Source organism: Afipia sp. 1NLS2 (assembly GCF_000178995.1).
In the GTDB taxonomy this organism is placed as follows: Bacteria; Pseudomonadota; Alphaproteobacteria; order Rhizobiales; family Xanthobacteraceae; genus Afipia.
Genome location: NZ_ADVZ01000001.1, coordinates 924,367 through 980,840 on the forward strand (window position 1 = coordinate 924,367; position 56,474 = coordinate 980,840).

General features: G+C 62.4%; 51 protein-coding genes, 1 tRNA gene and 1 other RNA gene (2 of these 53 only partly in view). 24 read left to right on the top strand and 29 right to left on the bottom strand.

Annotation, left to right across the window (positions count from 1 at the left end; translation table 11 throughout):
• The 11 genes from AFIDRAFT_RS04455 to AFIDRAFT_RS04505 all read right to left on the bottom strand — a co-directional run.
• Positions 1-1,256: the 5' portion of a multicopper oxidase domain-containing protein gene (locus AFIDRAFT_RS04455; RefSeq protein ID WP_009337958.1), read on the bottom strand. Its footprint begins 598 nt before the window's first position; only the first 1,256 of its 1,854 coding nucleotides appear in the window; it begins with the start codon at positions 1,254-1,256; the stop codon falls past the left edge of the window.
• Positions 1,257-1,406: 150 nt separating this feature from the next.
• Positions 1,407-2,633, bottom strand: coding sequence for an OpgC family protein (locus AFIDRAFT_RS04460; RefSeq protein ID WP_009337960.1), 1,227 nt, complete (start codon positions 2,631-2,633; stop codon positions 1,407-1,409).
• 241 nt (positions 2,634-2,874) lie between these two features.
• Positions 2,875-3,852 (bottom strand): FkbM family methyltransferase, encoded by a 978-nt coding sequence (locus AFIDRAFT_RS04465; protein ID WP_009337962.1) that lies wholly within the window; start codon positions 3,850-3,852, stop codon positions 2,875-2,877.
• Between the two features lie 69 nt (positions 3,853-3,921).
• Complete coding sequence (locus AFIDRAFT_RS04470; protein ID WP_009337964.1) at positions 3,922-4,227, bottom strand: copper-binding protein; 306 nt, start codon at positions 4,225-4,227, stop codon at positions 3,922-3,924.
• Between the two features lie 12 nt (positions 4,228-4,239).
• Positions 4,240-5,337: a lipid II:glycine glycyltransferase FemX gene (locus AFIDRAFT_RS04475; protein WP_040297799.1), complete on the bottom strand. Its 1,098-nt coding sequence runs from the start codon at positions 5,335-5,337 to the stop codon at positions 4,240-4,242.
• Positions 5,338-5,345: 8 nt separating this feature from the next.
• Positions 5,346-5,828 carry a cupredoxin domain-containing protein gene (locus AFIDRAFT_RS04480; RefSeq protein ID WP_009337967.1) on the bottom strand — a complete coding sequence of 161 codons (483 nt, stop codon included), beginning with the start codon at positions 5,826-5,828 and terminating at the stop codon, positions 5,346-5,348.
• Between the two features lie 46 nt (positions 5,829-5,874).
• The gene (locus AFIDRAFT_RS04485; RefSeq protein ID WP_040298074.1) at positions 5,875-7,245 is read right to left on the bottom strand and encodes a multicopper oxidase family protein; all 1,371 of its coding nucleotides are present in this window, start codon (positions 7,243-7,245) and stop codon (positions 5,875-5,877) included.
• Positions 7,246-7,256: 11 nt separating this feature from the next.
• Entirely contained in the window at positions 7,257-8,714 is a 1,458-nt protein-coding gene (locus AFIDRAFT_RS04490; RefSeq protein ID WP_009337971.1) for a TolC family protein, read from the bottom strand.
• A gap of 9 nt (positions 8,715-8,723) precedes the next feature.
• The gene (locus tag AFIDRAFT_RS04495; RefSeq protein ID WP_009337973.1) at positions 8,724-9,023 is read right to left on the bottom strand and encodes a hypothetical protein; all 300 of its coding nucleotides are present in this window, start codon (positions 9,021-9,023) and stop codon (positions 8,724-8,726) included.
• Positions 9,024-9,102: 79 nt separating this feature from the next.
• Positions 9,103-9,579, bottom strand: a complete 477-nt coding sequence (locus AFIDRAFT_RS04500; protein WP_009337975.1) for a hypothetical protein — start codon at positions 9,577-9,579, stop codon at positions 9,103-9,105.
• An 86-nt stretch (positions 9,580-9,665) separates the two neighbouring features.
• Positions 9,666-9,941 carry a metal-sensitive transcriptional regulator gene (locus tag AFIDRAFT_RS04505; RefSeq protein ID WP_009337977.1) on the bottom strand — a complete coding sequence of 92 codons (276 nt, stop codon included), beginning with the start codon at positions 9,939-9,941 and terminating at the stop codon, positions 9,666-9,668.
• 53 nt (positions 9,942-9,994) lie between these two features.
• Between AFIDRAFT_RS04505 and AFIDRAFT_RS04510 the strand changes: the two genes are divergently transcribed.
• Positions 9,995-12,406 carry a heavy metal translocating P-type ATPase gene (locus AFIDRAFT_RS04510; protein WP_009337979.1) on the top strand — a complete coding sequence of 804 codons (2,412 nt, stop codon included), beginning with the start codon at positions 9,995-9,997 and terminating at the stop codon, positions 12,404-12,406.
• A gap of 447 nt (positions 12,407-12,853) precedes the next feature.
• On the opposite strand, the gene AFIDRAFT_RS04515 is transcribed toward AFIDRAFT_RS04510, so the two are convergent.
• The 6 genes from AFIDRAFT_RS04515 to AFIDRAFT_RS04540 form a co-directional block, all read right to left on the bottom strand.
• Complete coding sequence (locus AFIDRAFT_RS04515) at positions 12,854-16,051, bottom strand: efflux RND transporter permease subunit (protein WP_009337981.1); 3,198 nt, start codon at positions 16,049-16,051, stop codon at positions 12,854-12,856.
• Between the two features lie 2 nt (positions 16,052-16,053).
• The gene (locus tag AFIDRAFT_RS04520; protein WP_009337983.1) at positions 16,054-17,208 is read right to left on the bottom strand and encodes an RND family efflux transporter; all 1,155 of its coding nucleotides are present in this window, start codon (positions 17,206-17,208) and stop codon (positions 16,054-16,056) included.
• The gene (locus tag AFIDRAFT_RS04525; protein WP_009337985.1) at positions 17,195-18,433 is read right to left on the bottom strand and encodes an MFS transporter; all 1,239 of its coding nucleotides are present in this window, start codon (positions 18,431-18,433) and stop codon (positions 17,195-17,197) included. The genes AFIDRAFT_RS04520 and AFIDRAFT_RS04525 overlap by 14 nt, the downstream gene beginning before the upstream one ends.
• Entirely contained in the window at positions 18,426-19,064 is a 639-nt protein-coding gene (locus AFIDRAFT_RS04530; protein ID WP_009337987.1) for a Chromate resistance protein ChrB, read from the bottom strand. Before AFIDRAFT_RS04530 ends, AFIDRAFT_RS04525 begins: the two co-directional genes overlap by 8 nt.
• A 477-nt stretch (positions 19,065-19,541) precedes the next feature.
• Positions 19,542-19,618, bottom strand: a tRNA-Arg gene (locus tag AFIDRAFT_RS04535).
• A 176-nt stretch (positions 19,619-19,794) separates the two neighbouring features.
• Positions 19,795-21,228: an ATP-binding protein gene (locus tag AFIDRAFT_RS04540; protein ID WP_009337990.1), complete on the bottom strand. Its 1,434-nt coding sequence runs from the start codon at positions 21,226-21,228 to the stop codon at positions 19,795-19,797.
• A gap of 405 nt (positions 21,229-21,633) precedes the next feature.
• Here AFIDRAFT_RS04540 and rpmH point away from each other — a divergent pair, with 405 nt between their 5' ends.
• From rpmH to AFIDRAFT_RS04585, 10 genes are all read left to right on the top strand, one after another.
• Complete coding sequence (rpmH, locus tag AFIDRAFT_RS19305; protein WP_082157116.1) at positions 21,634-21,768, top strand: 50S ribosomal protein L34; 135 nt, start codon at positions 21,634-21,636, stop codon at positions 21,766-21,768.
• Between the two features lie 29 nt (positions 21,769-21,797).
• Positions 21,798-22,175, top strand: coding sequence for a ribonuclease P protein component (gene rnpA / locus AFIDRAFT_RS04545; RefSeq protein WP_009337992.1), 378 nt, complete (start codon positions 21,798-21,800; stop codon positions 22,173-22,175).
• A gap of 22 nt (positions 22,176-22,197) precedes the next feature.
• A complete protein-coding gene (gene yidC, locus AFIDRAFT_RS04550; RefSeq protein WP_009337994.1) occupies positions 22,198-24,033 on the top strand; it encodes a membrane protein insertase YidC in 1,836 nt (611 codons plus the stop codon).
• 78 nt (positions 24,034-24,111) lie between these two features.
• Positions 24,112-24,777, top strand: coding sequence for a ribosome biogenesis GTP-binding protein YihA/YsxC (yihA, locus tag AFIDRAFT_RS04555; RefSeq protein ID WP_009337996.1), 666 nt, complete (start codon positions 24,112-24,114; stop codon positions 24,775-24,777).
• Positions 24,774-25,160, top strand: coding sequence for a DUF423 domain-containing protein (locus AFIDRAFT_RS04560; protein ID WP_009337998.1), 387 nt, complete (start codon positions 24,774-24,776; stop codon positions 25,158-25,160). The genes yihA and AFIDRAFT_RS04560 overlap by 4 nt, the downstream gene beginning before the upstream one ends.
• Before the next feature lie 85 nt (positions 25,161-25,245).
• On the top strand, positions 25,246-26,133 hold the full coding sequence (argB, locus tag AFIDRAFT_RS04565) for an acetylglutamate kinase (protein ID WP_009338000.1): 888 nt from the start codon (positions 25,246-25,248) through the stop codon (positions 26,131-26,133).
• Between the two features lie 35 nt (positions 26,134-26,168).
• On the top strand, positions 26,169-26,861 hold the full coding sequence (locus AFIDRAFT_RS04570; RefSeq protein WP_009338001.1) for a pyrimidine 5'-nucleotidase: 693 nt from the start codon (positions 26,169-26,171) through the stop codon (positions 26,859-26,861).
• Between the two features lie 100 nt (positions 26,862-26,961).
• Entirely contained in the window at positions 26,962-27,807 is an 846-nt protein-coding gene (gene dapD / locus AFIDRAFT_RS04575; protein WP_009338003.1) for a 2,3,4,5-tetrahydropyridine-2,6-dicarboxylate N-succinyltransferase, read from the top strand.
• Between the two features lie 2 nt (positions 27,808-27,809).
• A complete protein-coding gene (dapE, locus tag AFIDRAFT_RS04580) occupies positions 27,810-28,964 on the top strand; it encodes a succinyl-diaminopimelate desuccinylase (RefSeq protein WP_009338005.1) in 1,155 nt (384 codons plus the stop codon).
• A gap of 10 nt (positions 28,965-28,974) precedes the next feature.
• The gene (locus AFIDRAFT_RS04585; RefSeq protein ID WP_009338006.1) at positions 28,975-29,538 is read left to right on the top strand and encodes a phosphorylase family protein; all 564 of its coding nucleotides are present in this window, start codon (positions 28,975-28,977) and stop codon (positions 29,536-29,538) included.
• Between the two features lie 39 nt (positions 29,539-29,577).
• Here the strand turns inward: AFIDRAFT_RS04585 and truA are convergent, their stop codons facing one another.
• The 3 genes from truA to def are packed head-to-tail and all read right to left on the bottom strand — an operon-like array spanning position 29,578 to position 31,774.
• Positions 29,578-30,315: a tRNA pseudouridine(38-40) synthase TruA gene (gene truA / locus AFIDRAFT_RS04590; protein WP_009338007.1), complete on the bottom strand. Its 738-nt coding sequence runs from the start codon at positions 30,313-30,315 to the stop codon at positions 29,578-29,580.
• A complete protein-coding gene (fmt, locus tag AFIDRAFT_RS04595; RefSeq protein ID WP_009338008.1) occupies positions 30,315-31,247 on the bottom strand; it encodes a methionyl-tRNA formyltransferase in 933 nt (310 codons plus the stop codon). Before fmt ends, truA begins: the two co-directional genes overlap by 1 nt.
• An 11-nt stretch (positions 31,248-31,258) precedes the next feature.
• Entirely contained in the window at positions 31,259-31,774 is a 516-nt protein-coding gene (def, locus tag AFIDRAFT_RS04600) for a peptide deformylase (RefSeq protein ID WP_040297801.1), read from the bottom strand.
• Positions 31,775-31,933: 159 nt separating this feature from the next.
• On the opposite strand from def, the gene AFIDRAFT_RS04605 reads away from it, so the two are divergent.
• Together AFIDRAFT_RS04605 and AFIDRAFT_RS04610 are read left to right on the top strand one after the other, a co-directional pair.
• Entirely contained in the window at positions 31,934-33,139 is a 1,206-nt protein-coding gene (locus AFIDRAFT_RS04605; RefSeq protein ID WP_009338010.1) for a DNA recombination protein RmuC, read from the top strand.
• A gap of 48 nt (positions 33,140-33,187) precedes the next feature.
• Complete coding sequence (locus AFIDRAFT_RS04610; RefSeq protein ID WP_009338011.1) at positions 33,188-34,540, top strand: AmpG family muropeptide MFS transporter; 1,353 nt, start codon at positions 33,188-33,190, stop codon at positions 34,538-34,540.
• A gap of 3 nt (positions 34,541-34,543) precedes the next feature.
• On the opposite strand, the gene recR is transcribed toward AFIDRAFT_RS04610, so the two are convergent.
• The 4 genes from recR to ffs form a co-directional block, all read right to left on the bottom strand.
• Positions 34,544-35,149 (bottom strand): recombination mediator RecR, encoded by a 606-nt coding sequence (gene recR, locus AFIDRAFT_RS04615; RefSeq protein WP_009338012.1) that lies wholly within the window; start codon positions 35,147-35,149, stop codon positions 34,544-34,546.
• A 1-nt stretch (position 35,150) separates the two neighbouring features.
• Positions 35,151-35,468 carry a YbaB/EbfC family nucleoid-associated protein gene (locus tag AFIDRAFT_RS04620; RefSeq protein ID WP_009338013.1) on the bottom strand — a complete coding sequence of 106 codons (318 nt, stop codon included), beginning with the start codon at positions 35,466-35,468 and terminating at the stop codon, positions 35,151-35,153.
• A gap of 20 nt (positions 35,469-35,488) precedes the next feature.
• Positions 35,489-37,339, bottom strand: a complete 1,851-nt coding sequence (locus AFIDRAFT_RS04625) for a DNA polymerase III subunit gamma/tau (RefSeq protein WP_009338014.1) — start codon at positions 37,337-37,339, stop codon at positions 35,489-35,491.
• Positions 37,340-37,432: 93 nt separating this feature from the next.
• Positions 37,433-37,529, bottom strand: an RNA gene (ffs, locus tag AFIDRAFT_RS19310) — signal recognition particle sRNA small type.
• A 188-nt stretch (positions 37,530-37,717) separates the two neighbouring features.
• Between ffs and AFIDRAFT_RS04630 the strand changes: the two genes are divergently transcribed.
• The 5 genes from AFIDRAFT_RS04630 to AFIDRAFT_RS04650 all read left to right on the top strand — a co-directional run bounded on the left by AFIDRAFT_RS04630 (position 37,718) and on the right by AFIDRAFT_RS04650 (position 41,876).
• Positions 37,718-38,134 carry an HIT domain-containing protein gene (locus tag AFIDRAFT_RS04630; RefSeq protein ID WP_009338016.1) on the top strand — a complete coding sequence of 139 codons (417 nt, stop codon included), beginning with the start codon at positions 37,718-37,720 and terminating at the stop codon, positions 38,132-38,134.
• Between the two features lie 100 nt (positions 38,135-38,234).
• Positions 38,235-39,173, top strand: a complete 939-nt coding sequence (locus AFIDRAFT_RS04635) for a PfkB family carbohydrate kinase (protein WP_009338020.1) — start codon at positions 38,235-38,237, stop codon at positions 39,171-39,173.
• 85 nt (positions 39,174-39,258) lie between these two features.
• The gene (locus AFIDRAFT_RS04640; protein ID WP_009338023.1) at positions 39,259-39,774 is read left to right on the top strand and encodes an Lrp/AsnC family transcriptional regulator; all 516 of its coding nucleotides are present in this window, start codon (positions 39,259-39,261) and stop codon (positions 39,772-39,774) included.
• A gap of 168 nt (positions 39,775-39,942) precedes the next feature.
• Positions 39,943-40,980, top strand: a complete 1,038-nt coding sequence (locus AFIDRAFT_RS04645; RefSeq protein ID WP_009338025.1) for a YeiH family protein — start codon at positions 39,943-39,945, stop codon at positions 40,978-40,980.
• Positions 40,981-40,988: 8 nt separating this feature from the next.
• Complete coding sequence (locus tag AFIDRAFT_RS04650) at positions 40,989-41,876, top strand: LysR family transcriptional regulator (RefSeq protein WP_009338026.1); 888 nt, start codon at positions 40,989-40,991, stop codon at positions 41,874-41,876.
• A gap of 7 nt (positions 41,877-41,883) precedes the next feature.
• Here the strand turns inward: AFIDRAFT_RS04650 and AFIDRAFT_RS04655 are convergent, their stop codons facing one another.
• Entirely contained in the window at positions 41,884-43,383 is a 1,500-nt protein-coding gene (locus tag AFIDRAFT_RS04655; RefSeq protein ID WP_009338028.1) for a phosphomannomutase/phosphoglucomutase, read from the bottom strand.
• A 140-nt stretch (positions 43,384-43,523) separates the two neighbouring features.
• On the opposite strand from AFIDRAFT_RS04655, the gene AFIDRAFT_RS04660 reads away from it, so the two are divergent.
• The gene (locus AFIDRAFT_RS04660; RefSeq protein ID WP_009338029.1) at positions 43,524-44,126 is read left to right on the top strand and encodes a DUF938 domain-containing protein; all 603 of its coding nucleotides are present in this window, start codon (positions 43,524-43,526) and stop codon (positions 44,124-44,126) included.
• Positions 44,127-44,136: 10 nt separating this feature from the next.
• On the opposite strand, the gene AFIDRAFT_RS04665 is transcribed toward AFIDRAFT_RS04660, so the two are convergent.
• The 3 genes from AFIDRAFT_RS04665 to AFIDRAFT_RS04675 form a co-directional block, all read right to left on the bottom strand.
• Positions 44,137-44,667: a TIGR02281 family clan AA aspartic protease gene (locus tag AFIDRAFT_RS04665; protein ID WP_009338031.1), complete on the bottom strand. Its 531-nt coding sequence runs from the start codon at positions 44,665-44,667 to the stop codon at positions 44,137-44,139.
• Between the two features lie 177 nt (positions 44,668-44,844).
• Complete coding sequence (gene hrpB / locus AFIDRAFT_RS04670; protein WP_009338033.1) at positions 44,845-47,319, bottom strand: ATP-dependent helicase HrpB; 2,475 nt, start codon at positions 47,317-47,319, stop codon at positions 44,845-44,847.
• Between the two features lie 33 nt (positions 47,320-47,352).
• Complete coding sequence (locus AFIDRAFT_RS04675) at positions 47,353-48,663, bottom strand: UDP-glucose dehydrogenase family protein (RefSeq protein WP_009338035.1); 1,311 nt, start codon at positions 48,661-48,663, stop codon at positions 47,353-47,355.
• A 181-nt stretch (positions 48,664-48,844) separates the two neighbouring features.
• Between AFIDRAFT_RS04675 and AFIDRAFT_RS04680 the strand changes: the two genes are divergently transcribed.
• Positions 48,845-49,906 carry an acyltransferase family protein gene (locus AFIDRAFT_RS04680; RefSeq protein ID WP_009338037.1) on the top strand — a complete coding sequence of 354 codons (1,062 nt, stop codon included), beginning with the start codon at positions 48,845-48,847 and terminating at the stop codon, positions 49,904-49,906.
• A gap of 6 nt (positions 49,907-49,912) precedes the next feature.
• Here AFIDRAFT_RS04680 and AFIDRAFT_RS04685 read toward each other — a convergent pair whose 3' ends face one another.
• A complete protein-coding gene (locus AFIDRAFT_RS04685) occupies positions 49,913-50,506 on the bottom strand; it encodes a hypothetical protein (protein ID WP_009338038.1) in 594 nt (197 codons plus the stop codon).
• 127 nt (positions 50,507-50,633) lie between these two features.
• Here AFIDRAFT_RS04685 and polA point away from each other — a divergent pair, with 127 nt between their 5' ends.
• The 4 genes from polA to AFIDRAFT_RS04705 form a co-directional block, all read left to right on the top strand.
• The gene (polA, locus tag AFIDRAFT_RS04690; protein WP_009338040.1) at positions 50,634-53,660 is read left to right on the top strand and encodes a DNA polymerase I; all 3,027 of its coding nucleotides are present in this window, start codon (positions 50,634-50,636) and stop codon (positions 53,658-53,660) included.
• A 117-nt stretch (positions 53,661-53,777) separates the two neighbouring features.
• Complete coding sequence (gene pyrE, locus AFIDRAFT_RS04695) at positions 53,778-54,338, top strand: orotate phosphoribosyltransferase (RefSeq protein WP_009338042.1); 561 nt, start codon at positions 53,778-53,780, stop codon at positions 54,336-54,338.
• A gap of 31 nt (positions 54,339-54,369) precedes the next feature.
• Positions 54,370-55,782: a sodium:proton antiporter gene (locus AFIDRAFT_RS04700; RefSeq protein WP_009338044.1), complete on the top strand. Its 1,413-nt coding sequence runs from the start codon at positions 54,370-54,372 to the stop codon at positions 55,780-55,782.
• Positions 55,783-55,902: 120 nt separating this feature from the next.
• Positions 55,903-56,474: the 5' portion of a DUF2865 domain-containing protein gene (locus AFIDRAFT_RS04705; RefSeq protein WP_009338046.1), read on the top strand. The gene runs 229 nt beyond the window's last position; only the first 572 of its 801 coding nucleotides appear in the window; the start codon lies at positions 55,903-55,905; the stop codon falls past the right edge of the window.

Consider the following 56,474-nt stretch of genomic DNA (forward strand, 5'->3'; position numbering starts at 1 on the left):
GGATCCTGGGTGATCTTCGCCGGGCCATCCATTTTGTTCGGCACTATCAGGCCGTGCCAATGCACGGTCGTGGATTCCGGGAGATTGTTGTGAAAGTTGATGCGGACGTGATCGCCCTCGGTCATCTGTAACCGGGGCCCCGGCACCTGATGATTGTAGGCGTAAGCATCGACGGCTTCGTCGGGAAGAATGTTCCAGCGAATGACGGACGCTTCCAAGTCAAACACTTTGACGCCGTTCTCGATCCGCGGTTGCAGCACCTGGTCGCCCTTTGCGTCGGGCGGGGCAATATAGGTAACCTGTCGCGGCTTCACAGCGGCCATGTCCCTCATGGCCTCACCGGGAAGATCGAACGTGTTGATCATACCCGGCGGCATGATGGAGGCATCGACGTCGCGGGCGCTGAGACTGAGGTTCACGGAAAAGCCGGGAATGACCATTCCGGATATCAGGAGAAACCCCGTCACGCCGGCGAGCGCCACCAACTGCGGGGTGGTTGCGTCGCCTCCCATCTGATGGTCGCTGCCGTGGGCCATCTTCTCCATGGCCGGCTTGTTTGTGTGGTCATCGTGGGCTTTTGCGTCATCATTGGACCGAACGGTCATCAGGCCGTGTTTGACCTTCTTCTTCACCATCCAGACGTTGAACGGGTACGCCGTCGTAAACCCAACCATGACACCGAGCGACATCACGCCCCAGAAAACCAATTCCAGCGGATCCATGGCGCGCATATCGCGGCCCATCATCAACAAGCTCATCGTTGGCGCCATTCCCGCCATCATGGCATTCATGCTGATTAATTCGGGCATGAAGCTCTTGCGCACGTTTTCCCAGTAGGTGCCGCCCATCATCTTTTTCATGAAGAGCGACTGGAAGATGAAAAGCCCGAACGAAAACCCGGCGATATATTCGACGATCAGGTCGATCCACATCGGCAGTCCGAGCGATGCCGTCACGACCGCCGCTAGAATAATCCCGGTGGCGTCGCCAGCGACACAGTGGATAGTGCTTCCGATCCCTTGTTTCCAAAGCGGCGCTGTGAACCGTTCGTGCTCACCGGGGCGCGGCTCCTTATCTGCCAGTACGTAGAGCAGCAGACCGAATGGCCCCATATAGAGCGTGACTAGAATGAAGCCCCACTTCATCACCACCGGTTCAGGGTTGCCATTGAATTGATCGAACGCAACGTACGCCGTGGAGGCGGCCGCGAGGACGAACCAGGCGATCAAGAAGTAGTCATATGGAAGGGCAATCATGGAGACCTCGCTCAAACCCAATCGCTGAACATGCGGACCATCGACCACAGGCGTGTTTCCGGTTGTCTTTTTGACGCCCGAGCTGCCTCATCGTTCTTTCCGAAGAAGGCCGCCCACGTCGCAAACCGTGATGACCGGTGGGTGCATCATTCATTCTCCCTTTTTCGGCTGATTGCCGCGCGTGACCGGCGCCTTGGGGGAACGCACGTCAAGAGTTCGGGACCACGTCCGATAGAGCGCGACGGCCGTCATCAGCAGAAGTCCGCCAACACTCACCCCGATTTGGGTAAGCAGACGGTCCGAATACATCTCCAGAATGAAATGCCCGACGAACGACAGGAAAATTCCTATGCAGAACACCTCCAGCGACCTCTGACCGCATACGATGATCGGACGCGCCAGCCTCGAACGAAGGCCGTTCCAGTCTCGCGGAACGACACGAACCACGATCACCGCAAGCGCCAGAAAATGAAGGATCCTGTAGGGAGCAAGATTTGTTTTCTCACTAAGGACATCGAACACGGGCGACAGCGACGTCGATAGACCGAGGCGAGCGCCGACCGTAACGACGAATGCGAAAACCACGAATGCCACGCTCGCAATCAGGACAATTCGGGACCGAGCCAACGCCTGCGCCCGGGCGGCACCGCCCAACGCCGCCCATGCTCCCATCGTGAACGGAAGCTGCCATGTGAACGGATTGAAGTACCAGCCGCCCGCTGGATAGGCAGGAAAATTCCAGCCGAAATGGCGCGCCAGCAAATAGACCACAGTTGCAGCAGCCAGCGCCGTGTTCGGAGCCCACATCATCAGCATCAGCAACGGGGCAAAACCCGCCATCAGCACGATATATAAAGGCAGGACGTCCAGATTGAGCGGCTTGAACTGGAGAAGGAGGCCGTGTGTGAGCGTCGCCACCGGCCGCTCTATCAGCCCGGCCACGTTGAACTCATCCAGCAGGTGCGAATGTCCGTAGTCTTGCGCCACATACCCGATGGCCGCGGCGTAGAACACGAACAACAAAACATGCGCTACATAAAGTTGCCACACGCGACGTATCAGCAAGGCCGTCCCCGCGAGATATCCTTGCGCGGCCATCCTGCGTGCGTAGACGAATGCCGCAGTGTAACCGGAAATGAACACGAAAACGTCCGCGGCATCGCTAAAGCCGTAGTTTCTCGTGGTCACCCAGGCAACCGCGTTGTTCGGAATGTGGTCCAGGAAGATCGCCCAATTCGCCAGTCCGCGGAACAAATCTAGTCGCAGGTCGCGCCCCAACGATGATGATCTGCGTTCCCCAGCGATCGGCTTTTCCGCCAGAACGGATACGCTTTGCGAGCGCCGCGCCGGACCTCGATCCTGTCTAGGCAGACTCATCGTCATCTTTCCAGTCTTCCAATGTTCCCTGCTGACTCGGCTGCTCGCCCTGGGGCGAGCCCTCCGGAACGGGCTGTCCACTCAGTCATCGCAAGTTCCATCTGAAAAAGAGACTTCCGCCGGCATGAGGAAGTTCGGGAAGCCACGGTATCTTCGCCCGGCGGACGCTCCGCTCCGTGGCCCTCGACGATGCCTCCGCCGAGCGAACCTGCATTCGGTTCGCGCCGCATGTTGCCCTCGGTCATCGGCGAATCCATTGCGCAGACCGCAATCGGTCTTCCCAAACCGGGCTTCGCGTGGCGAAAACGTTGTAGCCGACCCAACGATACTGCTTCACACGATCGAGCACCGCCGGACCTTCGACGCGAACGAAACGACAAGCGGCGGGGTCGAAGATGTAGAGCCTCAACCCGGCTTCATTCATCAAATGATGCGAAACACCGTGCGCCCGATCCGAGCCGTGATCCTCGCAGATCACAAGCGAATCTCCGGACAACAAGGTCTTAGCTCCTTCGATTGCTTCGATCTCAACGCCTTCGACATCCAGCTTGATGACCGTCGGGGCCTCTGCATCGAGGACGCTGCCGAGTAGGCCGTCGAGCGAGACGCGTCTCACCGCTCCGTGATCGTCATCCGCAACCGCATAGGTGGAAAATGCCTCGTGTCGTCGTCCCGCGATACGCACGAATCCGCCTGTGCTGCCGCCGATGGCCGCGTTCACGCAGCAATACCGGTTGCCATTCAGTCCGGCGTTCAATGCGAGCCGCGCGGCGTTATCGGGTGAGGCTTCGATCGCCAGGACGGTCTGGCGACCGAATGGCTCGCTCGATGCGAGAGCCGACCAGTAGCCGAAATTGGCCCCGCAATCGACGAAGGTGTACCTGATGTCGGCGACGCTCTTCAGAAACGCCTCGATCTCTTCTTCGTAGTCGTACCGACCGTTGAGAATTCGGCTCCAGTACCGGTCGCAAAACGGAATGGCAAATCGGGCATCTGCATTTAATCCAACGACGATGTCGCGTTGCGCGACGGCGCAGGAAACCACGTCGCAGCCCCATCCGTAACCGCGGTGACCGAAGGGCCGCGTAACGACGAAGCCGACCTGCAGTGCGTAGACCGCCATTTGGTCGACCAGGCTTGCCCCACTCAGGCTGCCGCTCTGACGGTCGTAGAAAAACTCTGCATCGGCCCCATTGTTACGACGCAACGATCCCTCCATCCTAAAACTCCTGCTCCGCCACATCCGACGCCGCCAAACCTGAGGCCGACGGCGTCGGAAATCCGGGTGCTATTTCTGCTTCTCGATCTTGGTGACGGTGATGCCAGCCGTTGCCCGTTCGGCCTTGAATTGCACCTTGTCGCCGACCTTGACCTGTTTGAGCATCGCTGGGTCCTGGACGCGGAACACCATCGTCATGCCGTCCTCGTCCATGTCGAGGTTCTTGATCGGTCCGTGCTTCAAGGTGATCTTGCCAGCGGACTCGTCGATCTTCTTGACTTCACCCTTGGCCATGTCGGCCTGCGCCATTACAGCGGCGGACGACAAAGCGAAAGAGATCGCAAGAATTCCCGCCATGAAGTTGCGGTTTTTCATTTTCATTCCTCTTCAGTTACTGCGCCTTCCCTCGGAAGGCCTTCTTTCACGCTGCCAGCGCTGGATCCTGTTGCGCGCGTCGCGGAGGGCAAACAGTCCTCCCACGACTACGCGCGCGGTCACGTCGGGGCAGTAGTGAAATTCCCGGACGGCAAGCAGAACGCCTCGTTTGCCCGCGAGTCCCTTTTTGAATTGCCGGATTCCCGGATCACCGGGACCACCGAGTTCGTACCAGCGCACCTTTGTGTTTTCCCGCAGCCAGCGCATGACGTGCCATTGCAGGACATATCCGGCGTTCAGTGCGGTCGCCTCGTCGCTGGTCGCACCGAAGACGTAGTAGGCGAGATCGCCCACGACGCTGAAAGCGATCCCGCCAATCGGCTTTCCGTCGTGATACGCCAAGGCAATGCGCATCTTCATTCGTTCCGGAAGCCGCATCAGGTCCGGAATGGATGCGGGCAGATCGACGCCCGGATAGTTCAGGTTCTTGCGCCGAACCATCTCGGCATAGATCTCCTGGAAGGTCTTGATGTCGGCCGGAGCTTCACCGATACGAACCTCGAGGCCGTGCGCAAGACCCTTGCGGAGATTATAGCGCCATCGCTGATCCAGGCTTTTCTGTTGCTCCGCCTCGTCGAGCGATGCATCGACGAAGTAGCGGTCAAGCATCGATGACGTGGAGCCCGCGAGCCCCATTTCTGCCAGGATTTTCGCTTCGATCGGATAGAAGTCCGGATGGGGACGCGGACGGAGGACGAGGTAAAGCTTTCGCCGCCGACAATATTCGTCCACCAACGCTGCCACCGCTGTCCGGTATCGCTCCGGGTCGGGAGCAACGTCAAAGGAGCGCCAGAACGGCGCGAAGCGCACGAGCGCCATGCCGCGGCCGAGATAAGGCACGAGATACAATCCGATCCGGGCACCTGCGACGGGGGTGCCCTCGCGTCGCAGCAGAATATGGCTCGATCGTTCGCCCCGTTGTCCGGAGCCGTAGATTGCCGTCTGTTCGTAGTGGACGTCGGCAAACGCACCCATCGCTGCGTGCCAACCGTCGTCCGGCACGCAGTCGATTTGGCGTTCGTCCAAGGTTTCTCCTTGCGCGACAAACATCTTGGGAGTCACTTGACGACGACCGTGCCGATCATCCCCGCTTCCCGATGTCCCGGGATCAGGCATGAATATTCGAACTCTCCCGCTTTGGTGAATCTCCAGACGATTTCGCCCGTCTTCTTCGGAGCGAGGCGCTTGCCGTTCGGATCATCATGCTCCATGTCGGGATTTTTCTTCATCGACTCGGCATGCTTGAGATTTTCGGCCGTGGTCGCGAGAATGAACTCGTGGTCGAGTTCGCCGTTGTTGCGCAGCATGAACTTGATCTGCTCGCCTTTTTTGACCTCGATCTTGTTCGGCGTGAACGTCATCTTGCCATCGGCTTCGCCCATCGTCACTTGAACGATCCGTGCTGGTTTATTCGCCTCGCCCGGCTCACCAGCCGAAAACGTGTCGTCCTGATGTCCGGCAGGCCCTGCCCCGGCCCATGCCGGCGCCGCCAAGATCAGTGTTGCAAATAATGCGACGCCAGTTCGATGCAGTTCTTTCATGTCGCGTCTCCTTCGTTCGGTGAAACATTCGGTCTGAACGTCGCACTCACATCCCCTTCATCTTCATGCCTTTCATGCCTTTCATCTTTGCAGCGCCCGCATCGTCTTTGCCGTTCTGCGGTCGGACCGGCTCCGCGGCCGGAGCATCGACTTCATATGCGACGGTGCCAGGCGGGTTCTTGTAGGGCCCGGGATCGCTGTAATCGTCGCGGGCCATGCCTTCGCGGATCTTCATCACCGTGAACATCCCGCCCATCTCGATCGGCCCGAATTGTCCCGAGCCCGTCATCATCGGCAGCGTGTTGTCCGGCGCAGGCATTTCCATCTCGCCCATCGCCATGCCCGTCGATCCCATCACCATGGCGTCTGGCGCCAGCTTGCCGACCGCTTTCGCCAGATCCTTCTTCGAGACGCCGATCATGTTGCGCATGTCGTGGCCCATGGCGTTCATGGTGTGGTGCGACTTGTGGCAATGCAGTGCCCAGTCCCCCGGGTTGTCGGCCAACACATCGAACGCCCGAACCGCACCGACCGGAACGTCCGTCGTGGTCTCCGGCCTCTGAGCGCTTTCCGGAATCCAGCCGCCGTCGGTGCAGGTCACTGCAAAGTGGTGTCCATGCAGGTGAATCGGATGGTTGGTCATGGTGAGATTGCCGATCCGGACCCGTACCCTGTCGCCGAGCCGCACCGGCAGCGGATCGATGCCCGGAAACACGCGGCTGTTGAACGTCCACATGTTGAAGTTGGTCATCTCGTTGACCTTCGGCAGATAGGTCCCGGGGTCGATGTCGTAGGTGCTCATGATGAAGACGAAGTCGCGATCGACCGGACGGAACGACGGGTCGCGCGGGTGCACAATGACCATGCCCATCATGCCCATTGCCATCTGCACCATTTCGTCGGAGTGCGGGTGGTACATGAACGTCCCACTGTTCTTCATCTCGAACTCGTAGACGAAGGTCTTGCCGGGCTTGATATGCGGCTGATTGAGACCACCGACGCCGTCCATGCCGTTCGGCACGATCATGCCGTGCCAATGCACGGTCGTATGCTCGGGCAGCTTGTTGGTGACGAAGATGCGGACCTTGTCGCCTTCGACGGCCTCGATCGTCGGGCCCGGCGCCTGGCCATTGTAACCCCACAGATACGCCTTCATACCGTCGGCGAACTCTCGCACCACGGGCTCCGCGACGAGATGGAATTCCTTCCAGTCGCCATTCATCCGCCAGGGCAGTGACCAGCCGTTGAGGGTCACGACCGGGCGGTAATCCGGACCGCTGGTGGGATGCAGCGGCGGCTGCATCGTCACCTTGTCCATGATCGGCGCTTCCGGAATGTTCGCCGCCTGCACGCGACCGCTGACGGCGCTCGCGCCGACCAGCGCGGCCGTTCCCAAAAATCCTCTTCGCGATAGCATGTTGGTCTCCATCAATTGCCTCCGCCGCCGGCCTGGGCGGTCGTCGTCGGACTGGACTTCGTTGGTGTTTCTCCCGAGCCGCCGCCGTTGACGGCGGTCTGCAGGTCGGATTGGGCGAGCCAGAAGCTGCGCTTGGCTTCGATCGCCGCGCGCAATGAGGCGGTGCGCTGCCGCGCTTCCGTCAACAGTGTGAACACGTCCACCTGCATGCTCGAAAAGCGCAGTTGCATCTCTTCGGTGATAATCTTCCGGAGCGGCAGAACCTCGCGCTCGTACTGCCGGGCGATCTCATAGCTCGATCGATACGTCCGGTACGCGTCACGCGCTTCCGAGCGCACGTTGATCGCCTTCTCGGTCAGACGATTGAAGGCCTGGTTGTAGGTCTCGCTCGCTTGCCGCACCCGGACCTCGCCGCCGTCGAAGATCGGGATCTGGAACTGGATGTCGAAGCCGCGTTCGCGGAACCGGGAGCCATCGGGGTTCCTGGTGGTCTTCGAAATTCCCGCAACATCGAGCAGCGTGACGAAACGGCTCGCTTCCGTCAGATTGAGCGCTTTTGCCAAAGCAACCAGTTCGATACGGGCGATCTGTAGATCGATACGGTGTTCAACGGCGTCGACTTCGATGCGTGGCAAGGTCTGCGGACGCGGCGGCAAAGCCGGCAGATGGCTCGGCAGCTTGAAATTGAGATCGCCGTCCCACAGCCCCAACAGCCGTGCCAGAGCTTCGCGCGAACTGGTCGCTTCCTGACGCACCGTCGCAAGGTCCGCTGTGGTTTCCGCATAGAAGACCTGCTCACGCGCCTGATCGAGTTTGTTCATCGATCCGGTCTGGCCAAGGTTCTTCGACAATTGCGCGATGGATTCGGCGGTGGCCTTGGCGCGGCTGAGAAATCCGACCAATTCATTGGCGGCAACTGCGCGGTAGTAAGCACGTCTGACGTCGGCGGCAAGACGGAGTGTTTCCAGCGCGGCGCGAAGCTGTGCCTGCCGGAAACGCTGCTTCGCGATCTCGGAGCGGAACGGCAGCGTCGCCAGTGCCAGAATGTCGCCGACAACCTGGCGCTGGATCTCGACCACACCGCCGCCTGCGATTCTCGAAATCGAGAAGGTCGGATTGGGCAGAAGGCTTTCCTGGACACGATCGGCTTCCGCCAACGCCAATTCATTGTAAGTGGCCTGCAAGCCGCGGTTGTTAAGCAGCGCGACCTGGACGGCGGTGTCGACGGTGAGCGCCCGGCGCAGCAGCCGCGTGACGTCATCGTTCGCACGCTGTGCCTCGTCCACGGAGCGGATCGCGACCACGTCCTTCTTAATCGTATGATCGGCGACATCGGCGACGACGCCCATTCCCCGATCCGGCGAGAACGTCGCACAACCGGAAAGAAGAAGGGAAGCGGTGAGCACCAGCGCCGACCGATTGCTTCTGAGGAAGCTCTGATGCGGCAGCACGCCACGGATAATTTTCATGACGTGCTCCTAATGCTCGTGGCTGGAGTTCGGTGACGGGGTGACGCGCTGGTTCTGCTCCTTCCAGTTGGAAGGCGTCGTCGGGCGAAGGCTGGTGTAAGGGGCGAGGGTCGACCGGTAGCCGACGCCCGCAACCTTCGCTCCGGGATCGGCGGGATCTGCGCCGACGAGCGGCACCAACGGTACCGCGCAGCCGCCGAGCGTCATGGCCGCCAAAGCCACCCCTGCGAATGCCCCAAGTTTTCTTCCAAATATTCCGCGCGCCACCGAACCAACGGCGGCGACGATCGCCCCAATCTGCGCTGACATAAAAATCCCCTGAACTGACGATGGACCACAGGCGTGCGCACCCCTCACAGGCACGGCACCGCGTCATGCTGTTGTCAGGTCAGGAATTTGGGGGGCGATAAAGCCGCGGAGGCGCGTTGTCCGCCAGTTTCCGATGGACGTCGGATATCCGGACGGCGCTCGGCACCGACGGCTTTGCCACCGCGACGAGGGTTGCAGGAAGCGCGGTGACGCACATCAGGCCGCAGCACTTTCCATCCGCCGCATGCGGCGCCTTTGCCGGACCGGAATCGCTCTTCAACGCGACCGGCTTCACATCATGATCTGCGGATGAATCCGCGTGGGTCTGGACGCCGGAATGATGATGGGCATGTCCGTCGTTGTGGACGTGCATCATGCCTTCCTGGTGCACGTGGAGCATGGCTGGCACGTGATCCTCGTCAGTCAGGCAATAGGGCGCGGCCTGACTGCCGGGCAATGCGAAGGACAGCGTCGGCGCCAACACGCAAAACAGATAGGCCAAGGCGATGAGCCACCCTGCCTTAACCCGTTGCGTCCTGGTAAGTCCGACCAACATCAATGCGTCAATGCTTTCGATTTGCTGTACTCGGATTCGGAATCATAACTGCGAAATCGCGCGCCGCCAAGATGGAACCGAGAGGTTCATCGTTCCGCCCGTCCGACCACCGCCATCAATTCCGCGATCTTGCGGCGCTGATCCGCCTTGTCGCCGCTCGCAATCGCATGCTCGACGCAGTGGGCGACATGGTCCTTCAACACCTCTTCCTCGACGCGGCGCAGGGCGGCACGAACGGCGGAGATCTGCGTTACGATATCGATGCAGTAGCGGTCCTCCTCCACCATCTTGGCGAGGCCGCGCACCTGCCCCTCAATTCGGCTGAGGCGTTTCTGGCATGACGTCTTGATGTCTTTTCGCATTCGATTTATATACCCCTACCGGGTACCTGTTACAAGTCAATGAGGAGGCCTAAATGACCAGGTCGCGAAACGCAAGTTCCACGGGCCAGCCGGCCCCCTCCTCGATGGCAACTCACCAGCATGGCGGCCAGGCCCACGGCAATCACGAGCATCATCAACCTCCCGCGGAAAAGGGGAAAGTCCTCGACCCGGTTTGCGGGATGACCGTCGACCCGGCGACGAGCAAGCACCGGTTCGATTACCAAGGCCGCACCTACCATTTCTGTTCGGCAGGCTGTCGCACGAAGTTCGCGGCCGCTCCTGAAACCTACCTCGATAAGTCCAAGGCCGCGCCGAAGGAGCCTGTTCCGGAAGGCACCGTTTACACATGCCCGATGCATCCGGAAATCAGGCAGATCGGGCCCGGCAACTGCCCGATCTGCGGAATGGCTCTGGAGCCCGAAGTGGCAACGCTGGACGCCGCACCGAATCCCGAACTGGCGGACATGACCCGACGGTTCTGGATCGGCCTCGTGCTGGCGCTGCCCGCAGTCGTCCTCGAGATGGGCGGGCATTTGGTCGGCGGCCACGGCTGGGTCGACCAAACCCTGTCGAACTGGATTCAACTCGTCTCGGCGACACCGGTCGTGATCTGGGCGGGTTGGCCATTCTTCGTGCGCGGCTGGCAGTCGCTGGTGACCCGCAACCTCAACATGTTCACCCTGATCGCGATGGGGACTGGCGTCGCTTACGTCTACAGCGTCGTCGCCACCGTCGCCCCGCAGGTCTTTCCGCCCGCGTTTCGCGGACACGATGGTGCCGTTGCCGTCTATTTCGAAGCGGCGGCGGTGATCACCGTCCTGGTACTGCTGGGTCAAGTGCTCGAATTGCGTGCCCGCGAAGCAACGTCGGGCGCGATCAAGGCCTTGCTCGATCTCGCACCGAAGACCGCGCGTCTCGTCACCGAGGACGGCACGGATCATGAAGTCCCGCTCGACAGCCTGAACGTGGGTGACAGGTTGCGCGTCCGTCCCGGCGAAAAGGTGCCGGTCGACGGCATTATTCTTGAGGGGCGCTCATCGCTCGATGAATCCCTGGTGACGGGAGAATCGATGCCCGTCACCAAAGAGACCGACGCCAAGGTCATCGCAGGCACCCTGAATCAATCCGGTAGCTTCGTGATGCGGGCCGAGAAGGTTGGGCGCGATACCATGTTGTCGCAGATCGTGCAGATGGTGGCGCAGGCGCAGCGCTCGCGCGCGCCGATTCAGCGGCTCGCGGATCAGGTTGCCGGGTGGTTCGTTCCAACCGTCATCGTCGCGGCGCTTGTCGCCTTCGCCGCCTGGTGGATTTTCGGGCCCGAACCGCGTCTGGCGTTCGGTCTGGTGGCGGCTGTCAGCGTGCTGATCATTGCCTGTCCTTGTGCCCTCGGGTTGGCGACGCCGATGTCGATCATGGTCGGCGTGGGACGCGGCGCCCATGCGGGCGTGTTGATCAAAAATGCTGAAGCGCTGGAGCGTCTGGAAAAGGTCGATACGCTGGTGGTCGATAAAACGGGAACGCTCACCGAAGGCAAGCCAAAGGTCGTCTCTATCGTTTCCGTCGCGGGATTTCGGGAGGACGATCTGCTCCGCCTCGCCGCGAGCGTCGAGCGCGCCAGCGAGCATCCGCTGGCTGATGCCGTTGTACGGGCGGCGAAAGAGCGCAATCTGACATTGATCAATGTAGAGGAATTCGACTCGCCAACAGGCAAAGGTGTGACCGGCAGGGTGGACGGCAAATCTGTCTTGCTTGGCAATACGGCCTATTTGAAATCGTTAGGTGTCGAGACACAAACATTGGAGCCACAAGCCGAAATCCTGCGCGGTGAAGGTGCAACCGTGATCAATATCGCACTCGATGGACAATTGGCGGGCCTCTTTGCAATCGCCGATCCAGTGAAGCAATCCACGCCCGATGCCTTGAAGGCGCTGGCAGCGGACGGCATCAAGGTCATTATGTTGACCGGCGACAACAGGACGACGGCGAATGCGGTCGCGAAACGGCTCGGCATCTCGGAGGTCGAGGCGGAAGTGCTGCCCGACCAGAAGAGCGCCGTCGTGAGCAAGCTGCAGAAGTCCGGTCGCGTCGTCGCAATGGCCGGCGACGGCGTCAACGACGCCCCTGCCCTTGCCGCGGCCGAAGTCGGGATCGCGATGGGCACCGGCACCGATGTCGCGATGGAAAGCGCGGGCGCAACACTTCTCAAGGGCGACTTGATGGGAATCGTTCGCGCCCGCCGTCTCTCCGAAGCGACGATGAGCAACATCCGGCAGAACCTGTTCTTCGCGTTCATCTACAACGCCGCCGGAATACCGATTGCCGCCGGCGTGCTCTATCCGACGTTCGGACTGTTGCTGTCGCCGATCATCGCCGCGGCGGCGATGGCGCTATCTTCAGTCAGCGTCGTGGGCAATGCGCTCCGGTTGAAGTCCATAAACTTGTGAGGTGTGGCTGTTCGAACTTGGCGGACCTGCGATTGAGTACCCGCTGAGTTTGAAAGATGATCGAGCCTCAAGATGTTCATATCCGAGCCCTGATCATATCTGTCCTCTGGGAGACGTTGCGAGGGCAGTTGACCGAGTTCGGGTTGATGACACCCCAGGGCGTTTGGCGCATTCCCAAACTCCAGGCGTTGGCAACGACACTGCCCGGTTTTGTTCGGAAATAGCGCGCCATTTTTCGATTCAGTGCCAACACTTTACCGCGCACCAATTTGAGGCAAGCGATCTTGCTCTTCGCCGTATCGCCACTGTGTCGGATTTTCCCATCTTCGGCGTACCGCGATTGGCCCTGCGACGAGCAGTCATTACTTCAAGGCCGCTTGATATTGATAATCCGAAGGTCGTAGGTTCAAACCTTGCCGCTGCATACAGCACTCGGTCGCTATTGCGTCATCCTACTCCCGGTTCACCGCGCGGAAGGACATTCTGTATAACATTGGCAGGCTCGGGATGATAAGCGGTGAGTTCGTCGATCGCCGGCTCGAACCGCCCGAAGCGCAATGCCAGCGTCGGCAGAACAAGCAGGTTCAAAACCATTGAGGTCAGGAGCCCGCCGAGAATGACGATGGCCATTGGCCCCTCGATCTCCCGCCCCGGTGCGCCACTGCCAATCGCCAATGGCAGAAGCCCAAGCCCGGTCACCAGTGTGGTCATCAGAATGGGCGTCAGCCGATCACCGGCGCCCTTGATTGCGGTCGCCAGCCCCCAACTCATACCTTCAGCCTCAACCAGATGCTCGTAATGGGAGATAATCAGGATCGAGTTGCGCACCGTTATTCCGAATACGGTCACGAATCCGATCATTGAGCCGAGCGTCAGCAGGCCGCCGGTGCCGAAAACCGCTAGGACGCCGCCGACGAGGGCGAACGGCAGATTAATCAGAACGAGAACAAGGTTGCGCCAGCCGCGCGTAACAATGGACAATAGTAGCACAATGGCGATGCCGGCGATGACGGAATTCAGGATCAGATCGCTCTGCGCCTGAGCCTGCGCCTGAGCGCTACCGGAAAACTGGATGTAGGTGCCGGCCGGCAGCTTGACTTGAGATGCAATGCTGGCACGTGCTGCCCGCACGACAGCGGCGGTCGATCCGCCGGCAACATTGAAGGTTACGCTCGCCATCCGCTGTCCGCCTTGGTGCATAATCTGATAGCGGCCGCTCGCTTCGTATATATCAGCGACCTCTTTGAGAAGGACGAGCATGCCGTCAGGAGCCCGCAGCGGGAGGTCGCCTATGTCGCTGACGCTTTTGCGATCCTTGGCGTCGAGGATCAGCATTACGTTGAAGACCTGATTGCCTTGGTACGTTTGTCCGACGGTATCGCCGGCATAGGCTGTCCGCACCGCGTCCAGCACCTCGGTTGGATCAAAGCCCCAACGGACCAGCGCGGCCTTGCGCAGGCTGATCGTCAATTGCGGCATGCCCGGAGGTGACTGTACCGTGACTTCCGTGACTCCCCTCATTCCGTTGAGCGCACGCGCGACCTCCTGCGCTTTCCGGTCGATGCCATCGAGATCGTTACCAAAGATGTTTACCGCTACCGCGGCTGTGTAGCCTGAGAGGGTCTCCTCGATCCGTTCGCTCAAGAAGGTCTTGACCGAAAAATTCACCCCAACGAAGCCTGCCAGTGCTTGCCGGATTTTTGCCTGCACGCCCTCCTGCTCGTCTCCCGAGAGGCTAGGTTTGAGGTCCACCTCGAATTCGCTGTAGTGCGTGCCGTATACATCGCCGGCAAGCTCCGCACGGCCCACCCGCTGCGCCACCGACCGTACCGCCGGGATATTTCGGAGCGCCGCCGACACACGCGCGCCGATCGCCAAGGATCGCTCAATCGACGTGCCGGGCACCGCCGACATGTGGATGATGAAATGGCCTTCCTTCAATTCGGGAATGAAGCTCGCGCCGAACAGCGGCAAGGTGGCGCAGCCAATGATGGTGAAGGCTGCCGCCAAGGCGATGACCACGCGCGGCCGGTTCGATATGCGCAGCAGCAGCGCTTCATAACGTGCGCGAGACCAGCGAACGACCGGAGGCTCGTCCGCCTTAGCACGCCGCGCCAGCAGGGCCATGCTCAACGCCGGCACGATGGTCAAGGCGACGGCGAGAGAGGCCAGCACCGCCAGGCTATAGCTGATCCCGAGCGGCGCAAACAGCGCGCCGGAAATGCCGGGCAGCAGAAGGATCGGCACGAATACGAGGAGCACTGCGAACGTGGCGTAGACGACGGGACTCCGGACTTCGAAAGTGGCGTCGAGGACGACACGGGCGGCAGAGCGTGGATCGGGAAGTTGCCGGTTTTCGCGCAAACGCCGAACGATATTCTCGACCCCAATCACGGCGTCGTCGACCACCACGCCGACGGCAATCGCGAGGCCGCCCAGCGTCATTGTGTTCAGCGTGCCGCCAAGCCTTTCGAGAACGATGATACCCGCGAGCAGAGAAAGCGGTATGGCTACGACCGCAATCACCGCCGTGCGCAAATCGAAGAGGAAGAGGGTGAGGACAATGACGACGAGGACTCCGCCGATATACATGGAGCTGCGGATGTTGCTCACTGCCGTGTTGATGAAATTCGCCGGACGGAAGAGATTTTCGTGGAGGTCGATTGCTTGCGCCTTGAGTCCCGGCGCTAGGTCGGCGATGGCCGCTTCGACCCCGCGCGTCACTTCCACCGTATTCGACCCGTACTGCGCTTCGACGTTCATCACGACGCCGGGCTTGCCGTCGATGGCGGCGGCGCCGATCGGCGGCTCGGGCGCCTCCACCACCTTGGCGACATCGCCCAGCGTTACCCGGGCCGCTCCTTGGGAGAGCAAAACGGTGCGCGAGAGCTGGTCGGGAGTTAGCGATTGCCCTTCGCTCTGAAAGACGATTCGCTGATTGGCCGTATCGATAAACCCCGCCCCGCGCACGCCCGTCGCCTTCTGGGCTGCCGCGAGCACGTCATTCAGCCCGAGCTGGTAGCGCGCGAGTTGGTCGGGACGAACTTGGATTTGGAGAGAGCGCGTGTCGCTGCCAAACACGGAGACATTGGCCACACCCGGCACTGCGAGCAGCCGCGGGCGGATGGTCCATTCCGCCACGGTCTTGAGATCCATCAGCGAACGCGTGTTGGAGGTAAGACCTGCCACCAGCACGATCCCCGTTGACGACGTCAGCGGCGTCATGGCCGGCGCCTTGACCCCTTTCGGAAGCTGTTGGGCGGCGACGGCGAGGCGTTCCGCCACGACCTGTCGGTCCAGATAGATGTTGCTGCCCGGATCGAAGAAGACCTTGACGATGGAGATGCCTTGGATCGATGTCGAGATCAGTTTCTGAATTCCCGGTACGCCGTTGATTTGGGTCTCGATCGGCGTGGTGACCAGCATCTCGACCTGTTCCGGCGTCAGGCCCTGTGCTTCCGTCTGGATACTGACCTGGGGCGGGGCGAACTCAGGAAAAACATCGTATTTAGCGCCAAGCAGACTGAAGATGCCGTAGCCGAACAACATGCAGCCGAGCGCGATGACCACGCCGCGGAAGCGGATGGAGAATGCGATGATGGCCGCTTGCAGGCCGGAGGGGCGAGAGTCAGTGTACGAGGCCACTTTTAATCTCCCCCGACCTGAATCTGAGCGCTGAATTCCTGTGACAGCAGCGCCTGCGCTCCCGTCACCACCAGTGACTCATTTGTGGGGAAGCCTTGTGCGGCGCTATCCGCATCGGATGCAGGCGCGTCCGGCTCTAGGCGTAGCATGGTTGGGAGTACAGGTACGACATAGCCGCCGTTCGGCGACGGCAACCCCGTCGGGATCTCGCGCCGAGTGAACGTATCGGCTTTGGTCTGCAGATAGACCCAGGCGCTTCCCTGGAACCACACCACTGCCGTGCCGGGAATAGCCACCCCCGGTGTCGGCTGCCCGACGGGGAGCAGCGCGATTACGTTCATGCCTGGCAGTGCTTCGCTCGCCGCATCGGCGGTGTAGAAGAAGCTCACTCCTTGAATTTTCGGATCGGTACGCGTTGCCAAAGAGACAAACTCGATCCTGACGCGTTGTCCGGTGGTGGTTTCGATGAATGCCGTCTGCGGCGGCTGCGCGAGCGATACGCCCACGGGAAGCGTGACCTGAACCAACACTTTCCTTCGTTGAATCAGATCGCGGGCTAGTGCGGTGCCGTCCGCGAGCGAGCGGCCGAGCAACGGACCCCACGCTTGATATGCACTTGCCGATGCATTTTGTGTCTGCACCTGCGCCGCCTGAGCGCTTGCCTCATCGGACCGGTAAGTTGCTTCGGCGGTCTGGAACTGGGCCGTCGAGATAGCTTCGCCCTTGCCATGCAGCACTCGCGCTCGCTCAAATGCCGCCTGCGACGCATTGAGTTTTGCCTGAGCGACGGCGAGCTGGCCTTTGGCAGTGGCGATCTTGTTGCTGAGATTCGTGAAAGACTGTAGGTCGAGAACACTGCCGTAGCCCTGCACCTGCCGCTGGTAAGGCACAGTGTTCGGTCGCCTCACCGCGATATCGGCCTGCTTTTGCAAATCCGAGCTCAGCGTGATTGTCGGCAGCCCAGTGTCCGTGTGTGTAACATGGACGGCGGCTTTAACCGGCTGCTCGCGCTGGGCTTCCGCCGTCGCTTCGCTGCGGCCTTCAATGAAGCCCCAGATGAGGAGCACACCAAGAGCTCCGATCAACACCAGCACAATCAATCCCCGAAGGAACCGGCGCACATGTCTAGCCAGGCCCTTATCATCAGTCATGACCATGTTCGCTCCCGACGTGTTTGTTGCCCTCCGCAAATCGCGCCAGCAAGGCGAGGCGGCCGATGAGCGCCATGGCGGTGAGGGCTGCGCCGGCGAGGAAAGTCGCGACCGGCCCATAGATGTCCCAGAGAGCTCCTGCGACGACACTAGCGATGAGCATGGCGATGCCGCTTGCGAGGTTGAACACACCAAACGCTGTTCCGCGCAACTCGGCCGGCGCCGTGTCGGCGACAAGTGTCGCGAGCAGTCCCTGGGTCAAGCCCATATGGAGACCCCAAAACACCACGCCCACCAAAAGGACTGGCACCGATGTCGTGAAGGCAAGGATCAAATCGGCGAAAACAAGCGTACTAACCCCGACGATCAGCACGCCCTGGCGTCCAAACCGGTCGGATAGCACACCGGCTGGATAAGCGGAGAGCGCGTAAACGATATTCATGACCACCATAACGGCGGGCACGATCGCGATTGCGAGGCCCACGTTCTGTGCCCTTAAAACCAAAAACGCTTCGCTGAACCGAGCCAGGGTCAGCACTACGGCAACTCCTACTACGGCCCAGAACGGCCTCGATAGTCGCCAAGCGTCACTGAAACGTGGCTTAGGTTTTTCCAGGGTGGCGGCAGCCCGCTCCGGCTCTGCGACGCCAAACACCATCAGGGCGAGAGCGAAAAACGCGGGGACGACCGCAATCCAAAACACCATCGCGTAATTGTCGCGGGTGAGTAGCATGAGCCCGAGCGCGGCGAGTGGGCCGAGAAATGCGCCAATGGTGTCGAGCGATTGTCTTAGTCCGAAGCTTGCCCCGCGTAGCCGGGCTGGCGCGAGATCAGCTACAAGCGCATCGCGCGGCGCTCCGCGTACTCCCTTGCCTACCCGGTCAAGAAAACGGGCGGCTACAACCCACTCAATCGTAGTCGCGAGCGGAAAGATCGGCTTTGTCACGGCGGAGAGACCGTAGCCGATAGCCGCCAGCAGTTTGCGGCGACCCAGCCAGTCGGAAAGAGCGCCGCTGAAGACCTTAGTGATCATTGCCGTTGCTTCGGCGAGGCCCTCGATCAGCCCGACGGTGAGCGTTGAAGCGCGAAGAACGGTGACAAGATACACGGGCAGCAGCGCATGGATCATCTCGGAGGAGATATCCATGAACATCGATACGAACCCGAGCGTCCAGATTCCGCGTGGCAGGGCTCGAAGGCCTATAGAGGGAGGCAGAACATGATTAGCCATGCTGCCGTCTTCCCGGATGCTTCGGGGCGTGCTCCCGGCCGTTGGCGTCCAGCGGATCTGCATCACATTCTATTGGAGCATTTACGCCTTCGTGAGCGTAGACTTCCTCAGCGAAGGCGGTCAACGCTGTGCCGCAGGTCTCAAATTGCTCCGTTGCCTTCTGTATTCGGGCGTCCGGAAAGAAGTCGCGCGTTTTGATTTTCGCGAACCAGGCTGAAAGCTTGTTGAGGTCATCTTCAATCTCTTCGAGTTCGGCGAAGGTGAACTTCCGAAGCCGGGTCTCCTCTTTAATCTCATCAAGAAAGCCGCGCGAGCGTTCTGCGAATTCATCATATTCCCGAGCTCGATCGGCTTGGAAACGGGTGATAAGCGTTTCCTGTTCAGTTGGGCTCATCGCCTGGACTAGAAATACGGTCGCACTCCCGTTCTGCTTTCGAACGCTATCGGCCAGTTGCGCGAAGAGTTCAGCATGGCCTTCCGCTTGCGCTAGCACCCATGCTCCATTTAGGGCGCTAGCAGCACCCGCTGCGCGCAAGCGCCGCCAAAGTGCCACGCGCGCGCTGGAGGGCGCAGCAGGAAGCTGCGCCAGGAACAGCAGCCAATTCGGTTCGTGAGTAATACCAACCTCCATGCAACACCTGTTGCAATACAGATGACCCAGGCCAAATGCAACAGGTGTTACTCCAGAGCGAGGCTGACTGTTTGCCCGTGCGCATCAGAGGCGCTCGCGCGCCTAGGGTTGCGGAATTCAGCTATGATGCATCTGTCCGGAGAGGCACGGTTCGATCCGCAGACGTTACCCCGACTGGCTTGTAAGGTTGAAACGCCTGGCTGACCCGCTCCCCGCGAGGGACCGGAACGTGCTCACGCTTACGCCGCTTTCCAGATTCGCGCTTCCTTCACCTCACGTTCTTGGAGGGTCTTTTGTTTAGTCAGCGAGGTACGCCAGCCATCTGCCGTCAACGAACTTCCTTCATGACCAGCGAAATGTAGCGTGGCGAAAAGTAGAGGACTCGGCCATAGCGCAGGACGCAGCGAAAACCGTTTCAAAAACCGTTTCAGAATTGACTTTTGAAACGGTGCAATATTGGTAAGCTATTGAATTGACTGGCGCGCCCGAAGAGATTCGAACTCCTGACCCCCAGATTCGTAGTCTGGTGCTCTATCCAGCTGAGCTACGGGCGCGTGTCGCGGATATGGGCGGAGATGCCCTCGCGAGGGGGCATAGCTAACGGCTCCGGTGCTGATTGGCAAGATCGGTTTTGACAGGATTATGTCGAAGCCGTACGGCCCGTTTCTCAAGGACTTTCCTCGGGATTCTCCCAGAAATCCGCCCAAGGTCGCCCATGGTTTCCGCCTTTTCAGGCGCGGGAGCGCTCCTGACGGAGTTGATGCAGTGGAATGGTCCGGTCGGGAATGACGATCCGGAACGTCGCGCCGATCGTCCCCTCCACCAGATCGATCTGGCCGCCATGGGCACGGATCAGTTCGGCGGCGATTGCAAGACCGAGCCCCGTGCCGCCGTCGCGCGAGGACCCCTGAAACGCCTCGAATAGATGAGCCCGCGCCTGCTCCGGAATGCCGGGGCCGGTATCTGAAATTTCCAGCACGGCGACGGCGCCTTCCCGGCGGCCCGCGATGCGGATCTGCTTCGGCGCGATGTCGGCGTGCGGCTGCCCCTCGAGCGCCTGAAAAGCATTGCGTACGAGGTTGAGGAGGACACGGAACAACTGATCCGGATCGACATCCACCACGAGGCCGCGTTCGATCGCGTTGCTCCAGACGATATCGGGATCGGTGGCGATGCCCGCGGATTCGCGCACCTCGTTGATGATCGGCTCGACCGCCACCATCCGCCGCTCGGGCCGCGCCTCCTGCACCTTGCCGTAGGACAGCGTCGACTGGCAGAACGCGATGGCGCGCTCCAGCGAACGCAAGAGCTTCGGCGCAAACCGCTGCACGCGCGGATCCGGCACGCTCGCGAGTTGGTCGGACAAAAGCTGCGAGGACGCGAGAAGATTGCGCAGATCGTGGTTGATCTTCGACACCGCAAGTCCGAGCGCCGCCAGATGGCTTTTCTGATGCAGCATCGAGACGAGATCGTGCTGCATGTCGGCGAGTTCGCGCTCCGCCATGCCGATTTCATCGCCGCGGTTCGAGGGCACCATCGCGCGGTCGGCACTTTCAGGGTTTTCATGGAAGGCGATGAGATTCGCCGTCATCCGGCGCATCGGCCGCACGAACAGGAAATGCAAGGCGAGATAGATCAGTCCCGCTGTGGCGATGGCGAAGCCGAACGACAGCAGCAGCACGTTCGACGAGAAGCGGTACATCGCCTTGCGCAGCGGCGCTTCATCCACCACCACTTCGATGAACTGCTCGCCCTGCGGCGCCGGGCCGATGATGCGGATCACGCCGTCGCCGCGCTCCAGCATCATCGAGAATGAATCGACGATGGCTTCCCACACGTTCATGGTGCGCATGTCGATGTCGCGCACCACCGCGGGCGGCATGTCCGCCACCGCGAGCAGACGGCGCTGCTGGCCGGTCTTGATGGCCACCGCGCGCGCGCCGATGCTTTGCAGGATGCTGCGCGCCAGTGAATCCGGCACCATGCCCGCAGGTGCGGCATCGAGCACCAAAGCCGCGGTATTGGCGGCGGCGATGCGATCATTCAGGCGATTGACGCTGAAATTGGCGATCGAAGGCACGTAGATCAGCACTTCGGCGATCATCACCAAGGGGATCGTCAGCAGCAGCAGCTTGCCGGACAGGTTGAGCCGCCCGCGCGGCATGGCCGGCCTCCCCTGCGACGTCATCGGCGGCACGCTTTCAGTCACGATCCGGCTCTTGATTTTCGATCTTCCGCGTCGCCACAGTCGCACCTGCGGCTGGCCTCGTCAAACCCCAGAAATACCTGAAATCTATGGATATTTCAGGGCAGCCCCGGCTAGCCGCCGGGCTTGGGGCAATTTGCACGCTCCGTTGACGAAAACAGCCCGCTCCCGTATAAGCCCGGCCAACTGTCCGTCATGGCCCGGCTCGACCGGGCCGGTTCATTTAAGGACCTTGGTCATTCAAGACCCCGGCCCCGGCTGAACCCGGACGACACCATTGAAACTTGCTCGGCAATTTGAATTTGCTCGGCACTCACTGGGGCGACACCGCAATCGGCGGGCGCCCGGCAGCGGAGAACGACCGTGAAGCGGACTTATCAACCCAGCAAACTGGTGCGCAAGCGCCGTCACGGCTTCCGTGCGCGTCAGGCCACGACCGGCGGCCGCAAGGTTCTCGCCGCTCGCCGTTCGCGCGGCCGCAAGCGTCTGAGCGCCTGAACCGGCATCACGATGCGCCGGTTGACATCATGGACCGGTTGAAAAAACGCGCGGATTTCATCGCCGCAGCCCAAGGCCCCCGCATTGCCAGGCCCGCTTTCGTGGTGCAGTCGCGCCTTCGCGACGACACCGGGCCCACCCGCATCGGCTTCACCGTCACCAAAAAAGTCGGCACCGCGACCGAGCGCAACCGTGTTCGCCGCAGGCTGCGCGAGATGGTCCGACTGGCCGGCGTCATCGCGCCGCCTTCCCCCCGCGACCACGTCATCGTCGGCCGGCGCGCCGCGCTGGATCATGAATTCTCCGTCATGATCGAGGATTTCCGTTCCGCGCTGATGCGTCTGACCCGTATGAAGGATCGCGCTGGCGATCCCCGTCCTATCCGCATTTCACCGAAACACTCTTAAGTCTACCCACGAGACCTGACCGATGACCGACAATCGTAACACCATCATCGCCGTAGTTTTGTCCGGCCTCATCCTGCTCGCCTGGCAGTATTTCTACAACATGCCGCAGATGGAGAAGCAGCGCGCCGCGCAGCAGACCCAGATGCAGGCCGCCAACCCGGCCAATTCCTCGGCACCGGCAGCAACCACGCAGACGCCTGCGGCCGGCAGCGCCGCGCCCACCCCCGCTTCTCCGGGCGCTGAGCAGCAGCAGGCCGCTCCGGTGAAGGACCGTGCCGAGGTGATCGCCTCGTCGCCGCGCGTCAAGATCGACACGCCGAGCCTGATCGGCAGCATCGCGCTGAAGGGCGCGCGCATCGACGACGTGGCTTTTGTGAAATACCGCGAGACAGTCGATCCGAAATCTCCGGCGGAAGTGCTGTTCTCGCCCACAGGGACCAAGGCGCCTTATTACGCAGAGTTCGGCTTCGTGCCCGCCGCGGGCGCAAGCGCCAAGCTGCCGGGCCTCGATACGGTCTGGACCCAGCAAGGCTCGAACGCGCTGACGCCCACGACGCCGGTCGTGCTGACATACGACAATGGCGAAGGTCTCGTCTTCACCCGCACCCTTTCGGTGGATGAGAAGTATGTCTTCACCATCAAGGATGAAGTCGCCAATTCTGGCACCGCGCCTGCGACGCTCTATCCGTTCGGCCTGATCTCGCGGCACGGCCTGCCGGAAACCTCCGGCTATTACATCCTGCATGAAGGCCCGATCGGCGTTCTGGGCGACAAGGGCCTGCAGGAATACACCTACAAGAAGATGGACGAGACCAAGGCCTCCGAATTCAAGGTCAGCAATGCCTGGCTCGGCATCACCGACAAATACTGGGCGGCGACGCTGCTGCCCGACCCTGCCGCCTCGCTGACCGCGCGCTTCTCGTCAAAACTGTCCGGCACCACCCGCGTCTACCAGACCGATTACCTGCTCGATCCGGTCACCGTGCAGGCCGGCGGCCATGCGACGACCACCACGCGCCTGTTCGCGGGCGCCAAGGAGGTCGCGACCGTCGATGCCTACGACAAGCAGCTCAAGCTCAACCGCTTCGAACTACTGATCGACTGGGGCTGGTTCTACTTCATCACCAAGCCGATGTTCTGGACGATCGATCACCTGTATCGCCTGTTCGGCAATTTCGGCGTCGCCATCCTGCTCGTCACCGTGATCGTGAAGGCGATCTTCTTCCCGCTGGCCAACAAGTCCTATGCCTCGATGGCGAAGATGAAGGCCGTGCAGCCGCAGCTCGCCGCGTTGAAGGAAAAATATCCCGACGACAAGGTGAAGCAGCAGCAGGAGATGATGGATATCTACAAGAAGGAGAAGATCAATCCGATTGCAGGCTGCCTGCCGATCGCGATTCAGATTCCAGTCTTCTTCGCACTCTATAAGGTGCTGTTCATCACCATCGAAATGCGCCACGCGCCGTTCTTCGGCTGGATCCACGATCTCTCCGCGCCGGACCCGACGCACGTTTTCAACCTGTTCGGCCTCCTGCCTTACGATCCGAGCGCGGTGCCGATTATCGGCCACTATCTCGCAATCGGCGCATGGCCGCTGATCATGGGCGTGACGATGTGGTTCCAGATGAAGCTCAATCCCGCGCCGCCGGATGCGACGCAGAAGATGATCTTCGACTGGATGCCCGTGATCTTCACCTTCATGCTGGCGTCCTTCCCCGCCGGTCTCGTGATCTACTGGGCCTGGAACAACACGCTCTCGGTGATCCAGCAGAGCGCGATCATGAAAAAGAACGGCGTGAAGATCGAACTGTTCGACAATCTGAAATCAACCTTCGCGGGCGGCAAGAAACCAGGGTAGCCCGCCGCTCCAGTACGCTTCTCATAGTCATGCCCGGGCTTGTCCCGGGCATGCACGTTTTTATAGTCTCGAAAGACCATGATGACCGAACCCGACGCCGAACTGATCGAATCCGGCCGCAAGCTGTTCGCCGGCGACTGGCAGTTCTTCTGGGCCTCTCCTTCCATCGAGACGCTGCCGACGATGCAGGGCGTCGAGATCGCCTTCGCCGGGCGTTCCAATGTCGGCAAGTCGAGCCTCATCAATGCGCTGACCAACCGCAATGGGCTGGCGCGCACATCGCACACGCCGGGGCGCACGCAGGAGCTGATCTTCTTCAAGGGGCCGGGACCGCTCGACGCGCGCACGCCCGAACTGCGGCTCGTCGACATGCCGGGCTACGGTTACGCCTCCGCGCCGAAGACCCAGATCGCCTCATGGACCAAGCTGATCCATAACTTCCTGCTTGGCCGCGCCAATCTTGCGCGCGTTTATGTGCTGATCGATTCACGGCACGGCTTCAAGGACGCCGACAACGAGGTGCTGACCACGCTCGACAAGGCCGCCGTCAGCTACCAGATCGTGCTGACCAAGGCCGATCAGGTGAAGAAAGCCGCGCTCGAAGAGACCATGGCCGCGATGGCCGAAAAGCTGCGTAAGCACCCGGCTGCCTTTCCCGAGATGCTGGTGACCTCCTCGCGCGACGGCGGCGGCATGGCCGAGATGCGCGCGGCCATCGTCAAACTGTTGAGGGAGCGGGCATGATGTCCACTCTATCGTTGCGGATTCCGGTCGTCTTCGCGGGCCTGATGGGCGCCATTGGCGTCGCGCTCGCGGCCACCGCCGCACACACACCGGACGCGGCGCGCCTCCACACCGCCTCCTCCATGCTGCTGTTCCACGCCTGCGCGGTGATCGGCGCGGTGCTGCTCGTCCATCAAGGTCTGGTGAGGCGGCGGCTTGGGCTGACGGCAGCCTATGGCTTCGTGCTCGCCGGTATCCTTTTCGGCGGCGACCTCGTGTCGCTGCAATATGCCGATCACGGCCTTTTCCCGATGGCGGCGCCGACCGGCGGCACCCTGTTCATCGTCTGCTGGCTGATGCTCGCCGTCGCAGCGCTCGTGCCGGACCGGACGCCCCGCGCCTGAGGTGCTTTGCACCGTCACATCAATCGGCTAAACCCTTTCCGCCCAGCCAAATCTCCTGGGCCACCCGCCATTCAAGGTTCGCTTCATGTCCGAGATAAGCCCGCAGGATCAGGCCCGCATTCTGTCCGAAGCGCTGCCGCATATGCAGCAGTACGACGAGGAAACCATCGTCATTAAATACGGCGGCCACGCCATGGGCGAAGAAAACCTCGCCCGCGAGTTCGCCCGCGACATCGTGCTTCTGGAGCAAACCGCGATCAATCCGGTGGTCGTTCATGGCGGCGGTCCGCAGATCGCCACCATGCTGTCGCGCCTCGGCATCAAGTCCGAATTCGCCGCCGGTCTGCGTATCACCGATGCCTCCGCCATCGAGATCGTCGAGATGGTGCTGGCGGGCTCGATCAACAAGCAGATCGTCAGCCACATCAACGCGGCGGGCGGCAAGGCCGTGGGTCTAAGCGGCAAGGATGGCAACATGGTCACCGCCGTGAAGGCGACCCGCACCATGATCGATCCGGACTCCAACATCGAGAAGGTGATCGATCTCGGCTTCGTCGGCGAGCCCGACAAGGTCGATCTCGCCTTGCTCAATCAGCTGATCGGCCACGAACTCATTCCGGTGCTGGCACCGCTTGCGGTGTCCTCCGATGGACAGACCTACAACGTCAACGCCGACACCTTCGCGGGTGCTGTCGCGGGCGCGCTGCGGGCGAAGCGGCTGTTGCTGCTGACCGACGTTCCGGGCGTGCTCGATAAATCCAAGAAACTCATCCCCGAATTGTCGATCAAGGATGCACGGCGGCTTATCGCGGACGGCACCATCTCCGGCGGCATGATCCCGAAGGTCGAGACCTGCATCTACGCGCTCGAAGCGGGCGTCGAAGGTGTCGTCATTCTCGATGGCAAGACCCCGCATGCCGTGCTGCTGGAGCTGTTCACCAATCAGGGCACCGGCACGCTGATGTACAAGTGACGGAGCGAGCGCACCGCGCTGCTTCCCAAAAAATCATGACCGACAAACGCGGCTTCGGCCATATCGACACCTGGGTGTTTGATCTCGACAACACTCTTTATCCGCACCACGTCAATCTGTGGCAGCAGGTCGACGGCCGCATCCGCGATTTCGTCGCCCACCAGCTCAAGGTTGACCCTGCCGAGGCGTTCCGGATCCAGAAGGATTACTATCGCCGCTACGGCACCACGATGCGTGGCATGATGACCGAGCACGGCGTCAGCCCCGATGATTTCCTCGCTTACGTCCACGACATCGACCATTCCCCGCTCGAGCCGAACCCGGCGATGGGACAGGCACTCGCCAAACTGCCTGGCCGCAAGCTGATTCTGACCAACGCGTCCGTCGCGCATGCCGAGAAGGTTCTGGAGCGGCTCGCGCTCGGCGTCACCTTCGACGGCGTGTTCGACATCATCTCGGCCGAGTTCGAGCCGAAGCCCGCGCGCCAGACTTACCGGCGCTTCCTCGATCTGCACGAGGTTGACGCAGAGCGCGCGGCGATGTTCGAGGACCTCGCCCGCAACCTCGCGATCCCGCATGAATTCGGCATGACCACCGTGCTGGTGGTGCCCGATGGCACCCAAAAGGTCGTGCGCGAAGCTTGGGAAATGGAGGGGCGCGACGCCCCGCACGTCGATCACGTCACCGACGACCTGACGGGATTTCTGGCGCAATTAGCGAAGTCCTGATCGCGCCCGCCTTGCTCTCCCGGGAAAATTCCGCCAAAGATCGTCTGCAATTATGCAGACGATCTGCAATTCCTATCCATCTGATTTTCCAAGGAAACCGATGTCTCTCTCCGCTCTCGAAACCACGCTGAACACCGCTTTCGACGCCCGCGACACCGTCAACGCCTCCACCAAGGGCGAGGTGCGCGATGCCGTGGAGCTGGCGCTCGACATGCTCGACAAGGGCGAGGCGCGGGTCGCGGAGCCGCAGGCGAATGGGGCGTGGAAGGTCAACCAGTGGCTAAAGAAGGCCGTGCTGCTGTCGTTCCGCCTCAACGACATGGCGCCGATTCCCGGCGGCCCCGGCGGCGCGCACTGGTGGGACAAGGTGCCCTCGAAGTTCGAGGACTATTCCGAGCAGAGCTTCCGTGAAGCCGGCTTCCGCGCGGTGCCGGGTGCGATCGTCCGCCGCTCGGCCTTCATCGGCAAGAACGTCGTGCTGATGCCGTCCTTCGTCAATCTCGGCGCCTATGTCGACGAAGCGACCATGATCGACACATGGTCCACCGTCGGCTCCTGCGCACAGATCGGCAAGCACGTCCACATCTCCGGCGGCGTCGGCATCGGCGGCGTGCTGGAGCCTTTGCAGGCGGGCCCGGTCATCATCGAGGACGACTGCTTCATCGGCGCGCGCTCGGAAGTCGCCGAGGGCGTGATCGTGCGCAAGGGCGCGGTGCTCTCCATGGGCGTATTCATCGGCGCATCGACCAAGATCATCGACCGCACCACGGGTGAAGTGTTTGTCGGCGAAGTCCCCGCTTATTCCGTGGTGGTGCCGGGCTCCCTGCCCGGCAAGCCGATGAAGGACGGCACACCCGGCCCGTCGCTCTACTGCGCGGTGATCGTCAAGCGCGTGGACGAGAAGACCCGTTCCAAGACCAGCATCAACGAACTGCTGCGAGACTGACAATGACCAAGGCGCTGGACGTCGCCCGCGATCTGTTGCGCTGCCCTTCGGTGACGCCTGCGGATGCGGGCGCGCTCGGCGTTCTTGAAAAGCTCCTGAAGGACGCCGGTTTCGAAACCCATCGCCTCACCTTCACCGAGCCGGGCGCGGACGACACCGACAACCTCTATGCCCGCATCGGCACCGCTGCCCCGCACATCACCTTCGCGGGCCACACCGACGTGGTGCCGCCGGGCGACGACAAAGCATGGTCGCACGATGCATTCGCGGGCGATGTGGACGGCGACGTGCTCTATGGCCGCGGCGCGGTCGACATGAAGGGCGCCATCGCCTGTTCGGTTGCCGCCGTGCTGGATTATCTGCAAGCGAACGGCGGCCAGCCAAAGGGCTCGATTTCTTTTCTCATCACCGGCGACGAGGAAGGTCCCGCCGTCAACGGCACGGTGAAGCTGCTCGACTGGGCGGCGAAGCGCGGCGAAAAGTTCGATCATTGCGTGCTGGGCGAACCGAGCAACGTCAATGCGCTCGGCGACTGCATCAAGGTCGGGCGTCGCGGCTCGCTATCAGGCACGCTGATCGTCGAGGGCAAGCAGGGCCATGTCGCCTATCCCGACCGCGCGCATAATCCGCTGCCCGACATCGCAGCTCTGGTCAGCGCACTGAACGCCGATCCGCTCGATCATGGCACCGATCACTTTCCGCCGTCGAATCTGGAGTTTCTCTCCATCGACACCGGCAACCCGGCATGGAACGTGATCCCCGCTCAGGCGCGGGCGCGCTTCAATATCCGCCACAACGACTACCGCACGCAGGATTCGCTGCGCGCGCTGATCGAGGGTCGCGTCGAAAAGCTCTCCGGCAACCACACCACCGCGCGCGTCGAATGGGAGCCGTCGAACGCCGACGCCTTCCTGACGCAGCCCGGCCCCTTCACCGATCTCGTCGTCGCTGCCATCGAAGAGGTGACCAAGCGGCGGCCGAAGCTCGATACCGGCGGCGGCACGTCGGATGCGCGCTTCATCGTTCATTACTGCCCGGTGCTCGAATTCGGCCTCGTCGGCCAGACCATGCACCAGATCGACGAGCGCACGCCGGTCGCCGACATCGAGGCGCTGACGAAAATCTATCGCAGCGTGCTGGATCGCTATTTCAAGTGAGGGCGCGCGCATGAGCGGCAACATCCTCGTCCTCACCGCCATCGACGACGAACTCGACAAAGCGCGCGCGCCGGAGGGCGTCGAAGTGATCTACACCGGCGTCGGCAAGGTCAATGCGGCGAGTGCCGCGACGCTCGCGCTGCTGGTGCTGCGCCCGCGTCTCGTTGTCAACTACGGCACCGCCGGCAAGATTCACAAGATGCACAACGGTCTCGTCGAGGTCGCCCATGCCGTGCAGCGCGACATGATGGCGATGCCGCTGGCGCCGCGCGGCCGCACGCCGTTCTCGCCGGAGATCGATCGCTTGTCGTCAGGGCACAAAGGTGTGACCTGCGGCACTGGCGACAGCTTCGTCACCACGACTGACCCGTGGCTCGTCGAGAACAAGATCGACATTGTGGACATGGAGCTTTATGCCATCGCCCATGTCTGTCAGCGGCATTCGCTGCCGTGGCGCGCGTTCAAGTTCATCACCGATGAAGCCGACGACAACGCCGCTGATCACTGGCAGGACAATGTGAAAGACGGCGAGGATTTGTTCTGGGACGCGATGAAGGAAATCGCACCGGCCTGACTTCCTCGCCCCGCACTTGCGGAGAGAGGTAAGAAGGACTCAATAATCCACCTTCACCAGATACAATCCGTCCGGCGGCGCGACGGGGCCGCAGGCGGCGCGGTTGCGTGCATCGAGCGCCTTGCGCATATCAGCCGCCGTCCATCGGCCATGCCCGACCCAGACCAGCGAGCCGACCATCGAGCGCACCTGACTGTGCAGGAACGAGCGCGCCGAGGTGACGATGTTGACGGTATCACCGTCGCGGATGACATCGAGCTGGTCGAGTGTCTTGTCCGGCGACTTCGCCTGACATTCGGTATCGCGAAACGTGGTGAAATCGTGCTTGCCTATCAGCACCTGCGCGGCTTCGTTCATCGCCGCCACATCGAGCGGCCGCGCCACCCGCCACGCACGCCCGGCATCGAGTGCGAGGTTCGCCCGGCGATTGCTGATGCGATAGATGTAATGGCGCTTCAGCGCCGAGAAACGCGCTTCGAACGTATCCGGCACGATCTCCGCAGAGAGAACCCCGATAGGGTGCGGACGCACATGCGCGTTCAACGCGTCACGCACCCGGTCGGCGCGATAGGTTTTCTCGAGATCGATATGTGCGACCTGCCCCAACGCATGAACGCCGGCATCGGTACGCCCCGCACCGTGCACGCGGACGCGGCTGCCGGTCATCGCCATAACCGCATCTTCCAGCGCGCCCTGCACTGAAGGGCCGTTGTCCTGATACTGCCAGCCGCAGAACGGCGTGCCGTCATATTCGATGATCAGCTTGTAGCGTGGCATCAGATCACAGCCAGCGGCGGCGCGAGCGGCGTGCCGCGCAGGAAGTCCGGCGCCGTCATCGGTTGCTTGCCCGCGCGCTGCACCTGCAACAGACGGATCGCGCCGCTGCCGCAGGCGATCGTCAGATGCTCGTCGAGCAGCACACCCGGTGCGCCCGATCCCTGCGCCAGCTCGCAGCGAAGCACCTTGATCCGCACAGGCACGCCTTCAATCGCAATCTCGAACCATGCGCCGGGAAACGGCGACAGACCGTGGATGTGGCGCAGCACCTCATGCGCGGGCTTCGCCCAGTCGATCTTCGCTTCGGCCTTGCCGATCTTGGCGGCATAGGTGATGCCCGCTTCATCCTGCGGCACGAGATCAAGGCCGCCCTGTTCCAGCGCCGCCATCGCCTGCACCATGAGGTCGGCACCGCGCGGCGCGAGCGCGTCGTGCAGGTCCTGCGCGGTCATCGCATCGGTGATTGGAAGGCGATCCGTCATCGCCACATCGCCGGTATCTAACCCGGCATCCATCTTCATCACCATCGCGCCGGATTCGGCATCGCCGGTCATGATGGCGCGCTGGATCGGCGCGGCCCCGCGCCAGCGCGGCAACAGCGAAGCATGCAGATTGAAGCAACCGCGCGGCACGGCGTTGAGAATATTTTCGGGCAGGATCATGCCATAGGCGACGACCACGGCGGCGTCCGCCTTGTGGGCGCGAAATGTTGCCTCCGCCTCCGGGGTCTTGAGCGTCGATGGCGTCAGCACCGGAAGGCCGAGCTCACGCGCCGCCTGCTCCACCGGCGTCGGCTGCAGTTTCATCCCGCGCCCCGCAGGCTTCGCCACACGGGTATAGACCGCCACGATCTCATGACCGTGCGCATGCAGCGCGCGCAGCGTCGGCACCGCGAAGTCCGGCGTGCCCATGAAGATCAGACGAAGCGGCATGAGGCTCGCTGTTATTTGGCCGCGAGTTTCGCGGCCTTGGTGAACTTCTTCATCACGCGATCGCGCTTGAGCTTGGACAGGTAGTCGATGAACAGAACACCGTTGATGTGATCGATCTCGTGCTGGATGCAGGTGGCGAACAGCCCCTCCGCATCCTCCTCGTGCACCTTGCCGTCGAGGTCCATGTAACGGATACGCACGGATGCGGGCCGCTCCACCTCCTCGTAATATTCCGGGATCGACAGGCAGCCTTCCTCGTACACCGAAACGTCGTCGGACTTCGACAGAATCTCCGGGTTGATGAAGACCCGCGGCACCTTCTCACCTTCCTTCTTGGAGACGTCCATGGTGATGAGCCGCAGCGGCACCGCCACCTGAATGGCGGCAAGGCCAATGCCCGGCGCGTCATACATGGTCTCGAACATATCCTCGGCGAGCGCGCGGATTTCGGGTGTGATCTTGTCGACCGGTTCTGAGACAAGACGCAGGCGTTTGTCCGGGATGCTGATGATTTCACGAATGGCCATGCCCGCGATGTAATCGGACTGCCTGCCGGGGTCAAACGGCGATTGAGCCCTCAAAACAACTGTCTTTCCAGTGCGGAAAACCGGTGCATCAAGACATTATTAACCATAAATGTTCCCTATTCGTTCCATTTTCGCCGCGAATCGGGCTACAGTGCCGCAATGAATGAAATTTTGTTTTCCATCGGGGACGTCCCCGTTCGCACCGGCGCTGCCCTGCTCGGCTTCGGCGTGCTCGCGCTGCTCCTGCTCGCAATCATCGCGCTCATCATGTCCCGTTCGGGACGCAAAACCGCCGCCCTCGCCATGGCGCAGGCGATCCGCGCGGACGAACTGGAGGAGCGCCTGAGCGAAGTGCTGCGCATCCAGAACGAAGCCGCGGGGCGCGTGCACGAGATGGGACAGGCGCTGGTCGGGCGGCAGGCCGAGATGGCGCGCGCAGTCAACGAGCGGCTGGATTCGGTGACGCACCGCGTCGGCCAGTCCATGGAGCAGACCACCCGCAACACCATGGACAGCCTGCGCGCGCTGCACGAGCGCCTCGGCATCATCGACAACGCGCACAAGAATCTCACCGACCTCACCACCCAAGTCACGACGCTGCGCGACGTGCTCGCCAATAAGCAGGCGCGCGGCGCGTTCGGGCAGGCGCGCATGGAAGCCATCGTACAGGATGGCCTGCCGAAGGGCTCGTTCGCGTTCCAGCACACTCTGACCAACAACAAACGCCCGGATTGCGTGGTGTTTCTGCCCGACCAGCGGCCGCTGTGCATCGATGCCAAGTTTCCGCTCGAAGCCGTCACCGCGCTGCGCGAGGCCAAGAGCGACGACGAGCGCAAGTTCGCCTCGCAGCGCCTGCGGCAGGACGTGATGAAGCATGTCGCCGACATCGCCGACAAATATCTCATCCCCGGCGAGACGCAGGACACAGCCTTGATGTTCGTGCCGTCCGAATCCGTCTATGCTGAGATTCACGACGGCTTCGACGACGTGGTGCAGAAGGCCTATCGCGCCCGCATCGTGCTGGTGTCTCCCTCACTGTTGATGCTCGCGATCCAGGTGATGCAGCAGATCATGAAGGACGCGCGGATGCGCGATGCCGCGGGGCAGATCCGCACCGAGGTCATGACCATGTCGGACGACCTCGCCCGCCTGCGCGAGCGCGTGCTGAAGCTGCAGAACCATTTCAACCAGGCGAACGAAGACGTCCGCCAGATCCTGATTTCCGCCGACAAGATCGAGAAGCGTGCGGGCCGGATCGAGGAACTGGATTTCACCACGCATGACGATCCCCCGCCGCGGGCGGAAGGCACGCCGGCACCGAGCCTGTTCCCCGTACAGCCGCGAAAGCTGCAGGCGGGCGAATAGCCGCGCCGCTTCTCACGGGAAGCCTCGCGAATCTGCTAACACCGCTCCATGACATCACCTGAGAGCGTCGAGACACCCGCCAACCCGCGCGCCTCGTGGCGCGACGCGCTCGCGGTCTATCTGCAGCCGCGTGTGCTGGTAGTGCTGTTTCTCGGCTTCTCGTCCGGCTTGCCGCTCGCACTCTCGGGCTCGACGCTTTTGGTGTGGATGCGCGAAGCGGGCGTCGATCTCAAGACCATCGGGCTGTTCGCGCTGGTCGGCACGCCCTACACGATCAAGTTCTTCTGGGCCCCTCTCGTCGATGCACTGCATGTACCGATCCTGACGCGCCTGCTCGGGCGGCGGCGCGCCTGGCTGATCTTTTCCCAATTGCTGCTGATGGTCGCCATCGTGCTGCTGGCGCTGAGCGATCCGACCAGACCACTCGGTGTCGCGCTCGCGGCGCTGTTCGTCGCCGCCGCTTCCGCGACGCAGGACATCGTGATCGATGCCTTCCGCGTCGAAAGCCTGCCGGAGAACGAGCAGGCCGCCGGCATGGCATCCTATGTCGCGGCCTATCGCGTCGGCATGCTGCTCTCCACCGCGGGCGCGCTGTTTCTCGTCAGCGGGTTCGAGAGCGCGGGCCTGAACCGCCATGCTGCCTGGCAGTGGGGCTACATCGCGATGGCGGCGCTGGTCGTCATCGGCATCCTCACCGCATTGTTCGCGACCGAGCCGGAAGCCTCCCGCGTGGCCGAAGCCAGCACCGAGCGGACGTTTGGGCGCATCGTTCATGCAGCGGCAGGCGCCTTCACCGAATTCGCGGCTTACAAGGACGCGTGGGCCATTCTGGCTTTCGTCGTGCTGTTCAAGTTCACCGATGCGTTTTCCGGCACCATGACGGCGCCTTTTGTTATTGATCTGGGCTTCACCCGCAACGATTACGCCGCCATCGTGAAGGGGCTTGGCCTCGCCGCCACGCTGATCGGCGGCTTCGCGGGCGGCTTTCTCGCCAGCCGTTACTCACTGGTCGTGAGCCTCTGGATCGGCGGCTTCCTGCAAGCGATCGCCAACCTGTCGTTCTCCTGGCTCGCCATCGTCGGCATCGATCATTACGCGCTGGCGCTTGCGATCACCGCGGAGAACTTCACCAGCGCCGTCGGCACCGTGATCTTCGTCGCCTATCTCTCCGCGCTGTGCCGCAATCCCGCGCACACCGCGACCCAGTATGCGCTGCTCACCGCGCTGGCCGCGATCGGGCGCACCTATCTGTCGTCCGGCGCGGGTTATGTCGCAGCGGCGACGGGCTGGGCGTGGTTCTTCGCGATCTGTATGGTGGTCGCGGTGCCGAGCTTCATGCTCCTGGCCTGGTTGCAGGCACGAGGGCATTTCGAGGCATTGACCGCGCCGGTCAAAACCTGAGCGTCAGAACAGCGTCCGCTGGCGCATCGCCGCCGACAGCGTGCCCTCGTCGAGATAATCGAGTTCGCCACCGACCGGCACGCCATGCGCAAGCCGCGTCACCTTGACACCGGCCTCCTGCAACATGTCGGTCACATAATGCGCCGTGGTCTGGCCATCGACCGTGGCGTTGAGCGCGAGAATGATCTCCGTCACCTCGGGAGCCTGCGCGCGCGCCACCAGCGCATCGATCGTCAGATCCTGAGGCCCGATGCCATCGAGCGGCGACAGCGTCGCGCCCAGTACATGATAACGGCCGTGCGTTGCGGCGGCCCGCTCGAGTGCCCAAAGATCGGCGACATCCGCCACCACCACGATGATCGACGGATCGCGGCGCGTGTCGGTGCAGATCGTGCACGGGTTCTGCGTGTCGATGTTGCCGCAGGTATGGCACACCTGAATGCGCTCGATCGCAACCTGCAACGCGGAAGCCAGCGGCGTCATCAGTGCTTCGCGCTTCTTGATGAGGTGCAGCGCTGCGCGCCGCGCCGAACGCGGGCCAAGGCCCGGCAGCCGCGCCAGCAACTGGATCAGCCGCTCGATCTCGGGTCCGGCAACCGTGGATGCCATCTCAGCCCAGGCCCAGCCCCGGAATGTTGAAGCCGCCGGTGATGGCTTTCATCCGCTCCTGCATCGCGTCTTCCGCCTTGCGGCGCGCGTCGTTCTGGGCTGCGACGAGCAGATCCTCCAGCACCTCGCGCTCCTCCGCCTTCATCAGCGATGGATCGATGGAGACGGATTTCAACTCCATCTTCGCGGTCATGCGCATCGTGACCATGTTGCCGCCGGCCGAACCCTCGACCTCGATCTGGTCAAGCTGCTCCTGCACTTCCTTCATCTTCGACTGAAGCTGAGCGGCCTGCTTCATCATGCCGAGAAAATCAGCCATGAATTATCCTTTTCACAATCTCAGAGATCATCATCGTCGCCGTCGACATCGTCCTCGATCGGCATCACCGCGGGTGGCGGCTCCGGCGCCAGTCGCCGCACATCGACCACCTGTGCACCGGGAAACGCCGCCATGACCGCCTGCACGCGCGGGTCGGCCTGCACGTTCTCGGTGAGCTTGTCCTTGCGTTCCTGCGCTTGCGCGCGCAGCGTCGGCTGGCCTTCCTCGTTGGACACGACCACAGCCCAACGGCGGCCGGTCCATTGCTCAAGCTTGCGCTGCAGATCGTTGACCACCGAACGCGCGGCGCTGCGCTCAAGCGCGATCTCCAGCCTGCCGTCTTCCATGCGTACCAGCCGCAGATCGGCTTCCAGCGCGGCCTTGAGCGCAATATCACGTTTCTCGCTCGCGAGCGCGACGATTTCGGGGTAGCTCGACAGCCGCCGCGTGGGGACCGACTGCGGCGCGACGGATTCCACCGGCTGCGGCTGCTGCCGCGCCACGGTTTCGCCTGACGAGCGCTGCGGCGGCATCGTGCGGAGCGCAGACGATTGCGCGAACGACGCAGGCGCGGGCGCGCGGGGCGCAGCGTTGCTGCCGGAAGCGGACGATGGTGCCGACTGCGTACCGCCACCCTCGCCAATCATCTTGATCGCTTCGTCCGGCGTCGGCAGGTCCGCGACATAGGCGATGCGCACCAGCACCATCTCGGCGGCGGCCTGCGGACGCGTGGCGTTCTGCACTTCGGCGATGCCCTTGAGCAGCATTTGCCACATCCGCGACAGCACGCGCATCGAGAGCTTGGTTGCAAATTCGCGGCCGCGCGTACGCTCGGCTTCTCCAAGAGCCACATTGTCCGCCGTCGCGGGCACAACCTTCACGCGCGTCACGAAGTTGACGAACTCCGCAAGGTCGCTGAGCACCACCACCGGATCGGCGCCGGTGTCGTATTGCTCGCGGAATTCCGCGAAGGCGCTGGCGATGTCGCCCTTGGCCAGATGTTCGAACAGGTCTATCACGCGCGAACGATCTGCGAGGCCGAGCATCTGCCGCACGTCCTCGGCGCGCACGAGGCCCGCCGCATGCGCGATGGCCTGATCGAGCAGCGACAGCGAGTCGCGCACCGAACCCTCGGCCGCGCGCGCGATCAGACCCAGCGCCTCGGGCTCCGCCTCGACGCCTTCACGCGTCACGATGTTGGCGAGGTGGGACATCAGCACGTCGGCATCGACGCGGCGCAGATCGAAGCGCTGGCAGCGCGACAGCACCGTGACCGGCACTTTTCGGATTTCGGTGGTGGCGAACACGAACTTGGCGTGCTCCGGCGGCTCCTCCAGCGTCTTGAGGAAGGCGTTGAACGCCTTCTCCGACAGCATGTGGACTTCGTCGATGATGTAGACTTTGTAGCGCGCACTTGATGGCGCATAGCGCACGCCGTCGGTGATTTGCCGCACGTCGTCGATGCCGGTGTGCGAGGCCGCGTCCATTTCCAGCACGTCGATGTGCCGGCTTTCCATGATCGCCTGACAGTGCACACCGGGCGTCGGCATGGTGATGGTCGGCGCCTTCACCGAGCCGTCCGGCAATTCGTAGTTCAGTGCACGGGCGAGAATGCGCGCGGTCGTGGTCTTGCCGACGCCGCGCACGCCGGTGAGAATCCAGGCCTGCGGGATACGTCCCGTCTCGAACGCATTCGAGACGGTGCGGACCATCGCTTCCTGACCGATCAGGTCGTTGAAATTCGAGGGACGATATTTGCGCGCCAGAACGCGGTAGCCGGATGCGCCTCCGCCCGTATCAGCAAGGCCAAGGCCCTTCTCAAGCCCCGGTTGATCGCCCGCACTCAGGCCTGGAAGGTCGGAATCGGGCATCGAACGATCCGCATCGGTTATCGGGCGCGCCGCTCTGCCACGCAAAATGGCGGGCAGTCGGCCGGCATCGCGCCAGCCCCGGCATGAAAAGAGGTAGGAGACTGACGAGCGACCCGATCCGGACCTCGTTAGGGCTGCTTCCTTCCGGACCTGACCCGGTTGGCGAGTGGCTCGTCCACCGCCAATCTCCCGACGCCTATTTGGGGCCAAACCGGAGGGAAAGCAAGCAAGCCATAGGCTATTTTACCGCTTTACACGGCCATCAGGACTCACTCAGGAAGGTGCCCGGATGCGTATTCCGGCGGATACGCAAGTTCCTCACGCGCATGCCTGCGCCTGCTAGAGTGAGCGTGTTGCAGAATCAGTTTCGAGGCCCGCATGCCGTCGTCGTGGTCGCTCCACCACCAGCTTCAGAAGGATACGTTCGATGTCGGCGACCTGCCGCTGTCGCGTCTCCTCATCATCAAGGATTCCAACTATCCGTGGCTTTTGCTGGTGCCGCGCCGCTCCGGCGCTTCCGACCTGATTGACCTTAACGAGGTCGAGCAGGCGCAGCTCACCACCGAGATCAATCGCGTCTCGCGCGCGCTGAAAGACATCACCAAGCCCGACAAGCTAAACGTCGCGGCGCTCGGCAATGTCGTGCCGCAACTGCATGTGCACATCATCGCGCGCCGCATCAGCGACGCCGCATGGCCGCGCCCGGTGTGGGGGCTGGTGCCACCCGCGCCTTACGATCCTGCGGAAGCCGCGAGATTCACGCAGGCATTGCGCGAGAAAATCTGGATTACCTGAACCGCCTATTCGTCACGATGGCATGACGCCTCACGAGGGAACTCTGCCCGTGCTTCGGCTGTTTTCCTTCAGCCGCCTCGCCTGATTTGGGGGAACCCTCATGACCGCACAGCCCCGACCGGCCGCCCCGAATATTCTCTGCGTCGGCATGCCCGTGCGCGATCTGGTGTTTCGCGTCGAGAATATCCCGGCGCGCGGCAACAAGATGCGCGCCACGCATTTCACCGAATACAGTGGCGGCAACGCGCTGAATGCCTCCATCGCCATCGCGCGGCTTGGCGGCCGCGTCCTGATGTCGGGGCCGATGGGCCACGCCGGCGAGAAAGCCGCCGAGCAGATTTTCGAGGATCTCGCGCGGGAAGGCATCGACGGTAGCGCCATGGTGCGGATGCCCGGCCTCGTGACGCCGATCTCCAACATCATGATCGACACCACCGGCGAGCGGACCATCGTCACCTATCGCGATCCGAAAATGTGGGACGTGACATTGCCGGATACCGACGAATTGCTGAAGGATTGCGAGGCGATTCTCACCGAGAACCGCTGCGTTTTCGTGCGTGATCTCTGTTTCGAGGCCAAGCGGCGCGGCATTCCGGTCATCCTCGATGCCGACCGTGCGATGTCGCTGGACGAACCTCTGCTGCAAGCTTCCACCCACATCGTGTTTTCCGCCGAAGCGCTGCACGCAACCACCGGGGCGGACGATGACCCCGCGGCGTTGCGTGCAATCGCTGCACTGACACCTGCGTTCGTCGGCGTCACCAACGGCGCAGGCGGCATGACATGGCTTGAAGGCGGACAGGCCCGCCACATGGCAGCCTTCCCTGTCGCCGCGGTGGACACGCTCGGCGCGGGCGACGTGTTCCACGGCGCGTTCACGCTGGCGATTGCCGAAGGGCGCTCCATCGAAGCCGCGATGCGATTTTCCGCCGCCGCCGCCGCGCTGAAATGCACCCGGCACGGCGGCGCATTTGGTTCACCGCAACGTATTGAAGTGGAAGCATTTTTGGCTAAATCGGCGGCTCCGCACTTCGCCTGACGAATATTCCGGAATCCGGACTTGCGGTTAGAATATTCTTCTATATGATATTGGCATACTTCCTCTCAATAGAAGAATGTTTCCAATGTCAGACGCCGACCTCGCACCTGCCGTGCTCGACGCCCCACGTCGGCTCGATGCCATCGACCGCAAGATCCTGACTGTGCTGCAAGATGACGCCTCCCTTTCGGTTGCCGAAATCGGCGACCGCGTCGGCCTGTCGTCGACGCCCTGCTGGAAGCGAATCCAGCGGCTGGAGGCTGAAGGCATTATCCTGCGCCGCGTCGCTCTGGTCGATCAGAACAAGATCGGCCTCGGCATCACCGTGTTCGTCTCGGTGGAGAGCGGCGACCATTCCGATGCCTGGCTGAAGAAATTCGCCAATGCCGTGAGTGCCATGCCCGAGGTCATGGAATTCTACCGGATGGCGGGCGATGTCGATTACATGCTGCGCGTCGTCGTCGCCGACATGCAGAACTACGATGTCTTTTACAAAAAGCTCATCAGCGCCGTGGCGCTGAAGAACGTCACCTCGCGGTTTGCGATGGAAAAGATCAAATCGGTGACAGCCCTGCCGGTGCCGGCCCTGAATCCCGCCTGACGTCTGCCTGTTATTTTGTTCTGCCCAACGCGCCGCCTCGACAGCGGCGCGTTTGCTTTTGCACGACCGATAATTTGATCGTTTTTATCGATTGGATAGACATATATAATGCGTTTGAACGATTGATCGCTATTTGCGATCAGTGGCCGCATTCAAGGAGTTCGGCCAATGTCTACCATCACTTACACCGCCGCGGACCAGGATCAGGCCCGCTCCAAAGCTCACTTTCAGATTACAGGCATCTGGCCCGGCCTATTCCTGACGACCTTGGTCGCCTGCGCCGCCTACGGCGTGCACCTGCTGCCCGTCGTCTCGACCTTCAGCCCGCTGATCCTCGCGATCCTGCTCGGCATGATCTTTCACAACGTCGTCGGCACGCCTGCCAGCGCCAAGCCCGGCGTCACCTTTTCGCTGCGGCGGATTCTGCGGTTCGCAATCATTATGCTCGGCCTGCAACTCACCGCGATGCAGATCGGCGAGGTCGGCGCGACCGGCATCGCCATCATTGCCGTAACGCTGGCCGCGACCTTCCTGTTCACCGGCTGGTTCGGCCGCGTGATGGGCATCGACCCCAAGCTCGCCCAGCTCATCGGCGCGGGCACCTCGGTCTGCGGCGCATCCGCCGTGATCGCGACCAACACTGTGACCGACGCCCATGACGAGGACGTCGCCTACGCGGTCGCCTGTGTCACCGTGTTCGGATCGATCGCGATGTTCGCCTACCCGACGCTTGGCACCCTGCTTCATCTCGATCCGCGCGCCTACGGCTTGTGGGCGGGCTCCTCGATCCATGAGATCGCTCAGGTGGTCGCGGCAGCCTTCCAGGAAGGACGTCAGGCCGGCGAGTTCGGCACCATCGCCAAGCTGTCCCGCGTGATGCTGCTGGCGCCGCTGGTGATCGCGCTCGGCGTCGCCGCGGCCCGCCACCGCAGCGGCACCTCCAGCGCACGCGCTCCGATGCCCTGGTTCGTGCTCGGCTTCATCGCGATGATCGCGCTCAACAGCGTCGTCACCATTCCGCCCGAGGCAAAGTCGGTGATCGTCTCCGTCACCACCTTCCTGCTCACTATGGCGCTGGCCGCGATGGGACTCGAAACCGACATCGCCAAACTCTATGCTAAAGGACTTCGCCCGCTGGCCGTCGGCGCAGTCGCCTCGGTCTTCATCTCAGTGCTCAGCCTGACGCTGATCAAGTTGACGTCGTAAGGTAACGGATGACGCTGGAGCAGCTTCGGATCTTCGTTGCGGTTGCGGAGCAGGAGCACATGACCCGTGCCGCCGGCGTTCTCAATCTCACCCAATCGGCGACAAGTGCTGCCATCGCAGCCCTTGAGGATCGTTATGCGATCAAACTGTTCGACCGGATCGGCCGCAGTATCAGGCTGACCGATGCCGGGCGGCAATTCGTCATCGAGGCCCGCGCGGTGCTGGCGCGCGCCGCCGCCGCCGAAGCCGTCCTCACCGATCTCACCGGCCTTGCCCGCGGCTCGCTATCGCTCGCGGCAAGCCAGACGGTCGGCAATTACTGGCTGCCGCCGCTGATCCACCGCTTCCACCAGCGCTATCCCGGCATCAACGTGACGCTGAAGATTGGCAACACCGAACAGGTCACGGCATGGGTGCACAGCGGGCTCGCCGATCTCGGCTTCATCGAAGGCGACATCGAAGATAGCGGACTGTCGATCAGCAACGTCGCGAATGACGAGCTTGTACTGGTCGTCGCCGCCACGCATCCCTGGGCGGCAATGACGAAGCCCACAGCCGCGCATCTTAAGGACGGAAAATGGGTCGTTCGTGAGCCAGGCTCCGGCACCCGTCACGTACTCGAGACGGTTCTCTCCGGCCTCGGCATCGCCCGCAACGAGATCTCCATCGCGCTCGAACTGCCGTCGAATGAATCGGTGCGCGCCGCCGTTGTCGCGGGCGCGGGCGCCACCATCATCTCGCGCATCGTGGTCGCGAACCTCTTGACCTCCGGCGCGCTGGTCGAACTGAAAATCCCGATGCCCTCGCGGCGCTTCTTCCTGCTGCGCCACAAGGAACATCACGTCACGCAGGCCGAGCGTGAACTTGAGAAGCTGATCGCCGACACGCCACAGTAAGTGACAATCAGATCTTCTGGTTATACTCGCCGACTTCGGGATGGGTGCGCAGCACCGAATCCATCGCCTCGAACATGTCGCGCATGCGCTGCTCGGACACCGGGCTTTCGACCACGACGACAAGCTCGGGCTTGTTCGATGACGCACGCACCAGGCCCCAGCTTCCGTCCTCGCAGGTGACACGCACGCCATTGACGGTGACGAGGTCGCGGATCGGCTGACCGGCGACCTTCTCGCCCTTCGCCTGCGCCGCTTCGAAATGCTTCACCACATCGGCGACGATGCCGTACTTGGCTTCGTCCGCACAGTGCGGCGACATCGTCGGCGACGACCATGTTTTCGGCAGCGCGTTCTTCAAGTCGGACATCTTCTTGTTGCCTGCGCGGTCGAGCATCTCGCAGATCGCGATCGCTGACACCAGGCCATCGTCATACCCGCGCCCGACCGGCGGGTTAAAAAAGAAATGGCCGGACTTCTCGAAGCCCGCCAGCGCGCCGAGCTCGTGCGTGCGCCGCTTCATGTAGGAATGGCCGGTCTTCCAGTAGGTCGCATGGACGCCCTGCTTCTGCAGCACCGGATCGGTCACGAACAAGCCGGTCGATTTTACGTCCACCACGAACTGCGCGTTCTTGTGAACTGCCGACATGTCGCGCGCGAGCATCACGCCGACCTTGTCGGCGAAGATTTCCTCGCCGGTGTCGTCCACCACGCCGCAGCGATCGCCGTCGCCGTCGAAGCCCAGGCCCACATCTGCCTTGTTGGCGAGCACCGCGTCGCGGATCGCGTGCAGCATCTCGAGGTCTTCGGGATTGGGATTGTATTTCGGGAAGGTGTGGTCGAGTTCGGTGTCGAGCGGAATGACGTCGATGCCGAGCTTTTCCAGCACCTGCGGCGCGAACGCGCCCGCGGTGCCGTTGCCACAGGCCACCACCGCGCGGATGCGGCGCGCGAACGGCTTGCGGTTGGTGAGATCGGCGATGTAGCGCGCCGGGAAATTCTCGTGGAATTGATAGCCGCCCGCGGGCTTCAGCTTGAATGCGGCGTTGAGCACGATCTCCTTAAGCCGCGTCATCTCGTCGGGGCCGAAAGTGAGCGGACGGTTGGCGCCCATCTTCACACCGGTCCAGCCATTGTCGTTGTGCGAGGCCGTCACCATCGCGACGCAGGGCACGTCGAGATCGAACTGCGCGAAATAGGCCATCGGCGTCACCGCGAGCCCGATGTCGTGCACCTTGCAGCCCGCAGCCAGCAGGCCCGAGATCAGCGCGTATTTGATCGAGGCCGAGTAGCCGCGGAAATCGTGCCCAACCACGATCTCCTGTTTCACGCCCATCTCGCCGATCATGGTGCCGAGCCCCATGCCGAGCGCCTGGATGCCCATCAGATTAATCTCTTTGCCGAACAGCCAGCGCGCGTCGTATTCGCGGAAGCCGGTGGCCTTCACCATCGGCTCGGACTCGTAGGCATAGGTATTGGGCTTCAGCTCGGCTTTCGGCTTCGGAAACATGAAAAGGGCCTCGTGGAAGGAACGGGGACAAGCCATAGCGAGCGCGACGGCCTGAGAAAAGGCGGGACGTAGCTTTTAGCAATGAATTGCGGCAGTTTGGCAGCCATACTCCGAACAGATGTCTAACGGATTTTTCTGATATGACCAGCCATCGCCTGCAATACCCCGCCACCCAACGCAACCGCGACGCCATCCTTGAGGTGCTGCGTGGCGTGTTGCCGCCTTCGGGGCTGGTGCTGGAGATCGCGAGCGGCTCGGGCGAGCATATCGTGCACTTTGCGAACGCGATGCCCGGCCTGACGTTCCAGCCCTCCGACCCGGAAGATGCCGCGCGCCTCAGCATCGCGGCATGGACCGCAGAGACCGGCCTTTCCAACATCCGTCCGCCGCTTGCCATCGACGTGCGGCGCAAGCCGTGGCCGATCGCGCAGGCCGACGCGATGCTGTGCATCAACATGATCCACATTTCGCCATGGGAGGCGACGCAGGCGCTGATGCGCAACGCCGGGCGCATTCTCTCAAAAGGCGCTCCGCTTTATCTCTATGGGCCTTACCGGCAGAAGGACGTCGTGACTGCCGACAGCAACGAAGCGTTCGACGCCGATCTGAAATCGCGTAACCCGCAATGGGGACTTCGCCAACTCGACGATGTTGCGGCGCTGGCACGCGAGGCAGGATTTTCAGGACCGGCGGTAACGCCGATGCCGGCCAACAATCTCAGCGTGGTGTTTCGGCGGATGTAAGCAGGCGCGATTACTGCTCCAGCACCAGATTGCCGCTGCTGTATTCGAACCGCTTGAGCTTCGACAGATACGCCATGCCGAGCAGGTTCTGCTGCAGCGCGCCTTCGGGCATGACCAGCGCATCGACATCGCGCACCACCACGCCGCCGATATCGATGCGGCCGATGCGAGCGCGTGCGGCCTTCGCCGGACCGTTCGCGGTGTTCACGCTGGTGGTGTAGTCGCTGAGAAACGGGCGGATGCCGATCCGCTCCGCATCCTTCTGCGTCAGCGCGATCACGGTCGCGCCGGTATCGACCAGAAAATCGAGATCGCGGCCATCGACCCGCGCCTCGGTCCGGAAATGTCCGCTGCGGTCGGAGCGCAGCGATACCCGGCGCGACCCGCTCGATGCTTCCGGCATCGCGGCATAGGCATTCATCGCCTTCGACGACTGGCTATCGGTCTTCGCCGGCAGCGGAAGATCCAGCCGCTCGGCAACCTTGGCCATATAGCTGCCGGAGGCGGCCATGATGACCGCAACGATCAGGACAGTACGCATTCGCCAACGCCTGCTTTCTCAAAACCATGGCCCGCCAAAATCCGCTTCACGCCGATCAGGGCACGCCGACTCCCGGCCAGGAGGCGTTAACAAAAATGCCCTTCCCGGCAGGCACCGGTCCTGTTTCGGGCAATAGGGTAAGCAAAGTCTTAATTTTGGGGCCGGTACTCGCCCCTTTCAGGTTCCGCGCGGCTTCACCCGGCGCGTCGGTTCCGCCGAGGCCGGATCTTCCGGCCAGGGGTGGCGCGGATAACGGCCGCGCAGGTCAGCCCGCACGGCGGCATAGGAGCCGCGCCAGAACCCCGGCAGATCGCGGGTCACCTGCACCGGCCGGTGCGCGGGCGACAGCAATTCGACCACCAGCGGCAGCCTTCCGTTCGCTATCGAAGGGTGAACATTCAGGCCGAACAATTCCTGCAGCCGGACGGCAATGGTCGGCCCCTGCTCGGCTTCATAATCAATCGGCAATGACGTGCCGGTCGGCGCGGTGAAATGGGTCGGCGCCTCGCGCTCCAGCCGGGCGCGCTTGTCCCAAGGGAGCAGCGCCATCACGGCATCGGACAAGTCGCTCGCGGACATATCGGACAGCGAGATCTTATCCATCAGTGCAGGCACGAGCCATTCTCTGCGGCTCGCGGCGAGAGCAGTATCCGACAGGTCGGGCCATTCGTCAGGCGACGTGGCGCGCAGGAACATGACGCGATCGCGCCATTGCTTCAGCGGCTTCGACCATGGCAGGCGGTCAAAGCCTGCTGCGGCGAGCCCATCCGCGAGAATTTGCGCGGTCTGTTCAGATGTCGCCACCGGCAGGTTCTGTTCCGACAGCGTGATCGCGTGCAACCGCTTGCGCCGCCGCGCGCGCAACGCCATCGCGGATTTGTCGAAGCTCGTTTCATCCTCAATCGTGATGTGACCGGCAAAGCGCGTTTCGAGCTCGTCCTGCGTGACGGGTGCTGCGAGCAAGATGCGCCCGCTGGCGGCGGTGCCGGTGAGTTCGGCAACCGCAATATAGGGCGCTTTCGCCAGCGCCGAGGCCGGATCGACATTGGCGCCGCGCCCGTTCGCCAGCGTGAAGCTCGCCTTGCCGCGATTGCGCGCGACGCGATCCGGGAAAGCGAGCGCGAGGATCGCGCCGGTCGACAGCCCTTCCGCCGTGTCGTTGACCGCTGCCGCGCTCTCCTTCACCTGCGCGATCCATCGCTGCGCCAGTTGCCGTGCGCTTTGCGCGCGCGGCGAGCGGTCGCGTGCGAAATTCTCCAGCCGCGCATCGAGATCGACGCTGTCGCCGCCGAGCCCGCGCTCGGTCAGGATCGCGGCGATCCGCGCCGCCTCTTCCCCAGCGCCATGACGATGTGCGTCGACGATCATGCGCGCGAGGCGCGGCGGCAGCGCCAGTGCGCGCAGCGCCTGCCCTTCCACAGTGATGCGGCCATCGGCATCCAGCGCATCGAGTTCGCGCAACAGCGTGGACGCTTCCTTGAGCGCGACCGGCGGCGGAGAATCGAGAAATGCCAGCGTTGCTGGATCAGCCACGCCCCAATGCGCGAGATCGAGCACCAGCGAGGACAGATCGGCGGACAGGATTTCAGGACGCGTGAACGCTTCAAAGGATGACGTCTGCGGCTCGTCCCACAGCCGATAGCAAATACCGGGCTCGGTTCGCCCTGCACGGCCGCGGCGCTGATCGACCGCCGCGCGCGAAGCCCGCACGGTCTCCAGCCGCGTCAGGGCGATGTCGGGCTCGTAACGCGGCACGCGCGCGAGGCCGGAATCGACCACGATCCGCACGCCTTCGATGGTGAGCGAGGTTTCCGCGATCGAGGTCGCGAGCACCACCTTGCGCATGCCTTTCGGCGAAGGCGCAATCGCGCGATCCTGTACGGCGGCATCGAGCGCGCCGAACAGCGGCACTATCTCCACATTCGGATCGCTGACACGTTCGGCAAGAAAAGTCTGCGTCCGGCGAATTTCGGCAGCGCCCGGCAGGAACGCGAGCACGGAGCCGGTATCCGCGCGCAACGCGGACGCAATTGCATCCGCCATCTGCCGCTCGATCTGCTGGTCGGGCTTGCGGCCGAGATAGCGCGTCTCGACAGGATAAGCGCGGCCTTCGCTTTCCACCACCGGCGCATCGCCCAAAAGTTTCGCGACCCGCGCGCCATCGAGCGTCGCCGACATCACCAGAATGCGCAAATCCTCACGCAACCCGCTTTGCGCGTCGCGCGCCAGCGCCAGCCCGAGATCGGCATCAAGCGAGCGTTCGTGAAATTCATCGAACAGCACGGCCGCGACGCCTTTGAGTTCGGGATCGTCGAGAATCTGGCGGGTGAAGATGCCCTCGGTCACCACCTCGATCTGCGTCTTGCGCGAGATTTTGGAACCGAAGCGCACGCGATAGCCGACGCTGTCGCCGACCTTCTCGCCCAGCGTCTGCGCCATCCGTTCGGCGGCAGCGCGCGCGGCAATGCGGCGCGGCTCCAGCACGATGATCTTGCCCGCGCCCACCCATGGCGCATCGCGCAGCGCCAGCGGCACCCGCGTGGTCTTGCCCGCGCCGGGCGGCGCAACCAGCACGGCGGTGTTGCCGCGCGAGAGCGTCTCACCCAGTTCGCTGAGAACCGCATCAATGGGAAGGGGCGTGGTGAATTTCATTGCGTCATCAGCGCCGTCCCCGCGCGGACAGTTTCAAATCGTCCCGCGTCCGACGCTCTCATAAATGAAGCCGAGCGCCTTCATCTCGTCGCGGCGATAGATATTGCGCAGATCGACGATTACCGGATGCGCCATCTCCTCTTTCAGCCGCACCAGATCGAGCGCACGGAACTGTACCCATTCGGTGACGATCACCAGCGCATCCGCGCCCTTGGCGCAGTCGTAAGGATCGACGGCATAGGCAATGTCCGGCAGATCGTGCTTCGCCAGTTCCATGCCGATCGGATCGTAAGCCCGCACATGGGCGCCAAGATCGAGCAGGCCCGTGATCAGCGGAATCGACGGCGCCTCGCGCATGTCGTCGGTTTCCGGCTTGAAGGTGAGGCCGAGCACAGCCACCGTCTTGCCGCGCAGGCTGCCGCCCGCCGCCGCCGCAACCTTGCGCGCCATCGCGCGCTTGCGGTTGTCGTTCACCGCAAGCACCGCCTCGACGATGCGCAGCGGCACATCGTGATCGAGCGCGGTCTTCACCAGCGCGCGGGTATCTTTCGGAAAGCACGAGCCGCCGAAGCCCGGCCCCGCATTGAGAAACTTCGAGCCGATACGATTATCGAGGCCGATGCCGCGCGCGACCTCCTGCACGTCCGCGCCGACCTTCTCCGACAGATCAGCGATCTCGTTGATGAAGGTGATCTTGGTCGCGAGAAACGCGTTCGCGGCGTATTTGATCAACTCGGCGGTGCGCCGCGCGGTGTACATGATCGGCGCCTGATTGAGATAAAGCGGCCGGTAGACCTCGCCCATCACCTTGCGCGCACGTTCTTCATCGGCACCGACCACGATGCGATCCGGATGCTTGAAGTCGCGGATCGCAGCCCCCTCACGGAGGAATTCCGGATTCGAAGCCACCGCCACATCCGCGTTCGGATTGGTTTCACGGATGATGCGCTCGACCTCGTCGCCGGTGCCCACCGGCACGGTCGATTTCGTGACGACAACGGTGAAGCCCTTCAGCGCGGCTGCGATCTCGCGTGCGGCTGCATGGACGTAGCTCAGATCGGCGTGCCCATCGCCGCGCCGCGACGGCGTGCCGACCGCAATGAACACCGCATCCGCTTCGCCGACGGGTCCCGCAAGGTCGGTCTGGAAATCGAGGCGGCCCGCCTTCACCGACGCCTCGACAAGCTGGTCGAGGCCGGGCTCGAAGATCGGCATCTCGCCGCGATGAAGGGCCGCGATCTTGGCGGCGTCGGTATCGACGCAGGTCACGCGATGGCCGAAATCGGCGAAACAGGCCCCCGAAACAAGCCCGACATAGCCCGTCCCGATCATCGTTATCCGCATTGCTCAACCCGCCTCATGGTTAACGCCCGCCTGCCGAATTCCATTGCCTCTTAGCGGTTTTGGTAACGAGAGAAAACCCATACCGCAGGCCTTAGGAGCAATCCGGCATGACATTTGAATGAATAAACCGGAATGAAACCGGCGGCGCCGAATGTGCCGTCAGTATACCGGACATGGGACAATGGTGAGCAAAAACGAGACACAAGCCACACCTCGCGTGAATGCCGAGCGCGTCGACTGGGTCGATTACGCCAAAGGCATCTGTATCATCATGGTGGTGATGATGCATTCGACGCTCGGCGTGGAAGCGGCCACCGGCCAGACCGGCTTCATGCATCTGATCGTGGCCTTTGCGAAGCCCTTCCGCATGCCGGACTTCTTCCTGATCTCGGGCCTGTTCCTGCCGCTCGTCATCAACCGCGACTGGCGCACCTATCTCGACCGCAAGGTGGTGCATTTCTTCTACTTCTACCTGCTCTGGACCGCGATCCAGTTCGGCTTCAAGGCGCCGCATTTCGCTGCCGAAGGTGGAAGCTGGTCGCATGTCGGCGTGATGTATCTGGAAACCTTCATCGACCCGTTCGGCACGCTCTGGTTCATCTATCTCCTGCCGATCTTCTTCGTCGTCACCAAGGCGACGCTGCGTGTGCCGGCCTGGGCGATCTGGATTATCGCCGCGCTGCTGGAGTCCTCGCACCTCAATACCGGCTGGACCACGATCGACGAATTCGCCTCGCGCTTCGTCTATTTCTACACAGGCTACCTGTTCTCGAAGCATGTGTTCGCTCTCGCGGAAGCCGTACGTCGCAATCCAAGACTCGCGCTCGCGGGGATCGGCGTCTGGGCGCTGACGGATGCCGGCCTCGTCTATGTCGGCATGAGCGAATGGCCGGTAATTTCGCTGGCCCTCGGCATCGCCGGCGCATGCGCCATCATCACCATCGCCACGCTGCTCGCCCGCATGAACTGGATCGATGCGATCCGTTACTGCGGCGAACATTCGATCGTGATCTACCTCGCCTTCTTCCTGCCGATGGCATCGACCCGCACGCTGCTGCTGAAAACGCATCTCATTACGGACATCGGGTGGATCTCGTTGATCGTCACCGCCGTCGGCGTGACCGGTTCGCTCTTGATCTGGTGGACGCTGCGCAACACGCGGCTCGGCTTCCTGTTCACGCGACCGGCGACGTTCTGGATCGCACCGCCGAAACAGCGGGCTGCACTCCAGCCGGCGGAATAGCCTGCTCTAACGCAGCATCTCAGGCGTCACGCCATTCTTCATCTCGGAGACCCGCTCGCGGTAGGCATCGGCGTCACCAAAATCGGCAAAGCCCACATAGTGCGGATGCGGGCCAAGTACGCGACGGGCATGCTTGATCGGGCACCAGTAAATTTCGGTGCGCGAAGCCACCTCGCGAATGAATGCGATAGCCTGATTGAAATATGAGCAATAGGCGCAATTTATCTTCTCGATGATGTTGAGATAAGCGAGGTGATGACGGTCGAACACCAGATAGTCGCTGCGGCGCACTTTCGGGATTCCATAAATCGGAAAGCAGACCGCCTGATAGACCATCACGAAGATGTCGAGAATGATCACCGGGACGATCAGCGAATAGATCACCGGCGCGGTCAGCATCACCAGCAGATTGGCCTCAAACAGATAACGCAGCGCATGGGTCTTCATCGCGCGATAAAAATTCAGAACTTCCTGCCCGAAAACGACACGTCGATTATGCAGTTCATAACGGAAGGCTTCGCGCCGTCGCGTCAATTCCGCTTCGATGTCGGCCTCGGCCGCCCGAAGTTTATCGAACAACTCAGACAATTGCGCATCCATCATGGCCTCCTTCGCGGCCGGCGCCACGGCATGCCCGCCTTGGAAAATGCCCGCCAAGACTATTTCCCCGGCATTTCCGGGTAGCGTGTCTCCGGTTCAGGGTGATATTGCCTAGGTTCCCTCCTATATGAGCGCCATGGCAAAGTCCTCCGCAAAATCCACAACTCCGCAGGCGCGCACGCCCGCCGGGGTGAAACCTCCCGGCAAGGGCGACCATGTCTTTCTGGTCGACGGCTCGGGCTACATATTCCGCGCCTATCACGCGCTGCCACCCTTGAACCGCAAGTCGGACGGATTGCAGGTCAACGCCGTGCTCGGCTTCTGCAACATGCTGTGGAAGCTGATGCGCGACATGCCGCCGGACAATCGGCCGACGCATCTCGCCATCGTGTTCGACAAGTCCGAAGTCACGTTCCGTAACAAGATCTATCCCGAATACAAGGCGCATCGCCCGCCCGCGCCGGACGATCTCATTCCGCAATTCGCGCTGATCCGCGAAGCCGTGCGCGCCTTCGACCTGCCGTGCCTCGAGCAGGGCGGCTTCGAGGCAGACGATCTGATCGCCACTTATGTGCGGCAAGCCTGCGAACGCGGCGCGACCGCCACCATTGTCTCCTCGGACAAGGACTTGATGCAACTGGTGACCGATTGCGTCACCATGTACGACACCATGAAGGACCGCCGCCTCGGCATTCCCGAGGTGATCGAGAAATTCGGTGTGCCGCCGGAGAAGGTTGTTGAAGTGCAGGCGCTGGCGGGCGATTCCGTCGACAACGTGCCGGGCGTTCCGGGCATCGGCATCAAGACCGCCGCCCAGCTCATCACCGAGTATGGCGACCTCGAAACGCTTCTGCAGCGCGCGGGCGAAATCAAGCAACCGAAGCGGCGCGAGTCACTGATCGAACATGCCGCTAAGGCGCGCATCTCCCGCGAACTCGTGCTGCTCGATAATAATGTGAAACTCGACGTGCCGCTCGACGAATTGGCGGTGCACGAGCCGGACTCGCGCAAGCTGATCGCGTTCCTCAAGGCGATGGAATTTTCCACACTGACGCGGCGCGTGGCCGAATACGCCCAGATCGACGCCGCCGATGTCAGTCCCGACGAACATCTGAAAAGCCCGCTTGCAACAGTCGTCGGTCAGGATTCGCCGCAAACCCTGCCGCTCGGCGGCGAGCCGGATGCGCGGGCCAAAGGTACATCCGCGACGTCCGCGACCAGCGCAGGCGCGGCACCCGCGACGGCGCATTCGCCGCAGGCGCTGGCGGCAGTCCGCATCGAAAAGGCCGCAACGGGAAAGATCGACCGCGGCAAGTATCAAACCATCCGCACGCTCGACGAACTCAACGCCTGGATCACGCGCGCGCACGATCTCGGCCATGTCGCGATCGACATCAAGGCGACCTCGATCGATCCGATGCAGGCCGACATCTGCGGCATCGCGCTGGCTCTGACGCCCAATAAAGCCTGCTACATTCCGCTTGGACACAAGAAATCCGGCGGCGGCGAGGATCTGTTCGCCAGCGGCCTCGCGGAAGGACAGATCGAGGCGGCTAAGGCCTTCGATGTGCTTCGCAAGCTGATGGAATCCGAGGCCGTGCTGAAATCCGGCCTCGACATCAAATTCATCTCGGTCATGCTGGCGCAACACAAGATCACGCTGCGCACGACCGACGACGTGCAATTGATGTCCTACGCGCTCGACGCCGGGCGCGGCGCGCACGACATCGAATCGCTAGCCCAGAAATGGCTCGCCCATGCGGCGATCAAGCATGGCGACGTCATCGGCAGCGGCCGTAACAAGCTGTCGCTCGATCAGGTAACGATCGAACGCGCCACCGAATACGGCGCCGAGACCGCCGACATCATCATCCGGCTGTGGCTCCTGATGAAAGCGCGGCTGATTTCCGAACGCATGAACAACGTCTATGAATCGCTGGAGCGGCCTTTGATCGGCGTGCTGGCGCGCATGGAACGACGCGGCATCATGATCGACAGGCAGGTTCTCTCACGCCTGTCAGGCGATTTCGCACAAACAGCCTCCCGGCTTGAAGACGAAATCCGCAAGATCGCGGGCGAGGACATCAACCCCGGCAGCCCGAAACAACTCGGCGATGTGATCTTCGGCAAGATGGGCCTGCCCGGCGGCCAGAAGACCAAGACCGGCGCATGGTCGACATCCGCCTCGATCCTTGAAGACCTCGCCGAGGAAGGTCACGTCTTCCCGCGCAAGATTCTCGACTGGCGGCAGGTATCGAAACTGAAATCGACCTACACCGACGCGCTGCCAAACTACGTCAATCCGCAGACGCAGCGCGTTCACACCACCTACGCGCTCGCCGCCACCACGACGGGGCGGCTGTCGTCGAACGAGCCGAACCTGCAGAACATCCCGGTGCGCACCGAGGACGGCCGCAAGATTCGACGCGCGTTTATTGCCGAAAAAGGCCACAAGCTGGTCTCTGCCGACTATTCGCAGATCGAATTGCGGCTGCTCGCGGAGATCGCCGACATTCCGGTGCTGAAGCAGGCCTTCCACGACAAGCTCGACATTCATGCCATGACGGCGTCGGAAATGTTCGGCGTGCCGGTGAAGGACATGCCCGCCGAAGTGCGCCGCCGCGCCAAGGCGATCAATTTCGGCATCATCTACGGCATCTCGGCATTCGGCCTCGCCAACCAACTCGGCATTCCGCGCGAGGAGGCCGGTGCCTACATCAAGAAATATTTCGAGCGCTTCCCCGGCATCCGCGCCTACATGGATGCGACGCGCGATTTCTGCCGCGAGCACGGCTATGTCGAGACCCTGTTCGGACGCAAGTGCCACTATCCGGACATCAAGGCGTCGAACGCCTCGCTGCGTGCGTTCAACGAACGTGCCGCGATCAACGCACGCCTGCAGGGTACCGCCGCCGACATTATCCGCCGCGCCATGATCCGGATGGAGGACGCGCTCGCGGAGAAGAAGCTCGCCGCACGGATGCTTTTGCAGGTGCACGACGAACTGGTGTTCGAAGTACCGGACAGCGAGGTGGGCGATACGATTCCCGTCATCCAGGAGGTGATGGAGAACGCAGCGTTCCCGGCTGCCCGGTTGTCGGTGCCGCTGCATGTCGATGCCCGCGCGGCCCATAACTGGGACGAGGCGCACTAGCTGATCTCCGGTGGCTGCGCCGTAATTTCGCAGTGAACGCCTGCGATCTGTGCTGGCTTCACTGCCGGGGTCTGGCTAAGAAGTTCGGGCGTTTCATTCCTTTCAGCGAGTCCGTCCGTGTCCACACCTTCCCGCGCCCGCCTGGCCGACATCATCCGCACCCGCTCGTTCGGGCGCGGCGAGATCACCCTCGCCTCGGGCCGCAAGAGCGATTTCTATTTCAACCTCAAGCCGACCATGCTCGACCCGGAAGGCGCGACGCTGCTGGCGGAACTGTCGTACGACGCCATCAAGGACGAGAAGATCGATTACATCGGCGGGCTCGAGATGGGGGCGGTGCCGCTTGCCGGCGCCATCGCGCAGCTCTCGTGGATGAAGGGCAATCCGATCGCGGCCTTCTTCGTCCGCAAGAAGCCGAAGGAGCATGGCGCACGGCTCGCAGTCGAAGGCCTCGCCAAGGGCGAAAGCCTCAAGGGCAAACGCATCGTCATTGTCGAGGACGTCACCACCACCGGCGGCTCCGCCATCAAGGCCATTGAAGCGGTGAAGGACGCGGGCGGCGATGTGGTGATGGTGCTAACCATGGTGGACCGCGAGGAAGGCGCGAGCGAGAACTTCAAAGAAGCCGGTCTTACGCTGCGCGCGCTCTATACTGCGACAGAGTTTCTTCGTCCTTGAACAATCGGTGCGCGATGCTAGGTTCGCGCCGATGACATCGCTCCGCCGCCTTTCCCTTGTCCTGCTTGCGCTTTGCCTGCCCTCTCCGGCTTTCGCCGCCGAGGGCCTGAACGGCGCGAGCCTTTCGCTGTGGTGGGGCCTGCCGTTCGTCGGCATCCTTCTGTCCATCGCCACCGGACCCGTGCTCTATCCCCATCTGTGGGAGCATCATTTCGGAAAGTTCACCGCGTTCTGGTCGGCGCTGATCGTGATCGCGCTGCTGGCGACCACCGACATCGCGACCGTCACCGGCGCGCTCGCGCACACCGCCTTCCTCGAGTACATCCCGTTCATCCTGCTGCTGCTGGCCTTGTTCACGGTCGCGGGCGGTATCTATCTCGAGGGCAACCTGCACGACAGCGTCTTCACCAACACGGTGATGCTCGCGTTCGGCGCGCTGATCGCGAGCGTCGTCGGCACCACGGGCGCGGCAATGATCCTGATCCGCCCCCTGATCCGCGCCAACGACGACCGCCGCTATAATGCCCATGTCGTGGTGTTCTTCATCTTCCTCGTCGCCAATATCGGCGGCGCGCTGTCGCCGCTCGGCGATCCGCCGCTGTTCATCGGCTTTCTCAAGGGCGTCGATTTCTTCTGGACCACGCAGCATCTGTGGCTGGAGACGCTGACCACGGCGGCCATCGTACTGGCGGTGTTCTGCGCACTCGACCTTTATTTCCATCATCGCGAAGGCCGCTTCGCGCGCGTCTCCGACCCGACGCCGGACAAACCGCTCAAGCTGCATGGCAAAGCCAACCTGCTGCTGCTCGTTCTCATCATCGCGGCGATTTTGATGAGCGCCAAATGGAAGCCCGGCATCGCCTTCCATGTCGCGGGCGTCGATCTGCAATTGCAGGATCTGTTGCGCGATCTGGTGTTCCTGCTGGTGGCGATCGCCTCTGTGCGCATCACGGCGAAGGACGTACGCACCGCCAACGGCTTTTCTTGGGGACCGATCAAGGAAGTCGCGATCCTGTTCGCGGGCATCTTCATCTGCATCGTCCCGGTGATGGCGATGCTGCAGGCCGGCTCGCATGGCCCGTTCGCGAACCTGCTGACGCTGGTGAGCAAGGCAGACGGCTCGGGCAACCCGGCCGCCTATTTCTGGCTGACGGGCGCGCTGTCGTCCTTCCTCGACAACGCGCCGACCTATCTGGTGTTCTTCCAGCTTGCCGGCGGCGACCCGCACACGCTGATGACCGCGCAATCGGCGCTGCTCGCCGCGATTTCCTCCGGCGCGGTGTACATGGGCGCCAACACCTATATCGGCAACGCGCCGAACTTCATGGTCTACGCCATCGCCCGCGAGAACGGCGTCAAAATGCCGAGCTTCTTCGGCTACATGGCCTGGTCTTCGCTCGTGCTGTTGCCGACCTTCCTGCTTGTCACCTGGATTTTCTTCTAGAGACCCGCGCAGGCTCCAACGCAGGCGTCTAAACGCTCCATTTACCATCCCGCGATAATGTTTTGACGCTGGCGCCGCAGGCGGCTGGCTGACATTCCCGTCGCGTCGGTGGAGTAAGCGTTGCGTTTGCGTTCCGCATTCAGGCCCGGTCACGCCGCGCTGCTGGCTTTATCCCTGCTGGCGCTCACGCCGCGTCCGGCTTCCGCAGGCTTCTTCGATTTCCTGTTCGGCGGCGACCGTGCGCCCCGCGCGGCGCAGCCCTCCTCGCCCACTCCGCAGACCGATTTCTTCGGCAATCCGATCGATCCGGGCCCGACAGCGGTCGCGCCCGTGAGCAGCGGACGTTCCGCGTCCTATTGCGTGCGCACCTGCGACGGGAAGTATTTCCCGCTGTCGTCGCACGCGGGCATGACACCAGCCCAGATGTGCCAGTCGTTCTGCCCGGCGAGCGCCACCAAGGTCTATTTCGGCGGCAATATCGACACCGCGCTCGGCCCGAACGGCGAACGCTATGCCGACCTGCCGCACGCCTTCGCCTACCGCAAGGCGCTGAAGGCGGACTGCACCTGCAACGGCCGCGATCCGGCGGGGCTTGCGCCGATCGATCTGTCGCTCGACACCACGCTGCGCCCCGGCGATATCGTCGCCACCACCGACGGTCTTGTCGCCTATAAAGGCGTCTCGCCGATCAA

What these genes read in the sequence shown, in the direction of transcription:
- AFIDRAFT_RS04460 (WP_009337960.1), bottom strand. Translation starts at nt 2,633, where the DNA reads ATGAGTCTGCCTAGACAGGATCGAGGTCCGGCGCGGCGCTCGCAAAGC.
- AFIDRAFT_RS04465 (WP_009337962.1), bottom strand. Translation starts at nt 3,852, where the DNA reads ATGGAGGGATCGTTGCGTCGTAACAATGGGGCCGATGCAGAGTTTTTC.
- AFIDRAFT_RS04470 (WP_009337964.1), bottom strand. Translation starts at nt 4,227, where the DNA reads ATGAAAAACCGCAACTTCATGGCGGGAATTCTTGCGATCTCTTTCGCT.
- AFIDRAFT_RS04475 (WP_040297799.1), bottom strand. Translation starts at nt 5,337, where the DNA reads ATGTTTGTCGCGCAAGGAGAAACCTTGGACGAACGCCAAATCGACTGC.
- AFIDRAFT_RS04480 (WP_009337967.1), bottom strand. Translation starts at nt 5,828, where the DNA reads ATGAAAGAACTGCATCGAACTGGCGTCGCATTATTTGCAACACTGATC.
- AFIDRAFT_RS04485 (WP_040298074.1), bottom strand. Translation starts at nt 7,245, where the DNA reads ATGCTATCGCGAAGAGGATTTTTGGGAACGGCCGCGCTGGTCGGCGCG.
- AFIDRAFT_RS04490 (WP_009337971.1), bottom strand. Translation starts at nt 8,714, where the DNA reads ATGAAAATTATCCGTGGCGTGCTGCCGCATCAGAGCTTCCTCAGAAGC.
- AFIDRAFT_RS04495 (WP_009337973.1), bottom strand. Translation starts at nt 9,023, where the DNA reads ATGTCAGCGCAGATTGGGGCGATCGTCGCCGCCGTTGGTTCGGTGGCG.
- AFIDRAFT_RS04500 (WP_009337975.1), bottom strand. Translation starts at nt 9,579, where the DNA reads ATGTTGGTCGGACTTACCAGGACGCAACGGGTTAAGGCAGGGTGGCTC.
- AFIDRAFT_RS04505 (WP_009337977.1), bottom strand. Translation starts at nt 9,941, where the DNA reads ATGCGAAAAGACATCAAGACGTCATGCCAGAAACGCCTCAGCCGAATT.
- AFIDRAFT_RS04510 (WP_009337979.1), top strand. Translation starts at nt 9,995, where the DNA reads ATGACCAGGTCGCGAAACGCAAGTTCCACGGGCCAGCCGGCCCCCTCC.
- AFIDRAFT_RS04520 (WP_009337983.1), bottom strand. Translation starts at nt 17,208, where the DNA reads ATGGTCATGACTGATGATAAGGGCCTGGCTAGACATGTGCGCCGGTTC.
- AFIDRAFT_RS04525 (WP_009337985.1), bottom strand. Translation starts at nt 18,433, where the DNA reads ATGGCTAATCATGTTCTGCCTCCCTCTATAGGCCTTCGAGCCCTGCCA.
- AFIDRAFT_RS04530 (WP_009337987.1), bottom strand. Translation starts at nt 19,064, where the DNA reads ATGGAGGTTGGTATTACTCACGAACCGAATTGGCTGCTGTTCCTGGCG.
- AFIDRAFT_RS04540 (WP_009337990.1), bottom strand. Translation starts at nt 21,228, where the DNA reads ATGCCGCGCGGGCGGCTCAACCTGTCCGGCAAGCTGCTGCTGCTGACG.
- rnpA (WP_009337992.1), top strand. Translation starts at nt 21,798, where the DNA reads ATGGACCGGTTGAAAAAACGCGCGGATTTCATCGCCGCAGCCCAAGGC.
- yidC (WP_009337994.1), top strand. Translation starts at nt 22,198, where the DNA reads ATGACCGACAATCGTAACACCATCATCGCCGTAGTTTTGTCCGGCCTC.
- yihA (WP_009337996.1), top strand. Translation starts at nt 24,112, where the DNA reads ATGATGACCGAACCCGACGCCGAACTGATCGAATCCGGCCGCAAGCTG.
- AFIDRAFT_RS04560 (WP_009337998.1), top strand. Translation starts at nt 24,774, where the DNA reads ATGATGTCCACTCTATCGTTGCGGATTCCGGTCGTCTTCGCGGGCCTG.
- argB (WP_009338000.1), top strand. Translation starts at nt 25,246, where the DNA reads ATGTCCGAGATAAGCCCGCAGGATCAGGCCCGCATTCTGTCCGAAGCG.
- AFIDRAFT_RS04570 (WP_009338001.1), top strand. Translation starts at nt 26,169, where the DNA reads ATGACCGACAAACGCGGCTTCGGCCATATCGACACCTGGGTGTTTGAT.
- dapD (WP_009338003.1), top strand. Translation starts at nt 26,962, where the DNA reads ATGTCTCTCTCCGCTCTCGAAACCACGCTGAACACCGCTTTCGACGCC.
- dapE (WP_009338005.1), top strand. Translation starts at nt 27,810, where the DNA reads ATGACCAAGGCGCTGGACGTCGCCCGCGATCTGTTGCGCTGCCCTTCG.
- AFIDRAFT_RS04585 (WP_009338006.1), top strand. Translation starts at nt 28,975, where the DNA reads ATGAGCGGCAACATCCTCGTCCTCACCGCCATCGACGACGAACTCGAC.
- truA (WP_009338007.1), bottom strand. Translation starts at nt 30,315, where the DNA reads ATGCCACGCTACAAGCTGATCATCGAATATGACGGCACGCCGTTCTGC.
- fmt (WP_009338008.1), bottom strand. Translation starts at nt 31,247, where the DNA reads ATGCCGCTTCGTCTGATCTTCATGGGCACGCCGGACTTCGCGGTGCCG.
- def (WP_040297801.1), bottom strand. Translation starts at nt 31,774, where the DNA reads ATGGCCATTCGTGAAATCATCAGCATCCCGGACAAACGCCTGCGTCTT.
- AFIDRAFT_RS04605 (WP_009338010.1), top strand. Translation starts at nt 31,934, where the DNA reads ATGAATGAAATTTTGTTTTCCATCGGGGACGTCCCCGTTCGCACCGGC.
- AFIDRAFT_RS04610 (WP_009338011.1), top strand. Translation starts at nt 33,188, where the DNA reads ATGACATCACCTGAGAGCGTCGAGACACCCGCCAACCCGCGCGCCTCG.
- recR (WP_009338012.1), bottom strand. Translation starts at nt 35,149, where the DNA reads ATGGCATCCACGGTTGCCGGACCCGAGATCGAGCGGCTGATCCAGTTG.
- AFIDRAFT_RS04620 (WP_009338013.1), bottom strand. Translation starts at nt 35,468, where the DNA reads ATGGCTGATTTTCTCGGCATGATGAAGCAGGCCGCTCAGCTTCAGTCG.
- AFIDRAFT_RS04625 (WP_009338014.1), bottom strand. Translation starts at nt 37,339, where the DNA reads ATGCCCGATTCCGACCTTCCAGGCCTGAGTGCGGGCGATCAACCGGGG.
- AFIDRAFT_RS04630 (WP_009338016.1), top strand. Translation starts at nt 37,718, where the DNA reads ATGCCGTCGTCGTGGTCGCTCCACCACCAGCTTCAGAAGGATACGTTC.
- AFIDRAFT_RS04635 (WP_009338020.1), top strand. Translation starts at nt 38,235, where the DNA reads ATGACCGCACAGCCCCGACCGGCCGCCCCGAATATTCTCTGCGTCGGC.
- AFIDRAFT_RS04640 (WP_009338023.1), top strand. Translation starts at nt 39,259, where the DNA reads ATGTCAGACGCCGACCTCGCACCTGCCGTGCTCGACGCCCCACGTCGG.
- AFIDRAFT_RS04645 (WP_009338025.1), top strand. Translation starts at nt 39,943, where the DNA reads ATGTCTACCATCACTTACACCGCCGCGGACCAGGATCAGGCCCGCTCC.
- AFIDRAFT_RS04650 (WP_009338026.1), top strand. Translation starts at nt 40,989, where the DNA reads ATGACGCTGGAGCAGCTTCGGATCTTCGTTGCGGTTGCGGAGCAGGAG.
- AFIDRAFT_RS04655 (WP_009338028.1), bottom strand. Translation starts at nt 43,383, where the DNA reads ATGTTTCCGAAGCCGAAAGCCGAGCTGAAGCCCAATACCTATGCCTAC.
- AFIDRAFT_RS04660 (WP_009338029.1), top strand. Translation starts at nt 43,524, where the DNA reads ATGACCAGCCATCGCCTGCAATACCCCGCCACCCAACGCAACCGCGAC.
- AFIDRAFT_RS04665 (WP_009338031.1), bottom strand. Translation starts at nt 44,667, where the DNA reads ATGCGTACTGTCCTGATCGTTGCGGTCATCATGGCCGCCTCCGGCAGC.
- hrpB (WP_009338033.1), bottom strand. Translation starts at nt 47,319, where the DNA reads ATGAAATTCACCACGCCCCTTCCCATTGATGCGGTTCTCAGCGAACTG.
- AFIDRAFT_RS04675 (WP_009338035.1), bottom strand. Translation starts at nt 48,663, where the DNA reads ATGCGGATAACGATGATCGGGACGGGCTATGTCGGGCTTGTTTCGGGG.
- AFIDRAFT_RS04680 (WP_009338037.1), top strand. Translation starts at nt 48,845, where the DNA reads ATGGTGAGCAAAAACGAGACACAAGCCACACCTCGCGTGAATGCCGAG.
- AFIDRAFT_RS04685 (WP_009338038.1), bottom strand. Translation starts at nt 50,506, where the DNA reads ATGGATGCGCAATTGTCTGAGTTGTTCGATAAACTTCGGGCGGCCGAG.
- polA (WP_009338040.1), top strand. Translation starts at nt 50,634, where the DNA reads ATGAGCGCCATGGCAAAGTCCTCCGCAAAATCCACAACTCCGCAGGCG.
- AFIDRAFT_RS04700 (WP_009338044.1), top strand. Translation starts at nt 54,370, where the DNA reads ATGACATCGCTCCGCCGCCTTTCCCTTGTCCTGCTTGCGCTTTGCCTG.